Below are 57,671 nucleotides of genomic sequence, written 5' to 3'. Positions count from 1 at the left end.
ATGCCTGCCCAGCTGAGTGGAGTTATTCCATCAATAAATATTGTAGGGGCCCAGAAAATACAATAAATCCAGTAAATGCTAACAACGGATAGAGTTAATAGAGCTTGTTGATTATGAAGTTTAGTCTTTAGAAGGCGAAACCTGATCATAAAAATTACCTTAGAATTATCATATCATTCTGAAATCACATGAAATTTCAAATTGGAATGTCTCTTAAGCGATTCTATAGAGTTAAGTTAAAATATAGTACAAAAATTACACAAAAATACTTTTTTTTAGAATTAATCAAAAAAATTAAATTTTTTATTAATAAGTCTTTGTAGAAACAATTTTTTTTTTCTGAGACACTAAATTAAAGGATTTCTTTTTATTATTTCGGAGGTTTAATGAAAATAATAGTTATAGGAGCTTCTGGAACAATAGGTCAAGCTATCGTTGCTGAGTTACAACCACGTCACGAGATTATTACAGCAGGTTTTAGTTCAGGAGATATCAATGTCGATATTAGTGATAAAACTTCAATTGAGATAATGTTTAAAAAAATCCAACATGTGGATGCCGTTGTACTTGCTACTGGAAGTGTACATTTTGGCGAGTTTATGCAGATGCACGAGGACGAGTTTAATGTAGGCTTGAAAAATAAGCTAATGGGCCAAGTAAATACGGTCTTAATCGGCCGTCATTATTTAAATGAAGGTGGTTCATTTACACTAACAAGTGGGATTTTAAGTAATGATCCTATTCGTTATGGAGCCTCTGCCTCGATGGTCAATGGAGCGTTAGATTCTTTCGTAATTGCTGCAGCTATCGAGATGCCTAGAAAGCAACGCATTAATTGCGTAAGTCCAACTGTGGTTACAGAGGCGATGGAGAAATATGCCCCTTATTTTCGCGGTTATGAACCTGTTAGTGCTGCACGCGTTGCTCTGGCTTACAGTAAGAGTGTAGAGGGCTTGCAAACAGGGAAGATATATCAGGTGCAATGAGGACATAGTCAAGAACCCATAAAGCTCGAGCTATTAGGGGTTCTTGATAACATTCTTATACAGTCTCAGTTATTTGCTATTAATGAGGATGCTTTTTGTGACGTTCAGGAAAAATGTCTTTGAACTGTAAATGCTTGCTTGCTTCCATTGCAGCATGTCTACGCTTTGAAAATCCTCCCAGTTTGTAAACTAGAATAGGGCCAACAAAACTAATCAAACCCATAATAAAGGCTATTTTGTAAGTAGGGTCGTTATTTAATACCAGGAAAACCAGGCAGACTAGCATAAGAGCTATAGCGGCTAGTCCAGTATAGGGGGAGCCTGGTGTTGTATAGCTTAGATCATCTGTTGTATAACCTGCTTTATATAAGCGTTTACGGAAATTTATTTGTGCCCAACACAGTGAAATCCATGCAATTGCTCCTGTAAAACCTGACACCAGTAATAAAGCAATGTATAACATGGATTGTCCAAAGAAATAGCCTGCAGCTAGTAATATCCAAATTGCAATGAGCGTGACGATACCGGCATTTTGTGGAACGGCGTTACGATTAAGTTTACTGAGTTTATGTGGGGCCATCCCGTTTCGCGCCAAGGCATTGAGAGAACGAACGATTCCGTACACACCTGAGTTTGAGCATGATAATGTCGCGGTCAGCGTGACAAAACTAGTCGCGGCTCCTGCCCATTTTAAGCCGTAAAAATTAAGTGCGTCCGCAAATACGGAGTTTGCCAGCCCTGCCTTCTGCCAAGGGAAAATTAAAACTAAACAAAAAACAGGGATGATATAAATAAACAAAATTCTGAATGTTACTGTCCGTATGGCCCGAGGAATCATGCGAGCTGGATTAATGGATTCTCCGGCAGCAAGACCAATAATTTCGGAACCTTGGTAATTTACTAGCAATAGAACCATCGCGGTCAATAAGACCATAGGTCCATTGGGAAAGAGACCACCTTGGTCAAAAATAAATCGTCCGCCAACGATGCCCGTAGGTTGAGGTCCATGAATAATACCAAAAAATATCAGAATCGACAGACCAACAAAGCCCATCAGAGCAGCAATTTTGATAATCGCTAGCCAGAATTCAATTTCACCAAAGGTGCCGACTTTAGCGATATTGATATAAGTAATAATCAAACCAAAGCCGACGGCCCATATATATCCGTTGATCCCTGTAAAATGCTGCATGATGATTCCACCCGCAATACATTCAGCGGGTATATAGGCAACCCAACTAATCCAATAGGACCAGCCAACACCACATGCGATAGTTGGGGAAATGAAATCAGCAGTGTAGGTAATAAAAGAACCTGAGATAGGTATAGCAACTGCTAGTTCGCCCATACAAAGCATCGTAAGATAAATGATTAAGCCGCCTAACATGTAGGCAATAAACACAGAAGGACCTACCTGATTAACAACTTCTCCAGTTCCTAAAAAATAGCCGGAACCAATGATTCCGCCTAGAGCAATCAACTGAACGTGACGATCTTTCAACCCACGTCGGTAGCCGCCATCGTTAATTGGAGCGGTATTGTCTTGTTTGTGCTTAGTCACTAACTGTATAGTCTCTCAAAAGTAAAACATTAATGGGCTGAAAATTGTATAATATTTTTATATTTTGTCTATAAATTTCTATAAGAAATTTCAATAGAGAGAGATTTTTATAAGAAAAAAGCGGAGAACGCAAGAGTTATTTTTGACATAATTATGAATTGATAACTTACAAAAAAATAAATACTTATTTTAAGCGTATTTTTTGTGATTTTTTAAAACATTACCTATCGGAATAAATGATGAAAATTGTTGAAAGCGAACGCATAATTATTCGCGAATGGCGAGAAGCTGATCATCCTTTTTTTGCTACCATGAACTCTAACAGGCAGGTTATGGAATATCTCCCTGCTTTGCTGACTCAAGAGGAAAGCTCTGCAATGATTGTGCGAATTGCGGCTCATATCCAGCAGCATGGATTTGGATTATGGGCTGCAGAATTTAAAGAAACGAAAGAATTTATGGGTTTTATTGGTCTGAATATTCCTTCATTTTCGGCGCATTTTACTCCCTGTATTGAGATCGGGTGGCGTTTATCGTTGCCTTTTTGGGGAAAAGGCTTAGCAACAGAAGGTGCAAAGGCTGTTTTAGCGTATGCTTTTGAGTATTTGGGTTTAAAAGAAATCGTTTCATTTACTACAGTTTCAAATGTGCGATCACAACGAGTCATGCAAAAAATAGGAATGACCCATGATAAAAGTGATGACTTTTGTCATCCAAGGTTGCCCTTAGACCATTCTTTATCCAAGCACGTGTTGTATCGTATAACGCACAGTATTTGATAAGGGTTAAGTAAATATTATTTTTTAAATTTGGGTTGCAGCCTCGTTAATAATGGCTTCTACAATGGGGTTTTTAAAGCTAACATGTTGTGGTAAACCAATTGCGATAATCGACGGAGCTAACTCCATTAAAGCACGCAGGGCCTGATGTTTATCTTCAGACGAGGTATTGTTATCTTCGAGCAATTCTATATTGGCAAGAAATGCTGCTACTGTCGCTTTTCTAACTTGGACACCTTTGAATTCTTTGTAATCAGTCCCATCTGCCAAAATATCTTGGGGAGAAATGGTTTTTCGCGTCATCATGCAAATCCCTGACAGGTTAGGCTTGTCTTCTTTTATATAGTAAATTGAGAGGATAAACAATGGCTTTTTGACGATGTTTAGGAAAATGAATGTCTGCTTATGAAAAAAACATTTTGATTATCTATGGTGATGCAGGGAAACATTGGTTGGCTCAATTGTCGACTTTAATTCAAGAGATTTCATTAAGCTGGGAGCTTAAGCAGTTAAAACCTGTTGAAAATTTGTCGCATAACTATGTTTTATTTGGGTTTCAACATGAAAGACCGATTATCCTTAAATTGAGTCCAGAGAGTATTGTATTAAATAAAGAGATCAGTGCTCTTGAGGCTTTTTCTGGTTACGGAGTGGTTCGTGTTTTAGCGCACGGCAATCATGCACTGCTGCTTGAAAGAGCTGTCTCTGGTCAATCGTTAAAAATGTTTTGGCCTTATCAGGAAGAACAGGCCACTACTATTGTGTGTGAATGTATTAAACGCCTGCATCAGGCGCCTACTCCGGCAAATAGTCATTTTCCTCATCTTAATGAGTGGTTTGCTTTACTTGATGAAGAATGGCCAATTCCATCTTTGTATCTTCAAGAGGCAAGAAAGCAAAAAGAAATACTCTTTCAAACGACGAAGTCTATAAAACTGTTGCACGGTGATTTACATCACGAAAATATATTACAAAATGGCGATACTTGGATTGTTATTGATCCTAAAGGTGTTCTCGGTGATGAGGTTTATGACCTTGCTGCTTATTTACGAAACCCAATGCCTCAATTACTTAGCACAGAAGATTCATTAGCTGGCCTATTAAATCAGCGAATAAAAAGAACTGCGGAACTACTTAATTTTTCAGAGCATCGAATTCGTCAATGGTGTTTTACACAAACAGTTCTCTCTTGGGTGTGGAATTTGGAGGATGGTCTCGATACTGGTTATTTTGCTCACTTATCTGAAGTTTTCTTATCCTTACTGAATAAAAATTAATATTTTGTTATTGACTGTTAGGTTGCCGGCAGCTATTTTCTTCTTGCAAAAATTACCTGAAGCTTTGTGTCATAAAGAAGTATGGAAATTAACATGGATGGGATGACTAGATGAAGATCTTGAAGATTAAAGAATACCTTGAGAGTTATGATCTTAACAAAGGGTATGGGCGTGTATTTAAAGATGAGCCTCATATTGCTGAGTTACGTAGATTCTATGAAGATGAAGTAGAGGGAGTAAGTGGCGAATTAACTCCTAGAGAGCAATTGAAATTAGTAAAAATTTGTCTTGGAAAAAATACCTGGAATGAGTCAGCAAGTAGCAATGCTTTAGATGGTCTTCTTAAAGAGCTTGGTGGTATAAATGCATTGAAAAAATTGCAGGAAAATAAACAACTATCAGCTGACAATGTTGTACTTGTAGGGCAATTCAAAGGAGCTGCTGCGGAAAATTTAGCATTGCTGATTGGAACTTTAAAAGGTTACACTCTCGATGTACCTCTTGCCAACTTTGTTCAAAATGTTCATTTGCCCAATCTTCATGAAAAATTAAAAGATATAGCGTCTCTTAAAGCAGAAAAGATTTTATCCAAACAAACGCTCTTATTAGTCGCAAATAGTGCATCGCCTTGTGCAATGGCTAGCAGCATCCTCTTGCTACGGCAACATGATGTCAGTGTTGAGGAGTTAGGTTGCTTGGTATCTTCATGCTTAATGAGTTCAACGTATTCTATTTTATCGCTGCTAGCTTCTATCAATCCAGAGTTAATAAAAGCCAATCTTCCAGCAATTTGTAAGCTTGGTCAGGAAACACTAGATTTTCGAGTGCTTCTTGGCGAATTGTCGTCTACAAAAGAACTAATAACTCAAAGCAATATTGAAGCATGTCTAAATCCTAAGGTCTTGCAAGCAACCGATTGGATACGTGATATGCTGAGCACGTTTACTGAGGCGAAATGGAGTCTTATAGACAATCTACCTCGTTTATTAGAGAGTGTAGTCAAGCAGGAGCATTTAAAAATAGGCCTTGCTGTCGAAGCATTAAAAAAAATTAAATTAAAGCCAGAACATGCTCAACTAATTTTAGATACGCTTTATAAGTCTCCCCAACACCACAATTCTTTGACTGATGCTGTAATTACACTTTCACAAATGGATGCTTTAACTGACGAGAATCTGGCAATAGTGATCCGTACTCCCCAATATGCGGATAAAGTAGCTGAAGGGATAAGGATTTTAAAGAAAATCTCTATGGATGATAGTGAAAATAAGACATGCCTTAGTAAAGTACCTGAGTATGCAGTTTCAGTTGCATCCTTGTTTAAACAGTTGGTCAAGGTGAAGCAATTTTCCCGCAAGACTCAAGAGCTTGCTCTTAAACAACCGGAGAATGCAGAGGTTGCCGCAAAAATTATAAGATTTTTACGTCTGGAGAATATGTTTTTAGCAAAAAATCTCCCTAGTTTTGAAGGGGGGAAAATTAATCTTTGTGAAGAATTGTTAACAAGGAATTTGATGATCTTGGAGTTTTCTGATTTGTTATCAGATATGGAGAGTGCGGAAATACTCACTGCTCCAAATCTTGGGAAATTAATTCAGAATTCCAAATTTATTCGAAGTATTGCCAGTGCATGTTGCTGTCTTAATAACAACAGTAGACTAAGTCAGGAAAATTTTGATGCACTTTTTGATGATCCAAGGCGGGCTATAGAAATTGCTTTAGCTTTACAAGGAAGTGCAAAACCTGCGCCTGATAATACTGTTCAAGATACTTTGGACAAAGGAATAGAAGACTATTTAAGGATTAGAAGGGCAGCAATTCTAATGGCTCAAGGACAAAGAAAGGACTCTTTATTTAAACCTGTAAACATCAATGAGAAACAGCTTGAGAGATATAATGAACTCTTTAAAAATCGTCCTATTATCAATTCTCTAGAATTGCAAAAGGATGAACATAAAGAGCTGTTATTAAAAATTGCTAAGATGTGTGGAAATGGGCATTTGGAACCTGAGGCAGAACAGGCAATTGCTTCAGATGCATTTATAGAGTTTAAGGCCAGGTAAAAAATTAGGGTTGTCCACAGTTTCGGTGGATAACCCTGTGGACATCAAAGTATAAAAAGTATTATTGATGATGTAGCCATGATTTAACAGAAATTACTGTCTGTTCGGCCACACTCATTAATTGGTGATAGAGTCGTTCTAGATCTTTTTCATACCCGGTTTTTCGATAACGCTCAAGGTATTGACAGGCCTGTTTAAGGCGTGAGGTACCACAATAGACTGCACCGCTTTTCAATTTATGAGCGAGACTTTCAATTTGAGCCCAATCTTTATTTGAGTATGCAGACTTTAATTTCTCTAATTCTTTAGGCAATTCGCTATCAACCATGGAGACTAAAATATCTTTTAGTATGACTTCATTACCAAGATTATTAATACCCATTTCGGCATCAAGCAAAGGGAATTGCTCAAGCATAAATAAATCCTCTTCTGTCTCAGGTAAATCATGGTTGTTATTAAATAGAGAAGTGGATTCTTTAGGAGTACGAGGATATTTATTTAATATATTTTGCAATAAACCTGTTTGTAAGGGTTTTGCATATAAATCATTCATGCCTGCTTTTATAGACTCATTTTTTGCTTCTCTTGAGGCGTGTGCGGTCAGACCAATAATGGGCATGGCGATAAAATTGTTTTCTTTTTCCCATTGGCGAATTGCCTTTGTTAATTCATTGCCAGACATGCCAGGTAACCCAATATCAGTGAGAATCAGATTGAATTTTTTTTCTTTGGCAAGTTGCAAAGCGGTTTCACCATCGACTGCTTTGGTTACTTTACAACCTTGTTGAAGACATAAATTTTCGGTAATACGTAAAGCAATATCATTATCCTCTACAATTAAAAGATTGTAATCTGTCTCGAGATTGCTGTCGGAATCAGAGTTAGAGGAAGTAGACGACGCTGATTTTTGTTCGTGCTGTATCGATAAAACAAAATCTTTATCTGATTTTTCTTTCAGGTCATGAGCTTCAATCAGGGGTATTGTGAAAGTAAACTCTGTACCCACATTCTCATCTGAGCTGACACTAATTGAACCACCAAGTAAATCAATAAATTTTTCCACAATATGCAAACCAAGTCCATGTCCAATATAATCTCCCTTATAAGAAGGAGACACGCGGTAAAATCGTTCAAATATTTTGGGCAATAATGCCTTTGGGATACCTTTTCCCGTATCCGCAATACAAAACTCCAGCATCTTGGGGTTATCAGAAGCTATTCTAACGCGAATAGTTATGGAGCCATTTTCTGTAAATTTAATTGCATTGCCAACCAGATTTAAAATAATTCGGCTTAACTTAAAGCGATCGGATTTAATATTAATGGGAACTTCTTTGTCAATAATTAAATGACACTCAAGATTTTTATGAAATAAAGTGGGTTTTTCCAGGAAAATAATATCCTCAATGGATTGACGGATATTAAAGGTATCTTTATGCAGATCTTCTTCTTTGCCTTCTTCGGCAGAAACGAGATCGAGTACACCGTTCAACAGTTTTAATAATTGTTGTCCGCTTTCATAAATCCAACCTGCAAATTGCTTTTCTTCTTCGGAGGTTACTTTATCCTCTAAAAGTTGCGCCATCCCTATAATTCCTGTTAAAGGAGTACGGATATCATGGCTCATATTTGCAATGAAATTAGCTTTAGCGATCTCAGCTTTTTTAACGCTGGTGACATCGACAGTAATACCTAGAAGCCCAATAATTTCACCAAGGTGATTTTTAAGAGGCATTTTATTGACAAGGGTGTGATATACACGACCGTTTTTATCAATCAACTCTTCTTCCAAGTTTAAAATAGGCTTACCTGTTGCAAGAATCTTTTTATCGGTCGCACGATAGCTATCAACAAGTGTAGTGTCCCAGCCAAAATCATAATCTGTTTTTCCTATTGCGTGTTTAGCAGAGGGTAATCCCATTATGTCGGCAGTAATGTCATTACAGAAAATGTAGCGAAATTCTTTGTCTTTCCAATAAACATAACAGGGCATTTGTCGAATAACGTTTTCAAGACAACCACGAATTTCATCCATATACTCCTGGGCCGATAGTCGTTTAGAAAAAACCTGTCCTGTAACTTCATTAACAGAGCGAGTAAGAACGTCATACATTTCTTCTTGCTCAGTCACATCTTTATCAAAAAGAAAAATAGACGGCTTTTTATCCACCTTACCTCGTAACAACTCCCATTTTTTTTTGTGTTTCTTAATTTTCATAGGATCTTGATTGAGGATCAAATTGTCTTTATCAGAAAAAAGAGGGGGGTGACCGTGTTTTTCAAGAAGGTCATTAAAGGAAGAGGATATTTTGATTTCTTGCTCTGTGAAACCAAAAAGTTTTTTTGAATAACTGTTTAAATAGATAATTTGAAAATCTTTATTTAATACGATAAATGAATGCTTGAGTGCGTCATATGCTTTACCTAAAACTACAATTTCTTTCTTCGACAACTTCATTGATGGTCCTTTCTGTATAGCGGCTTTATAGACCACAATATTCCTGAATATAATTTACAATATACTTGCTATTTTCGGCATCTAGTATTGTTTCATGATTGGCGTCTAGCATATGGCAAGTAATTTTCCCTTTGTTAAAGTTTGACCAGCCATTTGAAGGATCATTAATTGACTGATAATCCTCAGCAAGATCGCTTGCTTTAAATAATAGCATATCTTGGTTTAGCTTTGTCGGGGTGTGAGAAAGAAGTAATTGCATCCTTTTCCATGCGAGTTCAATCATATTTTCAGGTAAGTCAGGGTGTGAAATACGTAGTAATTTTTTAAAGTGTGTTTCATTACTTTGTTTAGGTGAAAAAGATGCCCAGCTATCGATAAGACCTAATAAATTGATCTGGTTTTTTTGTTTTTTTAGCAATGCTGCGACCTCGTAAAGAAGACTTCCCCCGAAAGAATATCCCAGTAAATAATAAGGACCATGGGGTTGAATCGATTTAATAGCATCCAAGTAAGCTTTTGCCATAGACGAAATGTCTTCGTAAAGTAAATGGTCATTGCCAACACTTGGATCTTGGAGTCCATAAATAGAAAGCGGGGTATTAAAGCATTTTGTTAAGGAATCAAAGCAATAAACCAATCCACTGATTGGATGGCAGACAAAAAGATTAGGCGTGTTAACTGTATAATTAAATGGTACAATGATATCCATCATCTTTAAGTTGCCAGTACTTGAGGAAATAACGTCACTTAATTCAGCAATTGTCGGTGTTTGGTAAAGCTGATTAATCACCAAAGAACGATGAAAATGACGATTTATTTTTTCAATAAGCTTTAAAGCTTTTAAAGAATGCCCACCAAGATCAAAAAAATTATCCTCTGTACCAATATTCTCGATACCTAAACTTTCCTGCCATAATTGGGCAAGCTGAGATTCTATTGAATTACGCGGAGCTTGGTAGTTATTTGCAATATTCAGATCGGTTCTGGATGCTCTGATATCAGGAGACCCAGACACGTTATCTTTCTCCATGACTAATTTGCTATAGCTTTTTATGTCAAAGTTTGACACAGCGAGATTTGTAAAATTAGTCCGTAGTGCTTGTAAAAATACTTGTTTTCCTTGTTCAGGAGATATGTCATTCCCTCTGTCAAGCCAATTGAGATCAGAAGGATGCTTCGTTTCTATAGCCATACCTACATCGCGCCAGGTATTCCAGTTTAAACTGATAACAAACTTGGATTGAAAGGCATTGCTTAAAGCAAAGGCATCAAGACAAGCATTGGCTGCACAATAGTCAATCTGCCCTTGCTCTCCTGTCAACGCGGCAATTGAAGACATTAATACCACAAAATCTAAAGATATATCCTTGAATGCTTTTAATAAATTAAAGGTGCCATGAATTTTAGGGCGGAAGACAGTATCTGCTATTTCACGTGTTTTTAACTGAACAAGACCACCACCAGCTACACCAGCGCAGTGGATAAGGCCATTTATAGCGCCAAACTTTGTTTTGCATTGTTGGATAGTTTCCCGTAAAGCCTCAGAATCGGCGATATCAACGTTGTAAAAATAAAGATCAGCTCCTTTTTGTTTTAGGTGGTTTAAGAGTTTAATCTTTGGGTAAAGCTTGTGAGTGGGTTCAGCAAGAACTTTGTTCCAGGTAGTTTCTGGAAGCATTGGAGTTCTGGAGAGAAAAATGAGTGTTGGATTATTAACCTCTTCAGTAATTAGTTCACTAACAGCAAGTCCAATACCCCCTAAACCGCCGGTGATTAAATAAATGCCTTTATCTCGAAATCGATTGTGAATTTTAGTTGTTTCAGCCAAGGTGTATGACAAATCCCATTGATAGCCATTTCTGTAAGCAGTAAGGATATTTTGAGTTAACCAGTCATCGTTTACAGAGGCGTTTAACAGGTGAGATAAACAAGTGTTCTTAGACGAAGAAAACTCTACTGGATTACTATCGATAACTTTGCAAACAATATTCGGGTGCTCTTGGGAAATGACGCGACAAGCACCAATTAAACTAGCATTCACTGGAGAAATTAATTCGGTTCCCAAAATACGTTGAGTACCCTGAGTCAGCACACCACAACGCAATGGAGTATCTTCACCCATTATTTCTCTGTAGGCTTGTGCAATAAACAGTAAACTATAAAAGCTTGCATTGAGCTGGGTATCAATTTCCTCGTTGGATAGTTTGCCAAAAAACAATGGATTGCAAGAGGTAGTATGAAAAAGAATAGGATGCTTAAGTTCAGTTTTTAAATGTTCAAATAATTTTAAGTAATCACTTTTTGTTTTAAGACTAATTCTAAAATGATTGGAATCCAACAATTGATAGCTTTTCCCTGGTTCAACAATAAATAATTTGGCGTTATAATCCCTTAACAATGAAATCAATTGATTTCCAATCTCAGTATTATCTTGAAATACAATCCATGTATGCTCACGTATTTTACGAGCATCAATGTCGGATGGTTCTAGATTGGCTAGCTGATGTGACCATACTGGTTTATAAAGTGAGGGTTGGTTGCTTGCATTTTCTCTAAATTTATCAGGCTTTATCCAATAGCTCTGTCTTTGGAAAGAATAGGTGGGTAAAGCCACCCGTTGGAGAGATTTATTATTATGCAGTGCAAGCCAATTGATAGTAACGCCTTCTTGCCATAATTTGCCAACGGCAGCGAGTAGCGCTTCGACATCCTCAGTTTGTTGATGATGATTGGGCAGAGTTTGGATACTAAAGGCGTCAGCATCTGGGACTGTCATTTTAAGAAAGCTGCTTAAGCTTCGTCCTGGTCCTACTTCAATAAAATGAGAATGTTTGCTCTGAATTAAATTTTCAAAACCGTTATTTAGTAAAACAGTGTCGCGAAGATGACGATACCAATAATCAGGATCCATGGCTTCCTCTGTAGTAAGCCAATCTCCCGTTACATTTGAAACTATAGGCATAGTTGGTGGCGACAAAGTAATGTTTGCAAATATTTCTTTGAACGACGTCTCAATGGTCTCCATGAGACTGCTATGAAAGGCATGACTGACTTTCAAACGTTGGAAGGAAATCTCGTCTTGAGATAAGAAATTCTCAAGTGTTTGGATCGTATCCATCTTACCTGACGCTACACAATGATGTTTCGCATTGTGTACAGCTAATTCAATACCAGTTATTTGCTTTTGAATCGTTTTAAATTCGCTAACACTGCATTCAATAGCAAGCATAGCGCCTTTCGGAGCACTGGACATCAAAAGACCACGTTCGCATACCAGAGCGACTGCATCTTCGTAAGAAAAAACACCCGCTAAAGCAGCTGCAACGTATTCCCCTAAACTGTGCCCTATAAGTGCTTGAGGTTTTATGCCAAAATCCATCAGCAAGTGAGCCAAGGCATATTCAATAATAAACAAAGCAGGCTGAGCATATTGTGTTTGATGTAAGCGCTCATCCTTAGGATTATTGATAATTGTTTCTAAATCACAGTGAAGGTGTAATTTAGCAATTTGAAACCCTTTTTTAACGAGGCTTGCAAATAATGAAAACTCTTTCATTAACTGAGTAGCCATTTTATGGTATTGCATCCCCTGGCCTGGAAACATAAATACAAGATTATGAGGGCTATGTTCTGGAGACTGCTGGGCCTTGGATTGAGAAAAACTTTGTCTAATGACTTTTAACGTATCGCCTGTTGCGATTCGTCGCCATTGGAAATCCTCGCGTCCAGTTTGAAGTGTATAAGCAATTTTAGGGAGACAAGACTTAAGATTGTCATCACTATAGAGCGATAATTGCTTTAAAAGTTGTTCCGTGTTTTCTTCCAAAGCCGTCAAGTTTTTTGCGGACAGGACTAAAAGTTGTTGGGAGGTAGAAACTGATAACTTTTCTTTCGCAGTATATTCTCCCAAAATCATGTGGGCATTTGTGCCTCCCACACCGAATGCACTAACACCGGCGTAACGTTTGGACGATACAGGTTTTTTCCATTCTATAAGTTGGGTGTTAATAAAAAATGGGCTATCGTCTAAGGCCATATTAGGATTAGCTTTTTTAAAGTTGACCATCGGTGGTATCTTTTGATGATAAAGACTTAAGCAAACTTTAATTAACCCTGCCATCCCGGCTGCAACGTCTGTATGACCGATATTGCCTTTAACTGAACCTAGTGCACAAAAGTGAGTGTGCTCAGTTTGTTCCTTATAAACAGAATTTAATACATCAAATTCAATGGCGTCCCCTAAGGTGGTTGCTGTTCCATGAGCCTCAACAAAACTGACATCGGCGGCAGTAATTTTTGCTGTGGCCAAAGCTTCGCGAATACATGCTGTTTGGCCGCTGGTACTAGGTGCTGTAAATCCAAGCTTATCTGCACCATCATTATTGATTCCTCTGCCTTTAATCACCGCATAAATAGTATTTTTATCGGCAATAGCATCTTTTAATCGCTTGAGAATCACTATGCCTACACCATTGGAAAATACAGTTCCATTTGCCTTTTCATCAAAAGGTCGACATTTGCCATCAGGTGATTCAATACTTCCCTGGGTATAGGTATAGCCATCTTCTTCTGGTACGACAATGGATACGGCCCCTGCTATAGAAATGTCTGATTCACCAGCTATCAGGTCGTGGCATGCTTCATCCACAGTAACAAGACCCGTGGAGCATGCTGTATTTACGTTGAGACTTTTTCCTCTTAGATTGAGTCGATAAGAGACTTGCGTGCTAAGCATGCTCGATGAACTAGCAATGCGACAATGAAAACGATCATGTTCTTTACAAAACCAATTATTTTTCAACAAATTTTCGTGCAAATAAGTACTATCTGCCATTCCTGCAAATACACTGATTGTCTTTGAGTGTAGTTTTGTTGGAGCGATACCGGCATGTTCTAATGCGGTCCAGGCACACTCTAAAAAAATTCTTTGCTGTGGGTCGGTGATACTGGCGTCAACTGGGTTAAAACCAAAAAAATTGGCATCAAATTTGTCAACCTCACCGATGACTCCGCGGACAGGCACAAAGTTTTTATCCCCTATTTTATTGGGATCATTTAATTGGTCAGAGGCGAATTGAGTCAAACAATCTTTGCCATCCAGAATATTTTGCCAATACTCATCAAGAGAGTTTGCCTTTGGAAAGCGGCAGGCCATGCCAATAATTGCAATGTCTTGTGACGTTGCTGCATGTATTTCTTTAACAACAGGAGTTTCGATATCACCATCTAAAAAACGGCTTAATTTATGAATCGTGGGGTAAGAAATGATGTGGGAAATTTGTAATTCAGATTGAAGCGCTTCATTAATTCTGGAGCAAGCTTCAGCAATAAGCAGTGAATTCGCACCAAGTTCAAATAAATTCTTATTGACGTCAATTCGGTTACGGTTTAGAAGACCTTGCCAGATGGTTGTAATTTTTTCTTCAATAAAGCTGGCGGGGGAGTTATCAATGTGGAACGATAAATCAATATGACTGATCTGATCCAGTTTTGATTTATCCACTTTTCCTACGGATGTCAGTGGCAGATCGTCGACTAAAACATATTTCGCAGGCAGCATGTAAATTGGTAGTTTGTGACTTAAATACTCACGAATTTCATCAGCATGAATAGTCTTTTTTGTCGCTGATAAAACGATGTAAGCCGTTAGCATTTTGTGAGAACCGCCCCCAATTTCAACACGTACAGCGGCAAGGCTAATTAAGGGATGTTGCATGAGTTGATTTTCGATTTCATTAAGATGAATTCGAAAACCACCAATCTTGACTTGATCATCATAACGTCCCAAAAATTGAATGTCCCCAGAAGGTAACATTTTTACTCTATCTCCCGTTTTATAAAGCCGATTAAAGGGGTGGTTTGGCTCACAAAACGGATTCGGAATAAATTTTTCACTATTGAGAGGAGAGTTATGATAGTGAATTGCTAAATTAACGCCTCCAATATGAAGCTCACCTTCAGAGACCTGGACCTTGTTTTCATCAAGAATGTAGACCTCTACATTTTTTATAGGCTTACCAATACTGGCTAAGCGCTCATCATCTTCTGACCACTCTGGATTTATAATTTGGCGACAAGTAAAGGTGGTTGCTTCGGTGGGTCCATAGCCATTAATTAATTTGATGGGTAGTTTTTTCTTTTTGCGATAATCACTTAAATCTTTTAAAAGAAGGGCATTGACCTGTTCGCCGCCAAAGATAATGACTTCAACGCTGTCTAAGGTATCCATTGCTGATTTAATCAATTGATGGAAAAAACCGGTGGGTAAGAACAGATATTTAATGGCACTATGATTTAAAAAACTTTTTAGGCGAGTGTGATCTGTGCGGACAATAGAGGGCACAATCACAAGAGTTGCTCCGTTTAGAAGAGCGCTCCAGATTTCAAAAGTACTACCATCAAACGCTAAATTACTAAATTGGGCTACTCGCTCGTATTCTTCGACTTTTGCAAAATTATCAATCTTCACAAGATTGACAACAGCTTGATGAGAAACAAGTACTCCCTTAGGACGTCCAGTGGAGCCCGAAGTATACATCATGTAAAGAGGAGATTTGGAAGCAAAATGCTTTTTATTACTAAACCGAGGATGGCTGACAGATTCCAGGTAAATATGTTTGATAAGACGGACAGCAAAACTCTTTTCATTGACCCGATTGATATATTGTTCATTGGTAACGATTAAACTTGGTTTGGCATCCTGTAACAGTTCTTCCAGGCGAAGTTGAGGTGCCATTGAATCTAAGGGGAGATAAACTGCCTTTGCTTTTATAATTCCTAAAATACAAACGATATAATCAATGCCTGGATCTAATAAAATACCGACAAATTCGCCTGGGTTTACATTATTTTTTTGAAGCCAATAGGAAAACTGATTCGCTTTCTCGTTCAAAGCCTGGTAGGTAAGTATTGTACCGTCTTCGTCCAGAGCGATATGATTAGGTGTTTTCTTTGCTTGGTCTTCAAATAGTTCGACCACAGTATAATCATATGCTGCACTATTTATCATTATGATGTTCCATCGAGCGAGTTTATTTTTAAAAAATTATCCTTGCTATAAAAGGAAAAAATATCAACAAGTATACATCATAATTGGCTTCTTAAGTTAAAAAATAAGCAATCTTTACGGTTAAGAAATATTTGATTTATAGATCATCAAATATTCAGGATACTAACTTCAAATTTTAACTCGGAGGCAGTAACTTTATGTTCTCGAAATTGTCATTGATTCACTGAAAATCCCACACATATTTCCTTTGGAAAAGTACCTCAAAGCCCATTTTTAGATAGAGAGATAAACCAGCTTCTGCTGCTTCTAAAAAGCAAAAATCAGCACCTAAATTTTTTGCTGTTTCTAAAGCAAAATGTAATAAATATGTTCCATATCCTTGCTTTTGATAGGCAGGTAAAGTGCCAAAATCATCAATTCTAGCCAGATTATTGTGAAAGGATAATGTTAATGAGGCGATAAGTTTATTATCAACATATAAACTTAGATGATGAAGTTGAGCTTTTTTTTCCAGTGCATATTCATGAGTGCTTTGATAAAGAGAAGTTAACTCTGCTGTTGAATGAAATGCTTCAATCAATGGTTGAGACCATTCTTTTAACTGAGAATCAGTTGTTTTAACGAGTAACCCCTCATTGGGGATAAAAGTTCGAACAGTGTTTAAATCCAGCCACATTGCGATAGCATTTTCGCAGCTTGTAAAGCTTGTATTTGCTATATAATCATCTAAAGATTGTTCTAAATGAGGAGTAGAAAAGACTGCTGCCCAAGGTAACTGTTTAGTACTAAAAAAATGATTACACTCATTTAGAAAATGGTTCAAATTCTCAATAGGCGAACGAACAAATACAATATTCAAACTTGCGACAGGAACGCCTGTAATGTAAATCCTGGCTTGATTATGAAAATGAAAAAACTCCTTACTTACAGAACTAAAAAAATAATCTTCACAAGCATAGAAGTCGTTGATCAATTGAGAAGTCATAAGCCAACTAGACAGGTAATATGGGTTTGGCGGAGAGAGAGGGATTCGAACCCTCGATACGTTGCCGTATACACACTTTCCAGGCGTGCGCCTTCAACCGCTCGGCCATCTCTCCACAAGCGCGAAGGATATACTGATATATAGTGGAAATCAACCTCGACGCATCGACTCAAAGTAAAAAAGAGGAAAATTTGTTAGCCCATAACCCTGTTATCAGGTAATGAAAATAGTCCAAATTTCAATCAATAAAATGAAAATTTTTGATATACTTTAGATATATTTTATACATTCTTATGGATTGTCATGATAATGAAGTCGTTGTTTTCTGTGAGTGGTCTACTGCTTTCAACGTCTAGTTTTGCTTTTCCTTGTTTTTTAACCTTAGTAAAAGATACCTGTTGGACAAATTATGATGTGCAGGTTGTAGTAATAGATGCAAATACAAATGATAAAGTAGTCACTGTTAAAGCCCCAAAAGGAAAAGCATGGGGAAGAGAGTCATTTAATTGCAGTCCAGCGCAGCGCTTTTTTTACCAAGCCACCTATCAGCCGGTATTCTGGCAAAGTGAGGTCGGCAAAGTCTATTCATCAACACGTTATTGGACGTTACCTGCCGCTGTTGGCCCTGGTGATACTGCCTGGAATATACCCATTTGTTTTCCTTCTAACTTCGCTTCTGTCCCTTTTCCCCCTGATGCACAGGGAAATTGCAAATGCGATTGGTCGGAAGTACCTCCTTTGCCACCTCAATAGGTGAATAACTTTTCAATAATAAGCTTTTCTTGAGACTTATGAACTTGTATTATCGTCTCCTTCACAGATTGAGAAGGCGATAAAAATGGCCACTTTAAGGCAACAGATTGCTCAAATGTTAATTATGGGATTTTCAGGTACTACTGGTGAAAAAAGTCCTATAAAACAATGGTTAAGCGATAATAGCCTTGGAGGAGTTTTATTGTTCGATTATGATCTGATTACTCAACAACAGGGCAAAAACCTTACTGATCGTCCACAAATTCAATCATTAATACAGCAACTTCATCGTGCTAATAATTCCTTAGGTGAAAAAACACCACCGCTTTTTATTGCGATTGACTATGAAGGTGGCGCTGTAGATCGTTTGAAGTACATTGACGGGTGCATGACAACAGTATCTCCAGCCGATTTGGCAAATTTTTCACAAAAGGAATTGCATTCTGAGATGCACCGCATGGCTGAAACCATCCAATCACTCGGTTTTAATTTGAATTTTGCACCCGTTGTTGATCTTGATTTAAATCAAGAAAAGGGGATCATTGGAAAGCTAAAGCGTAGTTTCTCAGCCAATCCCGAACAGGTTGCTAAAGTGGCCACGCAATTTGTAGAAATATTTGCCCAGCATAAAATCACATGCTGTTACAAGCATTTTCCTGGTCATGGCAGTGCGACTGGGGATACTCATGAAGGGTTTGTTGATGTCACAAGCACTTTTCAACTGAGAGAACTTGAGCCCTATAAAATTATCTTTAATGGTAGTAATAGACCTGCTATGGTGATGACCGCCCACGTTATTAATCGTCAATTAGACGCAGATGGGTTACCAGCAACATTGTCCAAATCAATATTAACTGGTTTATTACGACAAGAACTCAGTTTTGATGGAGTAATAATCAGCGACGATTTGCAAATGCATGCAATCGCAAAGCATTACTCCATGGAAGAAGCACTTTGCTTAACAATTAATGCTGGTGCGGATATGGTCATTTTTGCCAATCAATTGGCTGAAATTACTCCGTATGAGGTGATTGAACAGATAGAAAAGCTAGTCCAAGCGAATAAGATTTCAGAAGAGCGTATTGCAGAGGCTTATCATAGAATAATGCGGCTAAAGCAAGATCAGCTCTTAAAATAAGATAGGGCTTGATCTGTTTTTTAAATATGTTAAAATATGAATCTCAATGTGCAAAAAACGACCTAAAATGGTGACTATGAACGAAATATTACCAATTCATGCAGCTCTTTATTACTCAAACTCTCCTCTACAATCCTGCTGCTGCTGTTGTTGTTGCTAATTTTTCTTTTTCGTTCGCTTAAGTCCAATTAACTATTTTTAAGGTTTTCTCATGTGCGCCCAACACTCTTCTCAAAAAAAACGATGGCTAAGTACACCCTTTTTATACGCTGTCATGATTTTTCTTGGTATCGTCAGTGGTTATTCTGATATTACAATTTTAAAGACATTTGGTTTATTTATTGCTGATGTTTTCATTAAAATCTTTAAATGCATTAGTCTCCCAATTATTGCTTTATCAATCATTGTTACCTTATCGAATTACCGTGCAGATGGGGTAATGCGAAAAATCTGGGGACGTGCAATGTCCTACACGTTAGGCACCACCTTAGTCGCTGCGGCAATTAGCTGTGTTCTTTATCTGTTAATTCATCCTGGCATGGTAGGGGTTATCAAGCAACATGCTGTTGTTCCGGAAACTACTAATCAACTTGGTTATTTTCAACATATTGCGAACCTAATTCCGTCGTCAGTTCTATCTCCCTTCCTTGAACATCAGGTTATGGGGGTATTGTTGATGGGGATTGTGATTGGAATTGCCATACGTTTTATTCCTGAGGCCGAAGCAAGACAAACTATTACTCAGTTTTTCCGTGGTGCCCATGGTTTATTTATGGTTATAACCGGTTGGGTGATTGCAATAATTCCTTTGGGTTTATATGGATTTATCACAACAACAGTAGTTCAATTACGAGAAGGGATGGCCATTAAAGGGATTGGTGAGTATTTGCTGATTATAGTTCTTGCCAATTTGATCCAGGGTTTTATTATTTTACCCTTGTGGCTAAAGTCGCAAGGAATTAAACCATTTGCTGCGTTTAAAGGAATGCTTCCAGCATTATCAGTGGCGTTCTTCTCCAAGTCTTCTGTTGGCACATTACCCGTGACAATGGAAACAGCAGAGAAAAATTTAAACGTTAAACCCGAGATTAGCCGTTTTGTGTTACCTCTTTGCACCAGCTTGAACATGAATGGTTGTGCAGCTTTTATCTTTGCTACAGTGATTTATCTGATGCAAAATCACGGTATCGAGATTTCTTTACCCATGATGGCATTATGGGTAATAATTTCCACCATCGCTGCAATTGGTAACGCAGGTGTTCCTATGGGATGCTTTTTCTTAAGTGCCAGTTTATTGGCAAGTATGAACGTTCCCATTACCTTATTAGGAATTATATTACCTTTCTATAGCCTTATAGATATGCTCGAAACAGCCTTAAATGTTTGGTCAGATTCTTGCGTTGCGAAAGTTGTTAATGAAAAAACTGAGCAGGATAGTGCGCTCGCGCAAGATTTAAATTTAGCCACGAATTAAGGTTAGGGTATTGTCGGGCGAGGGGCCCGACTTACGTTCACTTATGCTGTGGTAAGCAATCCATGTGAATTTACGATTTAATTAAAATATCTTCACAGATCAATTCATAAATAGCAGCTAATGCTTCTAAATCTTCCAGGGAAACACATTCATTGACTTGATGAATCGTCGCATTGACAGGGCCTAGCTCAATGACTTCTACGCCATAAGGAGCGATGAAACGCCCATCAGAGGTACCGCCGCTAGTTGATAACTCAGGTGTTCTATTCGTAATGTGTTGAATGGCGCTAACACAACTGTCTAATAACTGTCCTCGAGCTGTTAAAAAGGGTTCGCCATTTAATTGCCAATGAATAGTAGGACGTAATCCATGATGATGGAAGCATTCTTCAACGGCCTTCTTTAAACCTTCAGCAGTTTGCTCGGTAGAAAAGCGAAAATTGAAGTGTAGAGTTAACTCACCTGGGATGATGTTACTTGCCTGACCACCAGCATGAATGTGAGTTATTTGGAAGGAGGTGGGAGGAAAATGAGAATTTCCTTCGTCCCAAATTGTGTTAGTCAGTTCTTTAAGCACAGGACTTATAGTATGAATTGGGTTTTCAGCCAGGTGAGGGTAGGCAACATGTCCTTGTTTGCCGTGTAAATTTAACTTGCCGGTTAAGGAGCCTCGTCGTCCGATTTTGATTACATCTCCAAGAACCTGACTACTGGAAGGTTCGCCCACGATACAAAATTGCGGCTTGATACCTTGTTTGGCAAGCTCAGCCATTACATAGGGGGTGCCAAGTGCAAAATCGTCTCCTTCTTCAGCACTGGTAATTAAAAATCCAAGGCTGCCCGAACATTGAGGATATTGTTTTATAAAGCGTTCAGCCATAATCATCATTGCTGCAAGACTACCCTTCATGTCCGCTGTGCCGCGTCCATAAAGCATTCCATTGATGTCTTGTAGAATAAAAGGATCGGTATTCCATTTATTCATATCACCGATAGGAACGACATCAGTATGGCCCGCAAAAACCAGCAAAGGGTCAGTATTGCCAAAGCGGGCAAAAAAATTAGCGACTGGAGGGTTATTGAAGCGTTGACATTGAAAGCCAAGATTCTCCAGAAAATGAATCATATAGTCTTGGCAATCTGCATCAAGAGGGGTAATTGATGGAAAGCTAACAAGCTCGGTAAGGAGCGACTTAATGGTATACATGTTATTTAATATCTCTTAATAACTCATTGATGCTTACCTTGGCTCGCGTTTTCTCATCAACCTGCTTGACAATTACAGCGCAATAAAGACTATAGCGACCATCTTCACTGGGTAAATTACCAGGAACCACAACTGAGCCTTGAGGAATGCGGCCATAGCTGACAGTACCAGTTAAGCGATTATAAATTTTGGTACTTTGGCCTAAGAAGACCCCCATTGATAATACAGAGTCACGTTCAACGATAACTCCCTCGACCACTTCAGAACGAGCACCAATAAAGCAATTATCTTCAATAATCGTGGGATTCGCTTGTAGAGGCTCAAGCACACCACCAATGCCCGCGCCTCCTGAAAGATGTACATTTTTACCAATTTGTGCACAAGACCCGACGGTTGCCCAGGTGTCAACCATTACTCCTTCATCAATATAAGCACCAATATTCACATAGGAGGGCATTAAAACAGTATTTTTACCAACAAACGCGCCTCGTCTAACCATGGCGTGAGGAACAACCCGAGTACCACTTTGTTCAAATTGGTGGGGTTGATATTCAGAGAATTTAAGAGGTACTTTATCGTAAAATTTGCAAAATCCACCCTCAATGACTTGATTTGAATTAAGTTTGAACGAAAGAAGTACGGCTTTTTTAATCCATTGATGAACTATCCACTGGTCATTAATTTTTTCAGCAACTCGATAATGACCTTGATCTAATCCTTCAATAACCTCATTTACTGCCGCGATAATTTCTCTTGAAGCGGTATTTGGGGATAATTCCTGACGCTGTTCGAAACCAAGTTCGATAGTAGTTTGTAGTGAGTTCATCGTTTCATCATTTGCTAATAAACTGGCAAACTAGTATATCGAATCAATAGCATTATACAAATGATATAACGTGTATAAGACTTGAGTTTCCACAGAGCCACATAGCGAGTATACTCCTAGGAATTTTCGATAGGGTGAATCAACTATGCGTTTATTAATTACGGGAGCTGCGGGCTTCATTGGTTTTCATTTGGCAAAGCTTCGTCTTGAACGCGGCGATTCTGTAATTGGCATAGATAATTTGAATGATTATTACGATGTACGCTTAAAGTTAGCTCGCCTTGAGCTGCTGCAGAATTACCCTAATTTTCAATTTTATCAAACAGATATTGCTGATGCGCCTGCGATTAATGAAATATTTATTAAACATAACCCACAGCGGGTTGTGAATTTAGCAGCACAAGCTGGGGTCCGATACTCTCTAACGAATCCACATGCGTATGTGCAATCCAATGTGGTAGGATTTACTAACATTATCGAGGCTTGCCGTCATCACCAAGTCGAGCATTTAGTCTATGCATCTACAAGTTCAGTTTATGGCGCTAATGGTGCACAGCCCTATAAAGAAACTGATGCGGTTAATCATCCCTTAACGATTTATGCGGCTACTAAAAAAGCCAATGAACTGATTGCACATTCTTATTCGCACTTGTATCAATTGCCATCGACAGGATTACGTTTTTTTACGGTTTATGGACCATGGGGAAGGCCTGATATGGCTTTCTTTTCGTTTACTCGTGATATTTTGGCAGGTACTCCAATTAAAGTTTATAACCATGGACAGATGCAGCGTGACTTTACCTATATCGACGACATAGTGACTGGTGTTTCTTTAGCAATTGATAATCCTGCTTCTCCCGATAATTCATGGACTGCTGACGCACCGAATGCTGCAAGCAGTTATGCACCTTACAAAATATATAATATCGGTTGTGGCAATCCCGTGAATTTAATGGATTATATCAATGCTATTGAAGAAGCAACTGGTAAACAGGCAATCAAAGAGTTTTTGCCAATGCAACCAGGGGATGTTTTATCAACACATGCAGATACAAAACGGCTTCAAAATGACTTGGGTTATCTTCCAAAAACAGATTTCCGGGAGGGCGTGGGGCGTTTTGTAGAATGGTATTTGAGTTTTTATCACTAACCTATTCATTAAGAGGAAAACTAATGAGTCAAAAAAACACATTTTGCTGGATAGATATTCCTGTCGTTAACTTGGATATAGCCGTTACTTTTTACACTGAGCTGTTAGATATGCCCGTGCAAAAAATTTCTGAGCATGGATTTGAGTTTGGGTTATTGCCTCATACTGAAGATAATGTTTCCGGTTGTTTATGCGTTATGGAAGATAGAAAACCCTCTCAAAGTGGTCCTCTTGTGTATTTGAATGTTGATGGGCGTTTGGATGCAGCGATTGATGCTGCTTCTGCACATGGAGGGAAGGTGCTTAAAAACAAAGAACAAATTGGGCCTTATGGATTTAGAGCGATTATTCTCGATACAGAGGGTAATGCAATCGCACTATATTCACAAAACGATTAGTTATTTATCTGCGTCGCAAGTTCTCTTGCGACGCAGTGTCTTCCAGGACAAAGCAAGCATTATTTAGCCTTTAAATGGGCAATCAGGTTGTCCTTTTCATGCCAACTATTATTAAGCCAAGTTCTAAATTCTTCTTGTATTTGATTATTTTCAAGGAGTGTTGAGTTAATAAATTGTTGTGGTATTGGTAGTTGTCTAATGTGAACTTTAATAGCATTTATTCGACGACATAAAAAATCCCAGAGAGAATGTTTATTATTGGAATAAATGATAGTGACATCGAGTAAGCTCGTGAATTGTTGTCCCATTGCACTGATAACAAAACCAATTCCACCTGCCTTCGGTTTTAATAAAAATTGATAGGGGGATTTTTGTTGTTTGCTTTTTTGCGAGCTAAAGCGCGTTCCTTCAACGAAACTCATCACCGTTGCAGGGGTATGTTTGAATAATTCAATGGCTTTGCGAGTTGCCTGTAGATCCTTCCCTTTTTTATGGGGTTTCTTTTCAAGATATTCTTTTGAATAACGTTTCATAAAAGGACAGCCCATAGCCCACCAGGCAAATCCTAATAAAGGTACCCATTTTAATTGATCTTTGATGAAAAATTTCAATACTGGAATCTTGCGGTTAAAAAGTCGCTGCAGGACCACAATATCTAACCAACTTTGATGATTGGCGATAATCAAATACGAATTTTTTCGATGGAGATTTTCAAGGCCTTCTACTTCCCAGGTTATTTTTTGGGTACGGCTAATATAAGTATTATTCACTCCACTCCACAAAGTGGCTATTGCGTCAACCCACCGCGTACAAAAAAGTTTCCATCGGCGATTGGGAAAGAGCTTTAATATTCCAATCAGAAGAATTGGAATAAAACCCAAAAGTGTAGTGAGAACCAGCAAAAGTATGGCGGCAATACCATAAATCTGGCCTCCAGAGTTTTTTGTATTCTTCACTATTTTCTCCAGTCAATAAACGTTCGCATAACTCTTTCTAAGCTCTGGCAATTTACCTCATAAAAGAGGCTAATTACCAGAGTGACATGCATGCAATAGGTGATTAATCGTTTAATGCATAGGTCAAGTCCGCAATCAAATCATCAATATGTTCAATGCCGACAGAGAGTCTAATAAACCCATCCTCAATTCCTAAATTCTTTCGCGTCTCTGGTGGAACAGAGGCATGAGTCATGATTGCCGGGTGCTCAATTAAGCTTTCCACACCACCTAAACTCTCAGCCAGGGTAAACAACTCACAACGGGATAAAAAACGCGTTGCGGTTTCTAAGTCTCCTTTTATCACCATGGAGATCATACCACCAAAACCGTGCATTTGTTCTTGCGCTAAATGGTGCTGGGAATGGCTTGCTAATCCCGGATAAATTACTTTTGCAATTTTAGAGTTTTTTTCAAGCCATTGCGCTAAGGCGCTTGCATTTTCACAATGACGTTGCATTCTCAAAGAGAGTGTCTTTAAGCTGCGCAAAACAAGAAAACTATCGAATGGTCCTGGTATTCCTCCACAGGAATTCTGCAGGAAAGCCATTTTTTCATGGAGTGCAGGATTATCACCAACAACGACGACGCCACCTACAACATCGGAATGCCCATTTAAATATTTGGTTGCAGAATGCAAGACAAGATCAAAGCCAAGTTCGAGAGGACGCTGAATCCACGGGGTAGCAAAGGTATTATCAGCGACTGTAATGAGGTTATGGCGTTTGGCAATTGCAGCAATTTCACGCAAGTTAGCTAACTTTAGCATTGGATTCGATGGGGTTTCTACCCAAATCATCTTTGTATTAGGACGAATAGCTGCTTCAATATTTTTGGCATCGCCCATATCGACAAAGGAAAACGACAAATTAGAGGTGCGTGTTTTTACTTTGTCGAATAAACGGAAAGTACCACCATATAAATCATCTGTTGCAATAACATGGTCGCCAGTATTTAATAGATCAACCACCGTGTTAATCGCAGCCATGCCAGAAGCAAAAGCAAAACCATGTTGTCCAGATTCGAGGCTTGCAATGCAATCTTCATAAGCCTTGCGTGTTGGATTATGAGTTCTGGAATATTCATAGCCTTGATGCACGCCTGGAGCTGATTGGCGATAAGTTGATGTAGCATAAATGGGCATCATTACAGCACCAGTACTGGGGTCAGGTTGCTGACCAGCATGGATGGCACGTGTGTCAAAATGAGTTTTGTCCATGTAATTCCCTCTTTAAGTTGCATGTCCGGCAAAAAAGACAAGAGCAGTATATAATAATCTAATGAAATGCGTTGAATAATGAAATTCGTTAAAGTTTTCTGAGAAAAAGACGCTATATAGCGTGAGTCATTCTAGTGAGGGATTAATGCGTAGGCAAGAAATTAATTACGAAAAAGTTGCCTCTGCCGCTGAAACAGTAAGACAGCAGGGGAAGGAACCCTCTCTAACCAATATATGCGAAGAATTGGGGATTATTTCTTTTACCCCGGAATTGTCCTCGCTTCTTGAAAAATGGTATCACAATCAACCTGAATTTCAGCGCTCAATTAAAGCCCCTCTTTCTAAAAATATTAAAATTGAAAGTGAGATTCTGGAAAAAAATGTCGAACTTGAAAAATCCCTATCTTTACTGCGCGCCACTCTGGAGTCTACGGCAGATGGCATTATGATGGTGAATGGGAAAGGACAGGTTGTAGACTGGAATCAAAAGTTTGTCGAAATGTGGCGAATTCCTTCCTATATGCTTGAATCTGGTACTGAAAGTATTGGGTTTGAGTATATTTTGGAACAATTAAGCAATCCGGCGGCAGTAATTGCTGATGTTCAATATCTTTATGAAAATCCAGAATGGCAGGGTGAACTTCCATTACTTCATTTCAAAGACGGTCGCATTTTTGAGCGTTATACGCAACCACAGCGCGTTGGTTCTGAAATTGTAGGACGAGTATACAGTTTCCGCGATGTTACCCAGAAAATGATGGCGGATGATGAATTGCGTATTCGTGAACGAGCTATCGAAGCAAGTACACACGGCGTCGCAATTATAGATATTACTAAAACAACCCAGCCCATAATCTATGTCAACAAAGCTTTTGAGCGCATCACAGGGTATAGTGAGAAGCAGATTATTGGACAAAATATTGCGCAAATTGTTGGAAATAAAATTGATCAGGTGAATCAAAAGCGGGTGGAATTAGCAATTCGAGAGCAACGGGAAGAAACGGTTGAATTGGAAAGTTATCGACGCAATGGTGAGATGTATTGGTCTGAATTAAGTGTTGCTCCAGTCAGTGATTCTTTTGGAAAAATCAGGCATTTCATCTGTATCATTAATGATATAACCCAACGTCGCGAAATGGAGAAACAGTTAGTAAGGCAAGCTACACATGACTCACTGACAGAGTTACCTAATCGTGTTTTATTGATGGATAGGGTAGAGCAAGCAGTTTTGCAGGCCAAAAAGAAGAAATCTCTACTGGCATTTCTTTTCTTAGATCTTGATCGATTTAAAATGACGAATGACACCTTAGGACACAGCGTTGGTGATAAATTATTGCAGGCTGTAGCGAATCGTCTATTAATTGCCACGAATGATTATGATACCGTAGCGCGATTAGGCGGCGACGAATTTGTCATTCTTTTACCTGAGCTTGCAACGGAGGCCCAGGCACAGCAAATGGCCCAGGAAATTCTACATCTTATTGAAAAGCCATTTCAAATTGACCAGCACAGCCTAAAAGTAACAGGCAGTATTGGTATTAGTTACTATCCCAAAGATGGACTCGACTATGAGTCTTTGATGAAGAGTGCTGATTTATCGATGTACCATGCCAAAGACAGTGGTCGTAACAGTTATCGTATTTATGAACCAGAAATGAATAAGCGCGTTATAAACCATATGCAATTGGATAATGCTTTGCATGATGCGATGAAAAGGAATGAACTTTATTTAGTTTATCAGCCGCTTATCGATTTAAAAAGACATCGAGTCGTGGGGTTTGAGGCTTTATTACGTTGGAACAGTCATTTGTTAGGCCAAGTCTCTCCTGCTGATTTTATCGGTATGGCCGAGGAAAACGGTTTAATTATTGATATCGGTAAATGGGTCTTGGAACAGGCTTGTACGCAAACACTGGCGTGGCACCAAAGTGGTTTTAAAGATTTAACTATTGCTGTAAATATTTCTGGAAGACAATTTCGCCAAAGTGAATTACCAGAAGTTATTCGAGAGGTTTTAGCGAAAACAGGCTTACCTGCTAAGTATTTAGAGCTCGAATTGACTGAAAGTTTGTTGGTGGATGATATTGAACATGCTGTAGAAACTATGTATCAATTGAAAGACATGGGGATGAAATTAGTTATTGATGACTTTGGTACTGGATATTCAAGTCTGTCCTATTTAAAACAATTCCCCGTCGATAAATTAAAAATAGACCGCTCTTTTATTTGTGAATTAGTTAATAAAGAAAATGATGCGGCGATTGCCAGGGCGATTATCAACCTTGGGCATAGCTTGAATTTAGAAGTGTTGGCTGAGGGGGTAGAAACAGAATTGCAAAAAGAATTCATTGTAGAGCATGGCTGCGATTATGCTCAAGGATATTTCTTTAAACCCCCAGCCACACCAGATGCATTAAAAGAGTTCTTGAAAAAATACCCTCAATATAACTAACAGATCCCGCCTGGATGCCTCGGACAAGGCGAGGCACGTAGTAGTTTTTGTATCGACCACTTGGATGCCTCGGACAAGCCGAGGCACGCAGTAGTTTTTGTATCGAACACTTGGATGCCTCGGACAAGCCGAGGCACGCAGTAGTTTTTGTATCCACCGCCTGGATGCCTCGGACAAGTCGAGTCACGTAGTAGTTTTTGTATCGACCACCTGAATGCCTTGGACAACCCCAGACATGTAGTAGTTCCTGCATAGATCCTGAATACCTCGGGCAAGCCGATGTACATAATGAGTTCTGTATACTTTCTCACGTACGGAGCCTTGAGTCAGTTGCGGCGTAGTCTTTTCTGTATACATTTCCGACCATCCGTAGCTCCGTAGACAATCTCTACTCACTACGTGCCTCGGCTTGTCCGAGGCATCCAGGTTATCGCCCCACAAATCCTCATAGCAACTAGTAGGTATGATTTTTGCTGGTATTTAATAGCAGTTCTAAATTCTTAGTGAAAAGAAGTGTTTATTTATTATTTTGGGAGTAAGAGCATGCACTAATTCACGCCTAGGTCGATGTTTAGATGCTAGTTTATCACTTTGCCTAAAGAGTGATGGAAAGTTTAGGGATAGCGAATCTTAGGATAGATGAGGCTAAGAATAACTGGTTTCATTGACCTGAGATGGCAATGGAGATAATGATGAAAAGCGTAACCGTTATTGGCTCTGGTTTGGCTGGAACTTTGGTATCGCTCTATATGGCCAGGCGAGGTTATGAAGTTAATGTATTTGAATCAAGGCCCGATATTCGAGTAGAAAAGCCTGATCGTGGGCGTTCTATTAACCTTGCTTTGTCATGTCGTGGGATAACCGGATTAGCCGGTGTTAACCTTATGTCTGAAGTCGAAAAGATAATGGTACCCATGCGAGCGAGAGCCATCCATGAAGCGAATGGTGAAATAAAACGTCAGGCATTTGGCCGCCATAAAGATGAGTATATCAACGCTATTCATCGCAGCGAATTAAATGCACTCTTACTAAATGAAGCAGAAAAGAATGCACGAATTCATTTATATTTTGATATGAAATTAGTCAATTTGGATACCGATAAGAAGTTGGTAAGTTTTCAGGATAAAAATCAAGAACATAGCACTCAATCTTATGAAATATTGATTGGTGCAGATGGGGCAGGTTCAATTGTGCGAGAGCAATTGGTAAGAAAGGGGCTTATAGAAGCTTCAAGAAGCTTCCTACCCCATGGCTATAAAGAATTGTCTATTTCACGCAGTTATTCTTCTGATTTTGCACCGGAACATTTGCATCTGTGGCCAAGAGATTCTTTCATGCTTCTTGGCAATCCTAATAGGGATAACTCCATTACAGGAACTTTATTTTTACCACTTCAAGGGAAAAATAGTTTTGCAGAGCTTGACAATGAAATCTCGATACGATCATTTTTTGAAGAGCAGTTTCCAGATGCTTATCAGGCCATGCCTGATCTAATGGGTGAGTTTTTTAATCATCCAACAGGGAATCTAAGCACGGTAAAATGTGCCCCCTGGTATATCGAAGAGAACTGTTTATTAATAGGGGATGCTGCCCATGGAATTGTTCCTTTTTTTGGACAAGGAATGAATAGCGCATTTGAGGATTGTCGAGTTTTAAATGAGCTTTTAAACCGCTATGAAGATAATTGGCTGCAGGTAATGCCGGCTTTTTTTGCATCACGCAAGGTGAATACTGATGCGGTAGCGGAAATGTCTATGGACAATTACCATGAAATACAAACGGATATAAGGGATGAGAAATTTAATTTAAAAAAACAATTGGAACAAGAGCTTATGCACCGTTTTCCAGAACGGTATATTTCAAAGCACGTATTGGTGATGTTTAGCAATACTCCTTATGCCATAGCAAAAGCATATGGAGAGTTACAAAAGGAGCTATTAATTAAAATCAGTGAAAAAGTGAGGACAATAAACGAGATAAATTGGGAAGAAGTTAATAAATTGATGGATCAATACGACAAAAATTTGGCGAATTTAAACTCAAAAATAAAAAATTCTTTGATATAAAGGCTTAAATTGGCCAAAAAATTGTCATTACTGCCGGTTTCGGAGACATTTTTTTGTCGCTTTCCGAGGTTAGCCCCTGTCTGAGATAAAAAAAACAGGGTTTTTGTGTTGTTTTTTGAACAAAAAGAAAAAAATTTTGGCACGATGGGTGCAATACCTAATTCGAGTAAAAATTTTTTATGCCTCGGAGGCAAATACTATGAAAACTATACAATCCTATATTGATTCCAAACAACAAGAATTTATGAATCATCCCTTTTTTGAAATCTTGTCTCAATTAGATAGCATAGAGGAAATAAGTTATTTTGTTCCAGAATTAACTTTCTGGGCCATGACCTTCCAAGATATTTTACGTTTAAATGAAGAAAGAGTTACAGAACCTTACTTGAAAAAAGTAGCCCGTCACCATCGTTTGGAAGATGCTGGTCATGAGAAATGGTTCTTGCATGATAAAAAGTATCTAGGCAAATTTGCTCATAATGAATCTTGCAACAAAGATGATGTTGCCTGGCTATATGGCAAAGAGTCGCAATTAACTCGCGATGCAGCTTATGCCATTATGTCTGAAATTTATAAAGCAGATGATGAAATAATAAACATTGCTCTATTACTAACTCTTGAATCTTCAGGCCATGTGTTCTTCGAAAAAGTAGTAAAACAAGTGAAAAAAACCGGCGAAGATAAAAACCTTAAATACTTCTCGAGCTCACATCTTGAAGTCGAAATGGCACATGCAATTTTCGAAGCTGAAATGGAACGTAAATTGACCGAGTGGCCCATACCAGTGAATGTTCGTCGTGAAGCATTAAAAATGATTGACAGATGTTACGATGCCTTCAATAAAATGTTCGATGGATTAATTCTTGCATGCAACAAACGACTACAATTGGCTAAAGAAAGGAATAAAAATGCAGCAAATGCATTGGAATACGCCTCAGATAAAGCAGTGTGAGAATGAGATAGGAGAGCGAATACTCAGCAATGAGCATTCGCTCTCTCTTTTTGCTCAAGACTTTGGCAAAATTGTACACTCTTCGCCAACGGCAGTCTGCGCCCCCTCATCGGTTGATACGCTAAAACTTCTATTAAATTATGCCCATCAAAATTATCTTCCTGTAACAATTCGAGGAAATGGTTTAAGTCAAAATGGCCAATCTTTAGCGGTAGATGGTGGTTTGACTATTCATTTAGAGAACTTAAACAGAGTGGGTGAGCACGAGAGTGAATTTATTTGGGTGGATGCGAATACAAGTTGGGCAAGTTTATTAGCTGCTTCCTTAAAGCAAGCACAATGTCCTTATGTGATTCCTTACAATTGTAATTTATCGGTTGGGGGTGTTTTATCCGCAGGAGGAATAGGCGCCTCTTCTTTTAAATATGGGAGTGTAACCTCGCATGTGAAAGCCCTTGAAGTCATAACGGCAGAGGGAAAAACTGAAATTGTGGATTCTCGTTCTGAGCTTTTCAATGCTTGTCTTTCCGGGCAAGGCCGTTTTGGAATTATTAGCAAAGCTTGTATCAATTTACGTCGATGCAAAGACAACACCAGGACCTTTTTTTTGGTTTATCTTGATAGAGAGCAATGGCTAGAAGATATAGAGATAGCCGCCAAGGAAGGGGATTATATCGAAACGTTTTGCTCCCCCTCTATTCAAGGAGCGAAATTAACAGATTCGGGGAGGCGATTACCCTTTGCCCACTGGCTTTATGCATTACATATCACTAAGGAATACGCTGATATAGCTCCAGTTTTAGCGGATATTAGCCCAAATTTGAAACCGTGGAAAACGCTACATACTCAGGATGAATCCATTGACTCTTATTTACATCGTCATGATTCTCGCTTTGAGGCCATGAGAATTACGGGACAATGGGAATTATTGCATCCTTGGTATGAGTGTTTTATTTCAGGGGAGTTATTAAGAGCAACCTTGGAAGAAGTATTACCCCAATTGCCTCTTTATTATGCTACTGTATTGCAAATTGTTCCGATTGCAAACCAACCACGCACGGGCTTTTTAATGTTTCCAGAGAGTAATCAAATTTATGCACTCATGATTCTGACACCTGGAGTGAATGACAAATTACTGCCTGGTTGTTTACAAACCATAAAAAATTTAGATGCTCTATTTTTGGAACAAGGAGGAAAACGTTATCTCTCAGGGTATTTAGGTGAAAATCTGGAGCAAAAATACTGGAAAAATCACTTTGGTTCGTCTTATGAAGTTTGGTCAAATCTTAAGAAAAAGTATGATCCACATTATATCTTGAGGTCCTCTCTATACAATTTTTGAGAGCTTAAATCTCTTCCTTTATCGTAACTGATGTAGGAAGAGATTTAATTGGTGTTTATTTCCTGGGTTTAAATCGCATCAATGTAAACAGGGAATTTGTTTTATAACTGTCTTGATAGATAAAACCTGCGGGTTCTATAGATTTTTGCCATTCTGACAGGCTGCGCTGTCTGCCGCCTAATAAAACCATCATCACAATATCCATAGTTTTATTAGGGTGAGGTCCTTCATTATCCGGTAACACCTGTTCGGCAATAAAAAGAGTTGCATCTTCAGGCATTTGACGATAACAATTGCTTAAAATCTGATGCATAAAGTCATCATTAAAATCATGTAAAACCCCCTTAAACATATAGGCATCGACCTTGGGAATTGATTTTAAAAAGTCTCCTGCAACCAATTCAACCTGCGCTGAGAAATCGCTATTGCTTAATTGATTAATGACTTGAGGGGTATCAAATAACGTAAGTTTAAGATGAGGATATTTTTGCGATAAGGCTTTAACCAAGCCACCTCGACCACCACCCATATCAATTAAATGTGAACACTGTGAAAAATTAAAGGCATCGGCAATAGAGTTATCATCGTAGGTTGATAATTTTGCCATGCCGCGGTCAAAATTTTTCTGTTTTTCTGGGTGTTTGCTCAAGAAACTAAAAAAGTCTTCACCATGTTGATGAGAAAACGCCGAATTCCCTGTTTTCAAACTGGTGTCTAAACAGGAAAAAGCTTGCCACCAACTGTCATCAACCATGCACAATACATCACGAATAGAATGAGGATCATCGTCTCGTAGTGGTAGAGATAGTTTGGTAAGCGAACAAGTATCGTCCTGACAATTCACTATCTGATAGGCACTTAAAAACTTCAATAATCGTTCTAATAAGTCGGGCACAGTGTCAGTCAATTTCGCTAAGGTTTCAATTTTCATGGGTTCTAACGACATATAATTGGCTATACCAAGTTTTGCCATAGTGTGGATGGCACGTGAAACAACATACCATCGAGACATGATTGCCAATTGGATATAAGCAGGTTCGTGATGTGTTTGCATGATTCTTCCTTTAATCGTTAAGACCCAATTTACAAGCTTGCAATATCCCTTAATTTTCTGTGATGATAGAATGTTAACTATCAGTTACAGGCAAAAATCGTGCTAAGTTGTAGCAACCTATGAAAGATACTAAATTGTCGTTTGCTTATAATGAGCCAAAATTGTTGATCGCTGTAGTGGTGTTTTTTTTAACCTGCTTTTTATTTTTGTGGGAGATCATCAACTACTTTCAATCTAATAAGCAGATAGCTGTGGCTACGACCTATATTAAACAACCTGTACAGGAAGCATTGCATAGTAATTCACCTTTATTTATGGTGCCATTATTTGGTAATTATGTACCAACAAATTTGACAGACGCAGACATCAAACAATCTATGCTTGATGTCGAAGTAGTGGGTATCATGTTTGATAAGAAAGAGGAACACTCCCAAGTAATTCTCAAGGCCGGAGGAGGACAGGAAAAAATTTATTCTATTGGTGATTCCTTGCCTGGTGGAGCTATTATTAAACGGATTTCGCCTAATGGTGTAGTCGTATTGCATAATGGTGCGCTTGAGAGTTTAAGTTTGCCAAAAAATGAATTAATCTTCGAAGCTCCAGCAAAACCGCTGATTGAGGAATAAATATGCGTTTCCTACTGCGAATAACTCTGATAACAATTTTAGCTCTTGCTGAGCTTGCTTGTACAACCCGCTCGAATTTAATAGAAGGTATCAGAAGTTTTCGTGTACAAGATTATCGGCAGGCATTTGTGCGATTAAAACCTGAGGCTATAAAAGGGAAGCCTGATGCTCAATATGCGGTTGGTTATATGTATTATTACGGACAGGGTGTTGTTGAGAACCGTAAAAAAGCATGGTATTGGATTAATAAAGCCGCACAGGCAGGACAACCTGAGGCCGTTGCCGCACTCGCCATTTTGCAACAACAACCACAAAATATTTTACCTTAACAATGTTCATAATGTTGAACTGCTATTGATTAACCACTGCGTTAATGATTAAAGACAGCATATAGCAACAATAAATCAAAACCAGAATCCCTCCGTGCCAACGTACCAGTCTTTTTTTATTGCGATAATTAATCCATAACAGAACAAATGTTGTGATAAACATCACAGGGATATCTCGCCAAAGCAAGGTAGTGCTTATTGCAGCAGGGTGGATGATGCTAGGGAAGATCATTACGGCAAGCAAATTAAATATATTGGCGCCTAGAATATTACCCACGGCAATATCATCAGCTCCTTTAGTGATGGCAACGATTGAGGTTGCTAACTCAGGCAAACTTGTTCCTATTGAAATAAAGGTTAATCCCATGACTAAGTCACTTATACCAAGGATATGTCCAAGTTCGAGACTGGTATTGATTAAATATTTGGAGCTAATAGGAAGTACAATTAAACCCAATAATAAGCTAACTATATGTGATTTAATAGAATGCTTTCCCAAGGCTGCTTGTTGGAAAGCCATGGTCAACTGTTTTTGTGGACGTTGTTGACGGGTTATTAAAATAAAATAACCAAGAATAGCAAGACACATTAATAACAATAAACAACCATCAAGAACACCCAGGTAACCATCAAGCATCAAGGAATAAGAAAAAAGCATTACCAAGAAGAGCAAGGGGTATTCTCTACGCATTAATGTAGATTGGACTCGAATGGGCTTTATTAATGTGGTTAATCCTAAAACTAACCCTATATTAGCGATGTTTGTTCCAATTGCATTGCCAATAGTAATATCAGTATAACCTTCTATAGACGCTGTAATAGCGATCATAATTTCAGGAGCAGACGTGCCTAGAGCAACCAGGGTAAAACCAATAACCAATGGAGACAGGCGATAGTAAGCTGCAATTCCAGATGCACCTGTGACCAGCTGATTTGCGGCCCACAGCAAAGCAATAAAGCTAATTATTACAAGTAAAATGACCATGTGTGTTCTCAAGAATATTAAGAGTTGATAATACTGGATTTATCAGCGAACACAACAAGCATTTTTGTTCAAAAACTTTTCATATTGTTGCTGATGTGATAAGATACACAATTCTCTGACATTATAAATATAACGATTGAAGAGTTGAAGTCAGACGAAGAAGCTATAACTGAAGCGGAGTATCGACTCTCTTCTATCACAATATAGTTTCTGGCAGAACAATCTTATTGCCGGGTACTTTCAAGACAAATATTATGTTGAGCAAACAACGTCATCTTTTTAAAAATGCCTCCTTCAGGCATTTTATGCTAAGTTGTATGTTAGCCATGTTTGGTAATGGTTTGACGTACATCGTCATGGTGTGGGCGCTGATACGATTTGACGCATCAGTAGTTTCTACTGCTATTCTTATGGCCTGTTTTTGGCTTCCCAACGTATTATTGGGACCTTTTTTAGGTGTACTCGCCGATCGTTATAACCGAAAAAAGGTACTTTTGTTTACCGTCGGTGCACGTGCGCTTTGTTTATTTGGTTTTGCACTGATTGCTTATCACAATCGTATCACGCCTTTTGCCATTTATTTTCTGGCTACTGTCATTGGTACGCTACTCGCTGCCTACATTCCGGCAGCTATGGCTTTTATTCGTGAAATTATTGTCGAAGAAGAGGACTTGCTTTATGCAAATGCAATGCTGGATACAGCCTATGAAGTAGGGGCTGCACTTGGGATGGGAAGTGCTGGGCTTATTTTGGCAGGGACCTCTTTCGCAACTTGTTTTGTTATTAATGGTGCATGCTATTTATTTGCAACAATTTTTATTCTTGGTATCACCTATGATAGACAAGCAAAAACGAAAGAAATTATTGAGTCATTCTTTAGGCAGTTTGTCGAAGGTGGACGCTATATCATGCAACGCACACCTATTTTGCTTGTTTATTTAGTTCAGGGATTGTTTTTTATATCCTATATGACAGCACCTGTATTATTGGCACCTTTTGCAAAGTCAGTGTTACATAGTAATGTTGCACAATTTGGTTGGTTGGAGGCTGCATTATCAGCGGGAATTATTTTGGGTGGTTTCCTCAGTCCTTGGTTATCGACTCTTTTTTCATTATCAAAAGTTATTTTGGGACAAGTGCTACTGGGTATTCTTTCATTTTATCTCTTTAGTCATACCCAAAATACCGAGTTGGCGATTTTGTACCATTTCTTTATTGGTTTTTCTTTTTCGTCATGGGCTTTATTAACTACTTTAGCTCAAGAAATGACTGATCTAGATTATCAAGGCAGGGTACAATCCCTATTTAACAGTATGTCTGGTGCGGTTATTATTCTCTTTTATTACGTTTTAGTTTGTTGGAAAGATATTCCAGTAACCAAGTTGTACTCTGCAGAAACTATTTTACTTTGTTTAGCGGGTGTTATTTTAATTTTCATGACAATTACTCAGCGTCAGGTTGAGTCGTCTCAGCAAGCGTTGCTTGAAAATGCTGAATAATAGTTGCAATGGGCTTTGCAAGCCCAAGATGTTTTAGTTCGCTTAAGCGATACCATTTACCTGAATTTTCCGAAATGACATTGTCTTTTGTGGCTATGGTAAGAATACTAATGGCTCGAATATGTAAGTGAAAATGGCTAAAGGAATGCTTAAGCCTCAATAATTCTCTAGTTTTAAAGCTGGTAAAATGATAAACCTTTTGAATATATGCTTCTGGGCAGCTATCTACATGAATACTTGGCAGGCACCAGAGCCCACCCCAAAGACCTGCAGGTGGTCTTTTTTCGAGAAAAATTTTATTTTCGGCGTTGTGCAGTAATAAAAATTGCTCTTCCTTGTGGGGTAATACTTTTTTAGGTTTTTTCTCGGGATATTGGCTAACCTCATCATTCTGCTTAGCCAAACAAGAATCATTTAAAGGGCAACGATGACAATTAGGATTTCTGCTGGTGCAACAGGTGGCTCCTAAATCCATAATCGCCTGGGTATAATCGGCACAACGTTCTTGAGACATGCAATGATTAGCCAGTCGCCAAAGTGTTTTCTTAACAGAGGTTTTTTCTGGCCAGCCTGCTATCTTAAAGTAGCGACATAAAACACGCTTTACGTTACCGTCTAAAATTGCCGCAGGTAAGTTAAATGCCTGGGAGACGATAGCTGCTGCAGTAGATTCCCCAATGCCTGGTAAAGACGTTAGTTCCTCTAAGTTAGTGGGAAAATGCCCTTGATAGTGTTCACAAACAAGTTTTGCTGTTTTATGCAAATTACGGGCGCGACTGTAATACCCTAAGCCAGACCATAACGCTAAAACCTCATCTTCTGGTGAGCTAGCTAAATCCCAAAGAGTCGGGAAATGCTCCATAAAGTGATTAAAATAGGGAATAACTGTTTTAACCTGGGTTTGCTGTAGCATAATTTCAGAAACCCAGACTCTGTAAGGATTACGCGGATTTTGCCACGGTAAATCCTTACGGCCAAACTGATCAAACCAGGCTAACAACGGCTGGCTAAATTGTTCGTGTAGCTGTCTAATCATTCTTATTGGTTAAGAGTGTTTTAATTTGTTTGTGAATGACTTTCACAGGTTTTGCTAATGTTTCTTTTAACCAAAATCGAGTCAAAATGGGATTAATAATTTTTAAATCAGGCAGCACAGAAGGTGTTGTTAAGGTACCTTTAACGAGAAGAGGGAAACTTCCGCCTAGCAATTGCTGAATTTTATCAACTTCTGGATCGGTAAGGCTTACCTTCGCCTGCAAACGACTATCTATGTTGTTGTCCTTTAAATCTAACTGACCATCTCCCTTAAGTTGGAGTCGGTCAGTTTGCAGGACTAGAGAGTCACTTAATAATTTAGCATTCTGCAGCGTATACTGAATTGTAAGCAATTTAAAATTGGTGTGGCCTTTGAAAAAGGCAGGATCATCAAATTGGCTTAATTGCAAAACATCATTTGCCTTATCTTTTTTGCCACTGAGTAAATTATTAATTTTATCACTGGTGCCATCAATAACTTTATTTAAATTTACGGATTCAACCACACCATCTTTAATGGTTAAATTACCCTGGCCAAAAGTATTATCTTGCCAATTTCCATCCATATTAGCTTGGGTATGAATAGAGAAATCAACACTCCCCTTGAATAGTTTCTTTTTAACAAGGTCATAAATAAGTTTATTGCCATTCAGATTAGTGGCTGTTTGGTTTAAGGTGAGCTTTTTACTGGTGATTTCATAACTCAGATCACCTACTGACTCACCGTTATACAGATTCAATGTCAGTGGATTTAACAGCAAAATACCTGTTTTAGTTTTTACAGTTGCTCTTATTTTGCTTATTTTTAATTGATTGACTGTAAGGTCTTGAATCGTAAGTTGGCCTGCTAGTGGTGTATTTTGAAGTGTAGCGAATGGCTTATCAAAAAGATGCATTGATAAGGCAGTACTCCCGTTAAAATTAACCTGAGCTTTCATCAGAGGTTTGCCCTCAACAGCAACATCGACCTGTGTTTTAAACTGTAGGGGGAAGGAAAGTTTCTTTAGATTAAATCGTTCAGCCCCTATTTGAAGATTTGAAAGTTTAATAACCTGCTGATTGTTTTGATAGTTCACTTCCCCACGACTTAGAAGAATGCGTTCAATAGCAAATTGTTCTGCAACATGCTGTGATTTTTTAGCAGATAGTTGCCCCTTTTTGACAAGGGGGGGAGTGGTGTTAGGATTAATAGTGAGTAGAAAACCATTCACATCTAGCTCACTAAAAACCAATTGCCCACGTAGTAAAGGAGTAATTTTTAAATTAAACAGTAAATTTTCTAATGTTACCGAGTAAGCACTTTGCTCACTTTTATTGCCAATTCTTACGCCTGTAATTTTTATTCCTGGTCTTGGAAACAGCTGCCACGAGATATCACCATCAACCTGACTTTGTTGATTCGTTAAATGGGTTAGCTGAGCACTTACATAATCTTTAACGACTTCTGGACGAATAGATTTAGCAAGAGCCCATAAAAAAACCGTAGCGACTATCAATAGAACAACTAGGCAGACAACTAATTTTTTTAGAAATTTCATGTTAGGAAATAAAAGAAAAAGGCAAGCATATAGTATAGCCGAGAATATGTATGTCAAGTATTGTGTGGCGTTTTTAAGGTTAACTCATTGATTTATTTAAATATTTTAAAATAACTTCCATTTATGTTATTGTTTAATTTGAAACTTTTTTTTTAAAGATAAAAATCAAAATTTTGCTTGTTATTATTTTCGTTTTGAACTAATCTGATAGTCTTCCCTGAAGAAAAGTGGGGAGAAAAAGACGTTGATTTTGCTTTTTAGTTGTACTCAGGATGAGTCGATAAAATCAAGGAGAGCGTCATGCGACCAAGTAAATGGGAAGTTATAATTCTCAAGCCTACTCCAGTATTCTTATCATTCCTTGCTTCACAATTACCCGAGATTGAGTTACCAGAATTACGTTTGTTACAGACTGATAACACAGCTTATGTCATTGAAAAGAAAAGAAATGATGAAGAAACCTTAAATGAAATTGAGCGTCATTTCACGACCATGTTTAGACATGAAATATGTCGTTGGTTAGGAGAAAATGCGCGAAATGAAATCGAAGGTAGTTTTCTGGATTTCTTATGTTGTTTTAAATTCGAGCTCCATTCACACATTGTTCTTATGGAGCAATCAATAGAAGAGGGGAAACAGTTACTTCGCGTTCGACCCCGCTCTGTATTATTGAAATGGATGAAAGCTGCTGTTGAAGATCAAAGTGATTTAATCAGTGTATTGGAAAAAGTCAATTTATCGCATTTGGCTGAAAATGCTACAGTGGTAGTGAAAAACTTTAGCAAACTAAGTCAGATAAAACCATTTCTTCAACATTATTATGAGCCTATTTTTGAAGCTGAAATGATGCGTATGTGTAATAACGTCGAGGAATGGCCAGTAATTGACTCGTATCAGGCATTCAGCCGTTATTTCGCTATAGATATACATACTCAATTGATTCATTTGCACTAAGGAGGATTTGCTATGGAACCAGTTACTATAGCGATCATTTGTGCAACAGCATTTGGCGTTGTTGCCGTCTTATCTGCATTTATCCGACAGTTATTATTAAGTCGCGATAAAAATTTGAATGATCAGGCACAGCAAATAGCACTCGCCCAGGAAATAAAAGAATTAGAAAACCTGCGTACTCAAATGGCAAGTAATAAGCGATTTGATTCTCACTACCAGGTTTTAGGTTCAAACAAAGAGGCCATTCAGTATCTTGATCAGAAAATCGAGGATATTCTCAAAAAGAAAACCGATTTAATTGAACGTTATGCTCAAATTGCAGTTAAAGAGTCGACTGCTATTGTTGGCGGGGAGCAATCTGCTGAGCGGAAAGCAACCTGCGATAAACTCAAACGAGAAATTGATAATGAGCTAGAGTTTTACAATAGTGAGCTTGAGCAACTGCAAAAAAGACGTGATTCTCTTTGGGATACTCACTCTGAACTAAAGGATTATCTTTTAGATCAGGAAAAACAGCGTAATCAAAATCTTGATGATATTTATCAACGGCATACTGGTTTACTTGAAAAGATCTATTTGCGTCATAATAAAAACAGTGAAACGGTTGCTGTGAAGTCAATCGATGCTGGAACGGAAACATTTAAAGCATTGATTATGGCTCCTATTAACTTGCTAATGCAGTATTTTAAACCCTCAAGCAATGTTAATGATGAGCAGGCTAAAGACGAAATTAATTCAAGAGGAGATGTATCGGAAGCCGAGGATGACATCAATGGTAAAGATGAAGATACCGTTGAAAATTCACCAAAGGATGAAGAAAACACAAACGATAGTGATACAAAAACTGAATTTGCTGTTTAAATAGTCCCAAACCCCAGACTTAGTCCGAGAAAATATCTCGCAGATTATAGAAAGAGAAATTTTTAACCTTGATGTCAGCAAAGCGAGCATCAAGGTTATATAAATCCAGATAATGCCTTCCCAGATGAAAGTAACCTTGAACATCAAAAGACGATTGTTTTTTAATCTTTTTTTCTAAAATCTTGAAAAAATTTCAATTGATTCATATGTTAGATAACTGTGTGTTTTATCGGTGTAAATGTTTTTTTATTTGTCTACTTACACTAAAATAAGGCATAATTGGCGAAAATTAAATTAAGGACAATCCTGTGGTTTACATTAAACGAGACAATGAGGGCAAAATTTGCGCTCTTTATGAAACAGGGTCAGCTGAAATGGAAGCACTCGATATGCATCACCCTGAGGTACTTCAGTTCCTGGCACGCTGTGATAGCGAAAAACAGTGGGAATTGTTGCAATCAGACTTAAAACTCATTCGAGTATTAGAAGACTTAATAGATGTATTGATAAGTAAAAACTTAATTAGGATTACAGATTTTCCTCAACCCGTAATTGATAAATTGTTATCGCGTCAGAGTATACGCAAGCGTTTGTCTGGAGCAATAGGTATGGAGTTTGATAATGAAACATAAATGGCTAACTGTATTATTTTCTTGTGCTATTGCAATGGTTTTTCCTTCCTACGGTACTACCTTAGATGAGTTGTTACCCAATGAAAGAAATACTGTTGAAATCTTTCAAAAATTTTCGCCCAAGGTAGTGTATGTACACCGTATGGCAACCGTTGTTAACCATTCCTCTTATGAGCGCATGCAAGTTGTCGCGGGAGCCGGTTCAGGGATTATTTGGGATGCGGCAGGTCATATTGTTACCAATTTCCACGTGATTAATGGTGCGGATAATTTAACGGTTAGTATTGGAAAGTTAACTGTACCTGCTAAGGTGGTTGGGGCTGAGCCTCGAAAAGATATTGCAGTACTGGCAATTAAATCACCCAAGGCATTAGAGCTTTTAAAATCATTTACTCCTTTTGAATTAGCGCCTACTAATGAATTACTGGTCGGGCAGAAAACCATTGCTATTGGTAATCCCTTTGGCTTGGATCATAGTTTAACAGTGGGAGTAATTTCTGCCTTAGGTCGCCAAGTGCCAGGGGCTGGCGGCGTAACTATTCGTGACATGATTCAAACAGATACTTCGATAAATCCAGGAAATTCTGGTGGTCCTTTATTAGATAGCAAAGGACGACTTCTTGGTTTGAATACAGCAATTTATTCAAATTCTGGTTCTTCAGCTGGAGTTGGTTTTGCAGTTCCTGCAGATGACATTGCGCGTATTGTTCCTCAGTTAATTAAAAATGGCCGTGTAATGTTGTCTGGAATTGGTATTCAAGTTGTCGAGCCGCATATCGCAAAAAAATTAGGCGTTGATAAAGGATTGTTAGTTGCAGATGTACTCCCGCATACACCGGCTGCTCAAGCCAAATTGCGCGGTACTTTGCGTGACAGCTGGGGACGTATACACATTGGTGACGTAATTATTGCGATAAATGGCCATCCTGTAAAAAATTATGATGTTTTTTACAACATTCTTGTAGATATCAAAGTAGGCGAACCGATCACACTAACAGTAGTCAGACAAGGTAAAACACTTAACTTCAAGATGAAGACAATTGATATTGCTGCCTATTAATTGATGTGATTTCGAGTCATTGCGAGCGTGGTGGAGCAATCTAAACAATTAGATTGCTCCTGTCGCTCGCAAAGACATGGATTGAAGTTATTAATGGCAGCCATATTCCTGATGATATGCCATTAAGCGCTCAACCTGTTCAGGTTCTTCTGATGAGCGCAAATATTCGACTAGATCAAAAAAAGTAATTATAGAGAAAACACGGATACCTTGAGCTTCAATTTCTGCAAGGGTAGATTGACTACCCAATCCTCTCTCGCAGCGATCAAGAGCAATAATTACTCCAGTTAATTCTCCGCCATTTTTTCGAATGAGTGTTTGCGCTTCACGAAATGCGGTACCTGCGGTAATGACATCATCAACAATGATAGTTTTCCCATGTAAAGGAGCCCCAATAAGCTGCCCACCTTCACCGTGATCCTTCTCTTCTTTTCGATTAAAGGTCACCGTCGTGTCTACTCCTAATTCTGCCAAAGCGATAGCGGTAGCAGTAGCTAAGGGTAAGCCTTTATACGCAGGCCCGAAAAGATGCTGAAAATTAATTTGATGATGAATTAAGGTCTTGGCATAAAACTGACCAAGCTGACGTAAGGCATCACCTTGATAAAATAATCCGGCATTAAAGAAATAAGGACTTTGTCTACCTGATTTTAAGGTGAAATCACCAAATTTTAATACCTGGCAGTCAAGTGCCAAACGAATAAAGGATTCTTTAAATTGATTCATAGGACATCCTGGTTTAAACGTGAGAAATGAATTTGAAAGTATTCTACAAAATTTTAAACAAATAGACTCTTAATCTATAGGTTTAAATGTTTTTGAAAAAAATCGTTAACAATCAATAAAAAACTGCTATTCTAAGTAAATGCTAACTTTTCTTAGCATAAAAGTATTCACTTTAGATCAAAATCCGAATGGTTTGCTGTATTAATTGCACTCTTGCCTGCAATTTGAACTAGAGTGAATGCTGATTGTTTTAATCTACTTGCAGTAGATGGAGCTTTAGACGAAAGGGGATAGTGAATGTCGCAAAGAGAAACTGGCCATGTTAAGTGGTTCAATGAAAAAAAGGGATTTGGATTTATCGTCAACGAACAAGGTGAAGACATATTTGTCCATTACAAAGATATTCAAGGCGTAGGTTTTAGAACATTAAACGAAAATGATTCTGTAACCTTTGTGCTTGATAAAGGTCCTAAGGGATTTAAGGCGCAAGAAGTTATTGTAGTTACTGAGGAAGCTGAACAAGCATAGATACGCTAATGCATATCACGTATTTTGCAAAGACAAAGAATTTATTCATATAGGCAAAGAACTAAGAATAATAGTTTGTCTTTGCGAATGCTAGCTATGAAAATTATTGAGTAATAAATTTCTGATATTGTAGTGTTATTGGAGTGGTTCTCGGGAGCGGTTATTCTTGACCTTTGCCCAGTATAATCGTTATTATCCTCATCACAAACATACCTTGTTTAAAATCAGTGCACCAAGGGTACTTATAAGTTAAACATCAAGGTTGCTTTATTATTTAATGTACGAGAATCTTATTAATACTTATCAATATCACTTCTGGAGAGATTGGAATGGAGTCTAATCAAAAAGTTGCGGTGATTACTGGAGCGGCAAGTGGAATTGGACTAGCTATAGCTCAAGCTTGCATACAACGCGGTATTCATGTTGTTATGGCTGACAACGCGGTGACTACTCTATGTGACAAAGTAGAACAACTCAGCAATTTGGGGAAAGCAGAGGTCTTAGGGGTTGTGTGTGATGTAACAAAGCCTGAAAGTCTCAGACATCTTGCTAAACAAACGCATGAGCATTTTAAACGTGTAGATTGGTTATTCAATAATGCAGGGATTAGTGGTCATTTAGCGCCTGTTTGGGAGCTAACACATGAGCATATCCGCAAAGTAATTGACGTAAATCTCCATGGGGTAATTCATGGTGTTCAAGCGTTCCTACCGTTCATGTTCAAGCAATCTCATCGTGCACATATAATAAACATGGCTAGTCTTTATGGTTTGTGCAGTGGCTCGCAAATGTCAGCTTATGCAATGTCTAAACATGCGATAGTGGCTTTATCAGAATCATTACACTTTGATCTTAAGCGTTTAGAAAAGCCTGTGGATGTATCAGTAGTTTGCCCGTCTTTTGCCAATACACAATTACTTAAAAATTCAACACCATTGCACACAGATACCTTACATCATATGGTTGCCGATCTCGTGGCTCGAAGCAGACCTGCCGAAGATGTTGCCTCTCATATTCTGCATGAAATAGAAAAGAAAACATTTTATATTTTACCCGATAAAGAAGTAAAAGATTATTGTGAGCAACGTGCTAAGGCAATCATTAGCCAGACAGACCCCTACCCACATAGTCTTGAAAAAATTATAGCTTCATTAAGCAAAAGAGCTTTGGCAAGTTCCCAAGTTGATTAACTGAAATAATTTAAAACAAAAGGGCCACAAGGATGAGAAGAAATATTGTTGGTTTATTATTGCTTTGTATTGCAACGGTTGGGTGGACTGCTGAATATAAAATATTTTGGCGCTGTAGCGATAAGCATTTAGAGGCGCTGGATTTTCATTCGAGTAATGACAAAAAAGTTAATTTATTTCTTAACTACTTTAACCAAAACTCCCAAGAGCTTCATTCATCGCCCATCAGTCTTAAAAGCTTTGCGGAGTTACCTCCAAACCTCAATCAAGATAGTTTTTTAATGTTGAGTGACGGTAATTATATATTTATGAATTGTGTAGGCCGGGTAACTTTATTGCCTCATGATATTCAAGGTAAAGTAGTCTTTGATGCATCAAAAAATGCTTACAGTTGTCCTTTTGTTCCTAAAGATTGTAGTGGGGCATAATTACTATCGTTAAGGGAGTGACGTAGCTTGGCCAAATTTGCTGTAGTATTAAATAAAAATGCTAAGAATGCGGCCCAAATAGATGCCTATCTTGACGCTTTTGATAAAGAAAAAATCGACTATCAATGTTATCAAGTGGAATCTAAAGATTTAGAAAATCAAATTAAGCAGTGTTTGACTGAGTTCCCAATTATATTAGTAGGCGGGGGGGATGGTACTATCCGCACTGCAGCTCAATGGTGTGCAAATACCAATATCATTCTTGGTGTGTTACCACTTGGAACAATGAATCATTTCGCCAAAGAGCTGGGTCTGCCCTTAACAATAAAAGAGATAATTACCAGTATTAAAAATAAAGATACAATGCGAATTGATTTGGCTGAAGTGAATGGCAAGATATTCGTTAATAACTCATCTATTGGTTTCTACCCAAAACTTGCAAAAAAACGAGATTATTACTCAAAATATTACCCTAAGTTTTTAAGTTACATCCCAAGCTTTTTACAAACCCTTCGTTATCATGAAACTTTTTCAATCACCACAAAAAGCAATGAATTGAATTTCTCAGTCCACACTTCTTTTTTCATGATCTCTAATAACTTATATTCTTATCAGTTCCCTGCAACAATCGGGCGTGATAGTTTTAATCAAAAAAACTTAGGCATTTATTTTTTAAAACGAGGCAAGTTAAGCTTAATGAAAGTCATTAATCACATATTTAGAAGAGCAAATCATTTTGAAATAAAAAGTTCAAAAACGCCTATTAAAATAGAAATTGAAAATCGAGATCACATTAATATCTCTCTGGATGGAGACACAATATCTATGGAAACGCCTCTTATTTATCGTTGTCTCCCTGACTCGCTTCAAATATTAAAATGAAAATTGCCCATATCTCTGATTTACATTTTGGTATGCATCAGACAGAAGTTATGGATGCTTTTTTGCAAGATATCACTGCACAACAACCTGAATTAACAATCGTTTCTGGAGATTTAACTCAGCGAGCAAAAAATTATCAATTTGAACTTGCGCTCTCTTTTCTAAATCAAATAGCAGGAACTGTCCTTGTTGTACCTGGCAATCATGATGTGCCTTTGTACAAAATATTTGCACGGTTAATAAATCCTTATAAAGGTTATAATCACTGTATTGGTGAGTTATTTAAAATGAAGTTTGTTAACGATGAGATAGCGATTCTTGGCGTTAATAGTGTTAATCCTTTTAGAATAAAAAAAGGAAAATTAGCTGTAAAAACATTAGAAATGATTAGTAATTTTTTTACAGTTGAACATAAAAAAGTTAACATTTTATTTTTTCATCATAATTTTGATCATATAGCTGGACTTCATAAGCCACTTGAAAATGAAGAGCAATTTTTAGAGCATTTACAGAGAAGTAATGTAGATATTGTTTGTACGGGTCATCTTCACTACGCGAATGTGGGTATGATAAAAAAATCCAATGGCAGAATTTGTTTAGTCCTACATGCAGGAACTCTCTTATGTAGCAGGAATAAAGACAACTACAACAGTTATTTTATATTGGATGTCAATGATAAAGAATGCACAGTAAATTGGCGAGTATTTAACAAAAACAAGTTTGAGCTTCACAAAAATTATTCTGTGAAGCTCTCTGATACAGAGATTAAATTGGATTAGACCCTATACGTGGTTAAATACCCAAATTCCGGTTATAAATTTAACCATTCCTTTGCGGGTAAAAAGTCTGTGTAAAGTTTCTCTTCAGGACTCCCTTTTTCAGGATGCCAATCGTAATGCCAGTGTACTTCAGGCGGGAGCGACATTAAAATGGACTCTGTTCTGCCACCAGATTGTAAACCAAATAAAGTCCCGCGATCATAAACCAGATTAAACTCAACATAACGCCCACGTCTGTAAAGTTGAAACGCCTTTTCACGTGTACTAAAAGGAGTATTTTTTCGTTTTTTTACAATGGGTTCGTAGGCTTTAATAAAGTGGTCGCCAATACTTTTCATTAAAGAAAAACTATTTTCAAAACCACCTTCATTAAAATCATCGAAGAACAGGCCACCAATGCCTCTCGCTTCTTGTCGGTGTTTGAGATAGAAATATTGGTCACACCAGGTTTTAAATCTGGGATAGATATCTGCTCCAAAAGGTTGGCATGCGTCAAAAGCCATTTGATGCCACTGTATGCAGTCTTCGTGGAATCCATAGTAAGGGGTCAAATCAAACCCGCCGCCAAACCACCATATTGGGGCACTTCCTTCTTTTTCTGCGATAAAAAAACGAACATTCGCATGCGTCGTGGGAATATAAGGATTATCAGGATGAATAACTAATGAAACCCCTAATGCGTGGAATTTACACCCTGCCAATTCTTCTCGATGCGCTGTCGCTGAAGCAGGGAGTTTGTCGCCTGAAACATGGGAAAAATTAACCCCGGCTTTGGCAAACACTTTACCGTCAGCAAGCACTCGCGTGATGCCGCCGCCACCCTGAGGCCTTATCCAACTATCTTCTAAAAATTGATTTTGGCCATCTAGTTCCTCGAGAGTTCTACAAATCGAATTTTGTAAATTTAACAGGTAGGATTGGACTTGATCGATTGCATCTGAAGGTAATTCATTGATTGTTTTCATCATGTACTCCTAATTCGCAAGACAATCGATAATGCTGTCTACGCGATGGCTAATTTTACTGCCTGGACGAAACTAAATACAATCCGTATAACGCTAAAACACAGTTATTGTCGAAATATTCAATTGTTGGCATACCATTTGCTTGATAGCTACTGACAGTACAAAGGGAGTTTGATAAATGGCCTTCGATTTAGATAGTTACTTTGGAATTCATGCCAAGGCGCTGGTGCTTCGTGATCAGCGTGCTTCACAACTTGCAATGAATATGGCAAACGTGAATACCCCTAATTATAAAGCTCAAGATATCGATTTTAAGAATGCTTTGTCACAAGCGATGACGACGACTACATCTCAGCAAATGGCAATAGACAAACCTAATCATATTGTTGCGCAAAGCGACTTTGAGGGACAACTTAAGTATCGAACACCGAGTCATATGACATTAGATGGAAACACGGTGGACAAAAACTTGGAATCTACTGAGTTTGCTCGTAATGCGATGTCTTATCAAGCCAGTTTAACATTTCTGGATGGCAAGATTAAATCCATGATCACGGCACTAAAAGGGGAATAAGGTATGTCATTGAATAATGTATTTGATATTACGGGTTCAGCGCTTGTTGCCGAGACCTCTCGTTTGACTACCAGTGCCAGTAATATGAGTAACGCCAACGTAGTTACCGGTAACCCCGATGATACTTATAAACCTCAGTACCCTGTTTTTAAAACAGTACAAGATGAAGCGCAATTATGGATGGACAAGCAGGTAAAAGCAGGGGTTGAAGTGAGCGACATTTACGAAAGTGAAGCTGAGCCAATTAAACAATACGACCCTGATAACCCACTTGCAGATGCTGATGGATTTGTCTATGCACCTAATGTTAACTATGTGGCTGAAATAGCAAATATTATTTCCGCATCGAAGGCTTACCAGATGAATTTAGAAGTATTAAATACATCAAAACAACTTATACAACGAACCTTACAACTTGGACAGTAAGAGGTAACTTATAATGACAATGAATTCAGTTAATGGAGCAAACTCCCTCATGGGCTCAGCGGCAACAGCACCTAAGAAAAGTTTGGGACAAAACGATTTTTTAAGACTAATGATTGCCCAGGTCAAAAGCCAGGATCCATTGGAGCCACAAACCAATGGTGATTTTCTTTCTCAATTAGCGCAATTTAGCACGAATGATGGGATTACCAAAATGCAAGAATCAATTGAAAGTTTGGCTTCTTCCTTGCAATCTAATCAAGCACTGCAAGCATCATCGTTGGTGGGGCGCAAGGTCCTTGTCAATAGTAATACTATGAACCTTGGGCAGGAGGGAGAGACTAAGGCGGCAGTGGATGTTCCTGCTAGCGTAGATAACCTGGCCGCATCAATTTATTCCGAATCAGGCGAATTAATTCGAACAATTCCTTTGGGACAACGTAATGCCGGACTCTTTGAATTCAGTTGGGATGGGTTTAACCAAAAAGGGGAAAGAGTACCTGCAGGCAAATATACTATCAAAGTTAATGGTCTTTATTCAGGCAAAGAAGTGGCCTTAAAAACAATGACTGCTGCAAATGTTGATAGCGTAAGTCTTGGACAAAATGGTGAAGGTGTAAGACTTAATGTTGCGGGTATTGGTTCGGTATCGTTGAATGATGTCAAACAAATTACCGGATAGTTCTCAAAAGGTTAAAAAATTTCTTAGAATTAGAATAATGTCAGAATTCAACTCTGCCATTAACTCAGGCAAGCCTTTCAAAGCCTGAAAAAATTATTGCAGGAGGCAATCATGGTATTTGGAACAGCACTTAGTGGAATTCAAGCAGCCAGTAAAGATTTGGATGTCATTGGCAATAATATCGCTAACGCCCCTACTATCGGATTCAAGAGCTCACGTGCAGAGTTCGCAGACGTTTACGCTACGGGTACCTATGGTGGTGGTGGCAATGCCGTGGGAAGTGGCGTCCGTTTAGCGCGAGTACAGCAAAATTTTGGCCAAGGTAATTTCACGTTTACTAATAATAGTCTCGATCTCGCTGTAAGTGGGTCCGGATTTTTTGTTTTAAATGATCAAGGCTCAAGGCTTTACACCAGAGCAGGTTCTTTTGGATTAGACAATGAAGGCTTCATTGTTAATAGTTTCAATCAAAATTTAACAGGATTGCTTGCGGATGCCAGTGGAAATATCACCAGTGTTTCTGGCAATCTACAAGTTAACACGGCTAATATTAGTCCTAATGCTACTAGCACTGTTACAAGTGGAGTGAATTTGTATGCCAACGCTACTGCGCCCACAGTTGATTGGACTGGGGGAGCTACACCTGCTCAAGATACTTACAATAATGCTACATCAACCACCATTTACGATAGTTTGGGTAATTCCCATGTTCTGTCGATGTATTTTATTCATGCAGATTCTACGGCAGTGTTAGGTGACCCTAACGCGTCAACCCCTCCTGGCACTCAGAATCAATGGTACATTGCGTTTCAGCTTGACAATCAGAATCTTCCTGCAAACGGAGGTCCACACAATACCGATAATTTATTTCGCGTGAATTTTAATAGTGATGGTTCGTTTAATACTGCTCTGGATACCGCCAATAACCCCTTAGCGAATAATTTGATTCCGTTATCGATGACACTGGCTAATGGTGCGGATCCATTGAATTTTAATGTTGATTTTTCAAACAGCACCCAATTTGGGAGTCCTTTTGCTGTACAGTCTAACGTACAAAATGGTTATACCACAGGTCGTTTGGACGGTTTAGATATTGATGAAGAGGGTATTTTATTTGGCCGTTATACCAACGGTCAGTCAAGAGTTATGGGCCAAATACAATTAGCCAATTTCGCTAACCCCGATGGATTACAATCCATGGGTAATACCAATTGGGCAGAGACCTCTGCTTCGGGTCAGGCATTGGTTAGTAACCCAGGTACGGCAAGTCTCGGTTTAATCCAATCTGGCGCTTTGGAAGAGTCTAACGTTGACTTAACGGGCGAGCTCGTCAACCTAATTGGAGCGCAACGAGACTTCCAGGCAAATGCTCAAACTATTCGAACAGCAGATGCTGTAACCCAAACAATTATTAATATTCGCTAGCAAGAATAGGTCATCCACATAAATGGTGGATGACACATTCATTCTTGTGTTATTAATAATAGGAATTAGGGCAAATGGAGAGGTAAGCAATGGAACCTGTACTCTACAATGCAATGCATGGCTCCCAGACTGATTTTAAAAAACAGGCTGTTAGTGCAAACAATTTAGCAAATATTAATACCCCAGGATTTAAAGCCGATATTGCTCAGTTTGAATCCATGTATGTCACAGGTTCTGTTCAATCATCAGAGGCTTTTGTAGTGGAAGGTGAAAATGCTACGGTGTTTACTGATGGCGAATTGATTACTACCGGAAGAGATTTAGATGTTGCGGTCCAAGGCGATGGGTGGTTTGCTATTCAGGACGCCAATGGAAAAGAGGCTTACACACGAGCTGGGGATTTTCGCATCACGGAAAACGGGATGCTCGTAACGGCCTCAAATCTGCCTGTTTTAGGCGATGGAGGTCCCATCTCTATACCTCCGGCTCAGCGTATTGAAATAGGGACTGATGGTACCATTTCAATTGTTCCTTTAGACGGTGATCCAGACGCATTAGCCGTGATTGAGCGATTAAAACTGGTCAAACTGGATCCTAAAAATCTGGTTAAAGGTCCTGATGGGTTAATGAAATCCAAGCAAGGTGGAGTTGCTCCTTCTGATGCTTCCGTTAGGGTAGTTAAGGGAGCATTAGAGGGCAGTAACGTCAATGCTGTGGAGGAAATGGTCGACTTAATTTCAACAGGCAGGGAATTTGATGCCCAAATGAAAATTATGAAAATTGCTGACGAAGATTCAGAAAAATTGGCACGACTATTGCAGATATGATTTTGAAAAGCCTAATAAAAATAATAACAAGGAACGGCTATGGAACCAGCATTATGGGTTAGTAAAACCGGTCTTGATGCACAAGATAAGAACATTGCAAACATTGCCAACAACTTGGCTAACGTCAACACGACTGGTTTTAAAAAGGGAAGGGCGGTATTCGAAGATTTAATTTATCAAAATTTACGTCAAGCTGGCGCTCAATCCACCCAAAGTACAGAAATACCCACCGGGATTAATATGGGTACTGGTGTCCATATGGTGGCTACTCAGAAGATTTTTAATCAGGGAAGTATCCAAAATACTCAAAACACGTTGGATGTGGCTATTCAGGGCAGGGGATTTTTCAGAGTTCTATTGCCGGATGGCACTGAAGCTTATACTCGAGATGGTACTTTCCAAAGTGACTCACAAGGACAAATTGTTACCGCCAATGGTTACGTATTACAACCGCCTATTACTGTTCCTGAGCAAACACTCAGTATCACTATTGGTACTGATGGTACAGTCACTGCTTTGGTGGCAGGTAATAATGTTCCTACACAGATTGGTACATTGGAGTTAACCGATTTCATTAACCCTACGGGATTGCAACCCATTGGTCAAAATCTCTTTTTAGAAACTGTAGCAAGTGGTCCTGCGCAAACTGATATTCCTGGAAACTCAGGATTAGGTACTTTATTGCAAGGCTCGCTTGAAGCCTCAAACGTTAACGTAGTTGAAGAATTAGTCAATATGATTCAAGCCCAACGCAGTTATGAAATTACAGCGAAAGGAATTCAGACAGTAGATAATATGCTGCAATACTTGACGCAAACTGTGTAATTAGGGATTGGGTGATGACTATTAGACGATTTTTGTTAGGGTTGGGAATTGTTTGCCAATTGGCAGGATGCGAAGCGTTATTTCCTCCATATCCAGGCACCCAGCCTGACTATGCTCCAACTTACCCAACAGGACCGGATCCAACCCAAACACGGCATGTTAATGGTGCAATTTATAATGCGGAAACCGCTCTACCACTGTTTGAAACTCCTAGAGCAAGGCATCCTGGTGACATAGTGACGGTACTGTTAATCGAAAAAACAGATGCGCAAAAACGTGCTATTACACGTCAACGTAAAAATGATAAAACTCAAGTATTTAACGCTACCTTCCTGGGACGACCCATCGATTTTGGTAGTGGTTATAGCATGGATTTTGATTTGGATGCAAAACGTAAATTTGAGGGTGAAGGTCAATCTGTACAAAACAATAAATTAGCGGGAAGTATTTCTGTGACAGTCGCGAAAGTTCTTGCGAATGGGAACATGGTAGTACAGGGTGAAAAATGGATTCATATTAATCAAGGCAGTGAGTTTGTAAGATTATCAGGAATTATTAGACCACAAGATATTCGACCTGATAATTCAATTACTTCTGAAAAAATTGCCAATGCAAGAATTGCTTATGGTGGTACGGGTCAGATTAATAACACCAATGCTCAAGGTTGGTTTGCACGATTTATTTGGGGACCGCTCTTCCCCGTCTGATGTTATAAGAGGGTGGTTTGAATTTAAGAGCAAATTAATGACTTGCAGTTTGCTAGAGAGTTTACGACATGAACCTCTTGTAAACTGCGAGACTGCATATTAAGACAACAGGACGAATCAATGCGTAAAGCTATTATCGCTTTTCTGGTAGTTTTTATTCCTTATATTGTGGGGACTGTTGTCTATGCTGAACGTATTAAAGACATTGCAACCTTGGCTGGAGTGCGAATCAACCAGCTTATTGGCTATGGTTTGGTTGTGGGGTTGGATGGAACAGGGGATCGTACAGGCACACGATTTACTGAACAAAGTTTTGGTAATATGCTCATTCAGTTAGGAATTAATATTCCTCCCGGAATGAAATTGAACTCAAAAAACATCGCTGCTGTAATGGTGACTGCTAATCTAAGCACCTTTATGAAAAAAGGGCAAACTCTGGATGTGAATGTATCATCAATCGGAGATTCTAAGAGTCTGCGAGGCGGTACATTATTAATGACCCCCCTTAAAGGAGCGGATGGTCGCGTTTATGCAATGGCTCAAGGTAATATTACCGTTGTTGCTTTAGCAGTCAGTGGGGAAGATGGTTCAAGCGTGACGGTCAACGTTCCTAGTGGTGGACGAATTGCTAATGGGGCTACAGTTGAAGTTGATATACCTAATCCCTTCTATTTTTCAAAAACGTTAACTTACAATCTACATTTTCCTGATTTTACTACTGCAAAGCGCATGAGTGATGCGATTAATCAGCTGATGGGACCAGGTACCGCACATCCTATCGATGCTGCTTCGGTAGAGGTAACTGCTCCAAAAACCGCTGCCCATCGAGTGGAATATGTGTCAGTACTGGAAAATATTGAATTCACTCCAGGTGAAGCTGAAGCAAGAATTATTATTAATCCGCGAACAGGTACTGTAGTTATTGGTCAACAAGTATTAGTAAAACCAGCTGCAGTATCACATGGTAATTTGGTCGTGACAATTAGTGAGAATCCTATTGTAAGTCAGCCCAATCCTTTTGCTGGAGGCAGAACAGTTGTAGTACCTGACTCACAGATCAATGTGAGCGAAAAAAATAATCGTACTTTCCTGTTTGCTCCAGGAGCTTCATTGAAAGATATTGTGAGAGCAATTAATGCTGTTGGTGCTACGCCAGGAGATTTGGTTGCGATTCTTGAAGCTTTAAAGCAGGTTGGCGCACTAAATGCAACGATAATCATTATTTAACCGGGATGGTTGATTATGGCAACGGATGGAATTGCTGTAGGTGATTTTAAAAATTTGCACAATTTAAAACTGCAAGCCCAGAAAGATGGACAAAAGGCTTTGCCTGAGGTTTCCAAGCAGTTTGAGGCCATTTTTTTACAATCCATGCTTAAAAGTATGCGCATGGGTGGACAATATTTTCTTGATGACTCAAGTCCTTTTAAAAGTAATACGGCTTCTACATTTCAGGATATGCTCGATGGACAATATGCCACTAATATTTCTCAAGGTAAGGGCGTAGGTTTAGCGTCAGTTTTAGCCAAGCAACTCGCACAAACAGCGCACCTTAATCCTGTTGATAATACCCATCCTGTAAAGCCTATGGATCAATCACGATTGTCAGCGCGTATTCCCTCACAAGAAATGCATTCTGCTCGAGAAACTAACCCTAAGACAGCAGCAACTATCGATGAATTTGTAAAATCCATTTGGCCTTATGCTCGTCAGGCAGCGAATTTATTAGGACTTGATCCAAAACTATTAATGGCACAAGCGGCGCTTGAAACGGGTTGGGGACAATATGTAACCAAAGGAGCCGATGGCAGCACTAGCAATAATTTGTTTAATATTAAAGCAACTTCTCGTGCCGAAGATTCGGTTAAAATTAAAACAACTGAATATATTGCCGATACACCTATTAAGGTGAATGCATCTTTTAGGAGATATCCTTCAATAGAGCATAGCTTTAATGATTATGTCGCATTAATTCAGGGAAGTGGTCGTTATGAGGCTGCTTTAGCGAATGCGAATGATCCTGAACGTTATGTAGGGGAGTTGCATCGAGCCGGTTATGCGACTGATCCTGATTACGCGTCTAAGATAATGTCAATTTATCATGGTGATGAATTGCAGCAGGCATTAGCGCGAAATGGTTTTTCAATGGAGTAATGGATAATAATTATTTGCAATTTAAAAGGAATATTGGGCAAGGAGTCAACATATGTCAGGCATTTTAAATATTGCGGCATCAAGTCTTAATGCATTTCAACGTGCGCTTGAGGTAGTTGGGAACAATATTGCGAATGTGAATACCCAAGGCTATTCAAGACAAACCGCTCAATTTAACCCAACACCATCTCACCGCTATGCAGGTTCTTTTATTGGAACCGGAGTTACAGTTACTGGCATTAAACGCAATACAGACCAATTTGCGACTCGCCAGGTGAGAGAAACGCTAACGACTAAAACAGAATATGATACCTTTTATCAACAGGCACTCCAGATAGACAAGCTTTTATCCCAAGAGGGAACCAGTGTTTCAGCGAGTCTACAGCAGTTTTTTAATTCCTTAGCCCAATTAAACGAAGCCCCTGATAGTATTGCTTCCCGCGGAGTAGCCATAAAGCAAAGCGAACTACTTGTTGATCAATTTAATTCTTTGCAGTATCAATTGGATGAATATCAGCAAAACAATACTATGCAAATCAAGGAAGCCGTTAATCATATTAATCAAATCACCGCAAGTATTGCTGAAGTCAACCAACAACTAGGTGGAATGCGTAATGCACCTGAATTACTCGATAAACGCGATGAATTACTACGTGAGCTGTCTCAATATGTTGATGTGACTGTGATTGATGAAGGAGATGTGGGTATTAGTGTAGCAATTGGTAGCGGTGATATGTTGGTTATGGGATCTGAATATCGCGAGCTAGCTATTCAACCCAATACTGCAGGTCAGTATGGTACAAAAATTACGATTAACAATGGTGCCGGACAAACCGAAATTACTCAGAATTTGCATTCGGGGATGTTAGGGGGATTTTTAAGTTTTGAAGAAG

The 57,671-nt window shown here is 38.6% G+C and carries 51 protein-coding genes and 1 tRNA gene (2 of these 52 running past the window's edge); 35 read left to right on the top strand and 17 right to left on the bottom strand.

Annotated elements, in window-relative coordinates:
- Window positions 1–149 carry the 5' portion of an acyl-CoA desaturase gene (locus LHA_RS09675; RefSeq protein ID WP_045106361.1) on the bottom strand. It extends 703 nt beyond the left edge of the window, so only the first 149 of its 852 coding nucleotides appear in the window; the start codon lies at window positions 147–149; its stop codon lies off the left edge, out of view.
- A 237-nt stretch (window positions 150–386) separates the two neighbouring features.
- Here LHA_RS09675 and LHA_RS09670 point away from each other — a divergent pair, with 237 nt between their 5' ends.
- Window positions 387–986: a short chain dehydrogenase gene (locus LHA_RS09670; RefSeq protein WP_045106360.1), complete on the top strand. Its 600-nt coding sequence runs from the start codon at window positions 387–389 to the stop codon at window positions 984–986.
- A 79-nt stretch (window positions 987–1,065) separates the two neighbouring features.
- Here LHA_RS09670 and LHA_RS09665 read toward each other — a convergent pair whose 3' ends face one another.
- The gene (locus tag LHA_RS09665) at window positions 1,066–2,547 is read right to left on the bottom strand and encodes an amino acid permease (protein ID WP_045106359.1); all 1,482 of its coding nucleotides are present in this window, start codon (window positions 2,545–2,547) and stop codon (window positions 1,066–1,068) included.
- 239 nt (window positions 2,548–2,786) lie between these two features.
- Between LHA_RS09665 and LHA_RS09660 the strand changes: the two genes are divergently transcribed.
- Window positions 2,787–3,326 (top strand): GNAT family N-acetyltransferase, encoded by a 540-nt coding sequence (locus LHA_RS09660; protein ID WP_082060327.1) that lies wholly within the window; start codon window positions 2,787–2,789, stop codon window positions 3,324–3,326.
- A gap of 24 nt (window positions 3,327–3,350) precedes the next feature.
- Here LHA_RS09660 and LHA_RS09655 read toward each other — a convergent pair whose 3' ends face one another.
- On the bottom strand, window positions 3,351–3,632 hold the full coding sequence (locus LHA_RS09655) for a hypothetical protein (RefSeq protein ID WP_045106357.1): 282 nt from the start codon (window positions 3,630–3,632) through the stop codon (window positions 3,351–3,353).
- Window positions 3,633–3,721: 89 nt separating this feature from the next.
- Here LHA_RS09655 and LHA_RS09650 point away from each other — a divergent pair, with 89 nt between their 5' ends.
- Together LHA_RS09650 and LHA_RS09645 are read left to right on the top strand one after the other, a co-directional pair.
- On the top strand, window positions 3,722–4,603 hold the full coding sequence (locus tag LHA_RS09650) for an aminoglycoside phosphotransferase family protein (protein WP_045106356.1): 882 nt from the start codon (window positions 3,722–3,724) through the stop codon (window positions 4,601–4,603).
- Between the two features lie 110 nt (window positions 4,604–4,713).
- Complete coding sequence (locus LHA_RS09645) at window positions 4,714–6,666, top strand: hypothetical protein (protein WP_045106355.1); 1,953 nt, start codon at window positions 4,714–4,716, stop codon at window positions 6,664–6,666.
- Window positions 6,667–6,727: 61 nt separating this feature from the next.
- On the opposite strand, the gene LHA_RS09640 is transcribed toward LHA_RS09645, so the two are convergent.
- The 4 genes from LHA_RS09640 to LHA_RS09625 all read right to left on the bottom strand — a co-directional run bounded on the left by LHA_RS09640 (window position 6,728) and on the right by LHA_RS09625 (window position 17,233).
- Complete coding sequence (locus tag LHA_RS09640) at window positions 6,728–9,124, bottom strand: ATP-binding protein (RefSeq protein WP_052673667.1); 2,397 nt, start codon at window positions 9,122–9,124, stop codon at window positions 6,728–6,730.
- 25 nt (window positions 9,125–9,149) lie between these two features.
- Window positions 9,150–16,133 (bottom strand): type I polyketide synthase, encoded by a 6,984-nt coding sequence (locus LHA_RS09635; RefSeq protein WP_045106354.1) that lies wholly within the window; start codon window positions 16,131–16,133, stop codon window positions 9,150–9,152.
- A gap of 220 nt (window positions 16,134–16,353) precedes the next feature.
- On the bottom strand, window positions 16,354–17,118 hold the full coding sequence (locus tag LHA_RS16615; RefSeq protein ID WP_045106353.1) for a GNAT family N-acetyltransferase: 765 nt from the start codon (window positions 17,116–17,118) through the stop codon (window positions 16,354–16,356).
- Window positions 17,119–17,145: 27 nt separating this feature from the next.
- A tRNA-Ser gene (locus tag LHA_RS09625) sits at window positions 17,146–17,233 on the bottom strand.
- 194 nt (window positions 17,234–17,427) lie between these two features.
- Between LHA_RS09625 and LHA_RS09620 the strand changes: the two genes are divergently transcribed.
- From LHA_RS09620 to LHA_RS09610, 3 genes are all read left to right on the top strand, one after another.
- Entirely contained in the window at window positions 17,428–17,871 is a 444-nt protein-coding gene (locus LHA_RS09620) for a hypothetical protein (protein WP_231861894.1), read from the top strand.
- 85 nt (window positions 17,872–17,956) lie between these two features.
- A complete protein-coding gene (locus tag LHA_RS09615) occupies window positions 17,957–19,009 on the top strand; it encodes a glycoside hydrolase family 3 protein (RefSeq protein ID WP_045106351.1) in 1,053 nt (350 codons plus the stop codon).
- A gap of 211 nt (window positions 19,010–19,220) precedes the next feature.
- The gene (locus LHA_RS09610) at window positions 19,221–20,483 is read left to right on the top strand and encodes a dicarboxylate/amino acid:cation symporter (RefSeq protein ID WP_045106350.1); all 1,263 of its coding nucleotides are present in this window, start codon (window positions 19,221–19,223) and stop codon (window positions 20,481–20,483) included.
- A 70-nt stretch (window positions 20,484–20,553) separates the two neighbouring features.
- Here the strand turns inward: LHA_RS09610 and dapE are convergent, their stop codons facing one another.
- Both dapE and dapD read right to left on the bottom strand, forming a co-directional pair.
- Complete coding sequence (gene dapE, locus LHA_RS09605; protein ID WP_045106349.1) at window positions 20,554–21,690, bottom strand: succinyl-diaminopimelate desuccinylase; 1,137 nt, start codon at window positions 21,688–21,690, stop codon at window positions 20,554–20,556.
- Between the two features lies 1 nt (window position 21,691).
- Window positions 21,692–22,516 carry a 2,3,4,5-tetrahydropyridine-2,6-dicarboxylate N-succinyltransferase gene (dapD, locus tag LHA_RS09600; protein WP_045106348.1) on the bottom strand — a complete coding sequence of 275 codons (825 nt, stop codon included), beginning with the start codon at window positions 22,514–22,516 and terminating at the stop codon, window positions 21,692–21,694.
- Between the two features lie 145 nt (window positions 22,517–22,661).
- On the opposite strand from dapD, the gene LHA_RS09595 reads away from it, so the two are divergent.
- Together LHA_RS09595 and LHA_RS09590 are read left to right on the top strand one after the other, a co-directional pair.
- Window positions 22,662–23,666, top strand: a complete 1,005-nt coding sequence (locus LHA_RS09595) for an NAD-dependent epimerase (protein ID WP_045106347.1) — start codon at window positions 22,662–22,664, stop codon at window positions 23,664–23,666.
- Between the two features lie 23 nt (window positions 23,667–23,689).
- Window positions 23,690–24,064, top strand: a complete 375-nt coding sequence (locus LHA_RS09590) for a VOC family protein (protein WP_045107514.1) — start codon at window positions 23,690–23,692, stop codon at window positions 24,062–24,064.
- A gap of 59 nt (window positions 24,065–24,123) precedes the next feature.
- Here LHA_RS09590 and LHA_RS09585 read toward each other — a convergent pair whose 3' ends face one another.
- Window positions 24,124–25,020, bottom strand: coding sequence for an acyltransferase (locus tag LHA_RS09585; protein WP_045106346.1), 897 nt, complete (start codon window positions 25,018–25,020; stop codon window positions 24,124–24,126).
- 103 nt (window positions 25,021–25,123) lie between these two features.
- Window positions 25,124–26,278 (bottom strand): cystathionine gamma-synthase, encoded by a 1,155-nt coding sequence (locus LHA_RS09580; RefSeq protein ID WP_045106345.1) that lies wholly within the window; start codon window positions 26,276–26,278, stop codon window positions 25,124–25,126.
- A gap of 145 nt (window positions 26,279–26,423) precedes the next feature.
- Here LHA_RS09580 and LHA_RS09575 point away from each other — a divergent pair, with 145 nt between their 5' ends.
- The 4 genes from LHA_RS09575 (at window position 26,424) to LHA_RS09555 (ending at window position 33,090) form a co-directional block, all read left to right on the top strand.
- A complete protein-coding gene (locus tag LHA_RS09575; RefSeq protein ID WP_045106344.1) occupies window positions 26,424–28,730 on the top strand; it encodes a bifunctional diguanylate cyclase/phosphodiesterase in 2,307 nt (768 codons plus the stop codon).
- 692 nt (window positions 28,731–29,422) lie between these two features.
- The gene (locus tag LHA_RS09570) at window positions 29,423–30,796 is read left to right on the top strand and encodes an FAD-dependent oxidoreductase (RefSeq protein WP_045106343.1); all 1,374 of its coding nucleotides are present in this window, start codon (window positions 29,423–29,425) and stop codon (window positions 30,794–30,796) included.
- A gap of 199 nt (window positions 30,797–30,995) precedes the next feature.
- Window positions 30,996–31,748, top strand: a complete 753-nt coding sequence (locus tag LHA_RS09560; protein ID WP_045106341.1) for a hypothetical protein — start codon at window positions 30,996–30,998, stop codon at window positions 31,746–31,748.
- A complete protein-coding gene (locus tag LHA_RS09555; RefSeq protein WP_045106340.1) occupies window positions 31,705–33,090 on the top strand; it encodes an FAD-binding protein in 1,386 nt (461 codons plus the stop codon). Before LHA_RS09560 ends, LHA_RS09555 begins: the two co-directional genes overlap by 44 nt.
- A 55-nt stretch (window positions 33,091–33,145) precedes the next feature.
- Here LHA_RS09555 and LHA_RS09550 read toward each other — a convergent pair whose 3' ends face one another.
- Window positions 33,146–34,144 (bottom strand): methyltransferase, encoded by a 999-nt coding sequence (locus LHA_RS09550; protein WP_045106339.1) that lies wholly within the window; start codon window positions 34,142–34,144, stop codon window positions 33,146–33,148.
- A gap of 119 nt (window positions 34,145–34,263) precedes the next feature.
- Here LHA_RS09550 and LHA_RS09545 point away from each other — a divergent pair, with 119 nt between their 5' ends.
- Together LHA_RS09545 and LHA_RS09540 are read left to right on the top strand one after the other, a co-directional pair.
- Window positions 34,264–34,770, top strand: coding sequence for a type II secretion system protein N (locus tag LHA_RS09545; RefSeq protein WP_045106338.1), 507 nt, complete (start codon window positions 34,264–34,266; stop codon window positions 34,768–34,770).
- A 2-nt stretch (window positions 34,771–34,772) separates the two neighbouring features.
- Window positions 34,773–35,099 carry a tetratricopeptide repeat protein gene (locus LHA_RS09540; RefSeq protein WP_045106337.1) on the top strand — a complete coding sequence of 109 codons (327 nt, stop codon included), beginning with the start codon at window positions 34,773–34,775 and terminating at the stop codon, window positions 35,097–35,099.
- Between the two features lie 22 nt (window positions 35,100–35,121).
- Here LHA_RS09540 and LHA_RS09535 read toward each other — a convergent pair whose 3' ends face one another.
- Complete coding sequence (locus tag LHA_RS09535) at window positions 35,122–36,084, bottom strand: calcium/sodium antiporter (RefSeq protein WP_045106336.1); 963 nt, start codon at window positions 36,082–36,084, stop codon at window positions 35,122–35,124.
- 254 nt (window positions 36,085–36,338) lie between these two features.
- Here LHA_RS09535 and LHA_RS09530 point away from each other — a divergent pair, with 254 nt between their 5' ends.
- Window positions 36,339–37,583, top strand: a complete 1,245-nt coding sequence (locus LHA_RS09530) for an MFS transporter (RefSeq protein ID WP_045106335.1) — start codon at window positions 36,339–36,341, stop codon at window positions 37,581–37,583.
- Here the strand turns inward: LHA_RS09530 and mutY are convergent.
- Together mutY and LHA_RS09520 are read right to left on the bottom strand one after the other, a co-directional pair.
- Window positions 37,528–38,619 carry an A/G-specific adenine glycosylase gene (gene mutY, locus LHA_RS09525; RefSeq protein WP_045106334.1) on the bottom strand — a complete coding sequence of 364 codons (1,092 nt, stop codon included), beginning with the start codon at window positions 38,617–38,619 and terminating at the stop codon, window positions 37,528–37,530. The genes LHA_RS09530 and mutY overlap by 56 nt on opposite strands.
- Window positions 38,612–40,156: an AsmA family protein gene (locus LHA_RS09520; RefSeq protein WP_045106333.1), complete on the bottom strand. Its 1,545-nt coding sequence runs from the start codon at window positions 40,154–40,156 to the stop codon at window positions 38,612–38,614. Before LHA_RS09520 ends, mutY begins: the two co-directional genes overlap by 8 nt.
- 300 nt (window positions 40,157–40,456) lie before the next feature.
- Between LHA_RS09520 and LHA_RS09515 the strand changes: the two genes are divergently transcribed.
- The 4 genes from LHA_RS09515 (at window position 40,457) to LHA_RS09500 (ending at window position 43,663) form a co-directional block, all read left to right on the top strand.
- Window positions 40,457–41,110, top strand: coding sequence for a hypothetical protein (locus LHA_RS09515; RefSeq protein ID WP_045106332.1), 654 nt, complete (start codon window positions 40,457–40,459; stop codon window positions 41,108–41,110).
- 12 nt (window positions 41,111–41,122) lie between these two features.
- A complete protein-coding gene (locus LHA_RS09510) occupies window positions 41,123–41,971 on the top strand; it encodes a gluzincin family metallopeptidase (protein ID WP_045106331.1) in 849 nt (282 codons plus the stop codon).
- A gap of 308 nt (window positions 41,972–42,279) precedes the next feature.
- Window positions 42,280–42,603, top strand: a complete 324-nt coding sequence (locus LHA_RS09505) for a hypothetical protein (RefSeq protein ID WP_045106330.1) — start codon at window positions 42,280–42,282, stop codon at window positions 42,601–42,603.
- Window positions 42,593–43,663 (top strand): S1C family serine protease, encoded by a 1,071-nt coding sequence (locus LHA_RS09500; RefSeq protein ID WP_102046647.1) that lies wholly within the window; start codon window positions 42,593–42,595, stop codon window positions 43,661–43,663. The genes LHA_RS09505 and LHA_RS09500 overlap by 11 nt, the downstream gene beginning before the upstream one ends.
- Window positions 43,664–43,753: 90 nt before the next feature.
- On the opposite strand, the gene pyrE is transcribed toward LHA_RS09500, so the two are convergent.
- On the bottom strand, window positions 43,754–44,389 hold the full coding sequence (gene pyrE, locus LHA_RS09495; RefSeq protein ID WP_045106329.1) for an orotate phosphoribosyltransferase: 636 nt from the start codon (window positions 44,387–44,389) through the stop codon (window positions 43,754–43,756).
- Window positions 44,390–44,686: 297 nt separating this feature from the next.
- Here pyrE and LHA_RS09490 point away from each other — a divergent pair, with 297 nt between their 5' ends.
- The 5 genes from LHA_RS09490 (at window position 44,687) to LHA_RS09470 (ending at window position 48,196) form a co-directional block, all read left to right on the top strand.
- The gene (locus LHA_RS09490) at window positions 44,687–44,917 is read left to right on the top strand and encodes a cold-shock protein (protein ID WP_045106328.1); all 231 of its coding nucleotides are present in this window, start codon (window positions 44,687–44,689) and stop codon (window positions 44,915–44,917) included.
- A gap of 329 nt (window positions 44,918–45,246) precedes the next feature.
- Entirely contained in the window at window positions 45,247–46,107 is an 861-nt protein-coding gene (locus LHA_RS09485; RefSeq protein WP_045106327.1) for an SDR family NAD(P)-dependent oxidoreductase, read from the top strand.
- Between the two features lie 32 nt (window positions 46,108–46,139).
- Window positions 46,140–46,535 carry a hypothetical protein gene (locus LHA_RS09480; RefSeq protein WP_045106326.1) on the top strand — a complete coding sequence of 132 codons (396 nt, stop codon included), beginning with the start codon at window positions 46,140–46,142 and terminating at the stop codon, window positions 46,533–46,535.
- A 27-nt stretch (window positions 46,536–46,562) separates the two neighbouring features.
- Window positions 46,563–47,417, top strand: coding sequence for a diacylglycerol/lipid kinase family protein (locus LHA_RS09475; protein WP_045106325.1), 855 nt, complete (start codon window positions 46,563–46,565; stop codon window positions 47,415–47,417).
- Window positions 47,414–48,196, top strand: a complete 783-nt coding sequence (locus LHA_RS09470) for a metallophosphoesterase family protein (RefSeq protein WP_045106324.1) — start codon at window positions 47,414–47,416, stop codon at window positions 48,194–48,196. Before LHA_RS09475 ends, LHA_RS09470 begins: the two co-directional genes overlap by 4 nt.
- 32 nt (window positions 48,197–48,228) lie before the next feature.
- Here LHA_RS09470 and hemF read toward each other — a convergent pair whose 3' ends face one another.
- The gene (gene hemF / locus LHA_RS09465) at window positions 48,229–49,161 is read right to left on the bottom strand and encodes an oxygen-dependent coproporphyrinogen oxidase (RefSeq protein ID WP_370447947.1); all 933 of its coding nucleotides are present in this window, start codon (window positions 49,159–49,161) and stop codon (window positions 48,229–48,231) included.
- 178 nt (window positions 49,162–49,339) lie between these two features.
- On the opposite strand from hemF, the gene flgB reads away from it, so the two are divergent.
- The 10 genes from flgB to flgK form a co-directional block, all read left to right on the top strand.
- Window positions 49,340–49,735, top strand: coding sequence for a flagellar basal body rod protein FlgB (gene flgB / locus LHA_RS09460; RefSeq protein WP_045106322.1), 396 nt, complete (start codon window positions 49,340–49,342; stop codon window positions 49,733–49,735).
- A 3-nt stretch (window positions 49,736–49,738) separates the two neighbouring features.
- Complete coding sequence (gene flgC / locus LHA_RS09455; protein WP_045106321.1) at window positions 49,739–50,161, top strand: flagellar basal body rod protein FlgC; 423 nt, start codon at window positions 49,739–49,741, stop codon at window positions 50,159–50,161.
- 13 nt (window positions 50,162–50,174) lie between these two features.
- Window positions 50,175–50,840, top strand: coding sequence for a flagellar hook assembly protein FlgD (gene flgD, locus LHA_RS09450; RefSeq protein ID WP_045106320.1), 666 nt, complete (start codon window positions 50,175–50,177; stop codon window positions 50,838–50,840).
- 111 nt (window positions 50,841–50,951) lie between these two features.
- Window positions 50,952–52,265, top strand: coding sequence for a flagellar hook protein FlgE (gene flgE, locus LHA_RS09445; protein ID WP_045106319.1), 1,314 nt, complete (start codon window positions 50,952–50,954; stop codon window positions 52,263–52,265).
- An 89-nt stretch (window positions 52,266–52,354) separates the two neighbouring features.
- Entirely contained in the window at window positions 52,355–53,092 is a 738-nt protein-coding gene (gene flgF / locus LHA_RS09440) for a flagellar basal-body rod protein FlgF (protein ID WP_045106318.1), read from the top strand.
- A gap of 39 nt (window positions 53,093–53,131) precedes the next feature.
- A complete protein-coding gene (flgG, locus tag LHA_RS09435; RefSeq protein ID WP_045106317.1) occupies window positions 53,132–53,917 on the top strand; it encodes a flagellar basal-body rod protein FlgG in 786 nt (261 codons plus the stop codon).
- Window positions 53,918–53,931: 14 nt separating this feature from the next.
- The gene (locus tag LHA_RS09430; protein ID WP_045106316.1) at window positions 53,932–54,624 is read left to right on the top strand and encodes a flagellar basal body L-ring protein FlgH; all 693 of its coding nucleotides are present in this window, start codon (window positions 53,932–53,934) and stop codon (window positions 54,622–54,624) included.
- Between the two features lie 120 nt (window positions 54,625–54,744).
- A complete protein-coding gene (locus LHA_RS09425) occupies window positions 54,745–55,851 on the top strand; it encodes a flagellar basal body P-ring protein FlgI (protein WP_045106315.1) in 1,107 nt (368 codons plus the stop codon).
- A gap of 15 nt (window positions 55,852–55,866) precedes the next feature.
- Window positions 55,867–56,778 (top strand): flagellar assembly peptidoglycan hydrolase FlgJ, encoded by a 912-nt coding sequence (flgJ, locus tag LHA_RS09420; protein WP_045106314.1) that lies wholly within the window; start codon window positions 55,867–55,869, stop codon window positions 56,776–56,778.
- A 52-nt stretch (window positions 56,779–56,830) separates the two neighbouring features.
- Window positions 56,831–57,671: the 5' portion of a flagellar hook-associated protein FlgK gene (gene flgK, locus LHA_RS09415; protein ID WP_045106313.1), read on the top strand. 1,109 nt of this gene lie beyond the right edge of the window; 841 of the gene's 1,950 nt are visible here — the first part of the coding sequence; its start codon is at window positions 56,831–56,833; its stop codon lies beyond the right edge, outside the window.

The organism is Legionella hackeliae, assembly GCF_000953655.1.
Taxonomy (GTDB): Bacteria; Pseudomonadota; Gammaproteobacteria; order Legionellales; family Legionellaceae; genus Tatlockia; species Tatlockia hackeliae.
Note: the sequence above shows the minus strand (reverse complement) of the source record. Positions and strands in the feature narration are given on the sequence as shown.

Excerpts from the sequence above, each read along its gene's own strand:
- LHA_RS09670 (WP_045106360.1), top strand. The coding sequence starts at position 387 with ATGAAAATAATAGTTATAGGAGCTTCTGGAACAATAGGTCAAGCTATC.
- LHA_RS09660 (WP_082060327.1), top strand. The coding sequence starts at position 2,787 with ATGAAAATTGTTGAAAGCGAACGCATAATTATTCGCGAATGGCGAGAA.
- LHA_RS09655 (WP_045106357.1), bottom strand. The coding sequence starts at position 3,632 with ATGATGACGCGAAAAACCATTTCTCCCCAAGATATTTTGGCAGATGGG.
- LHA_RS09650 (WP_045106356.1), top strand. The coding sequence starts at position 3,722 with ATGTCTGCTTATGAAAAAAACATTTTGATTATCTATGGTGATGCAGGG.
- LHA_RS09645 (WP_045106355.1), top strand. The coding sequence starts at position 4,714 with ATGAAGATCTTGAAGATTAAAGAATACCTTGAGAGTTATGATCTTAAC.
- LHA_RS09640 (WP_052673667.1), bottom strand. The coding sequence starts at position 9,124 with ATGAAGTTGTCGAAGAAAGAAATTGTAGTTTTAGGTAAAGCATATGAC.
- LHA_RS09635 (WP_045106354.1), bottom strand. The coding sequence starts at position 16,133 with ATGATAAATAGTGCAGCATATGATTATACTGTGGTCGAACTATTTGAA.
- LHA_RS16615 (WP_045106353.1), bottom strand. The coding sequence starts at position 17,118 with ATGACTTCTCAATTGATCAACGACTTCTATGCTTGTGAAGATTATTTT.
- LHA_RS09620 (WP_231861894.1), top strand. The coding sequence starts at position 17,428 with ATGAAGTCGTTGTTTTCTGTGAGTGGTCTACTGCTTTCAACGTCTAGT.
- LHA_RS09615 (WP_045106351.1), top strand. The coding sequence starts at position 17,957 with ATGGCCACTTTAAGGCAACAGATTGCTCAAATGTTAATTATGGGATTT.
- LHA_RS09610 (WP_045106350.1), top strand. The coding sequence starts at position 19,221 with ATGTGCGCCCAACACTCTTCTCAAAAAAAACGATGGCTAAGTACACCC.
- dapE (WP_045106349.1), bottom strand. The coding sequence starts at position 21,690 with ATGTATACCATTAAGTCGCTCCTTACCGAGCTTGTTAGCTTTCCATCA.
- dapD (WP_045106348.1), bottom strand. The coding sequence starts at position 22,516 with ATGAACTCACTACAAACTACTATCGAACTTGGTTTCGAACAGCGTCAG.
- LHA_RS09595 (WP_045106347.1), top strand. The coding sequence starts at position 22,662 with ATGCGTTTATTAATTACGGGAGCTGCGGGCTTCATTGGTTTTCATTTG.
- LHA_RS09590 (WP_045107514.1), top strand. The coding sequence starts at position 23,690 with ATGAGTCAAAAAAACACATTTTGCTGGATAGATATTCCTGTCGTTAAC.
- LHA_RS09580 (WP_045106345.1), bottom strand. The coding sequence starts at position 26,278 with ATGGACAAAACTCATTTTGACACACGTGCCATCCATGCTGGTCAGCAA.
- LHA_RS09575 (WP_045106344.1), top strand. The coding sequence starts at position 26,424 with ATGCGTAGGCAAGAAATTAATTACGAAAAAGTTGCCTCTGCCGCTGAA.
- LHA_RS09570 (WP_045106343.1), top strand. The coding sequence starts at position 29,423 with ATGAAAAGCGTAACCGTTATTGGCTCTGGTTTGGCTGGAACTTTGGTA.
- LHA_RS09560 (WP_045106341.1), top strand. The coding sequence starts at position 30,996 with ATGAAAACTATACAATCCTATATTGATTCCAAACAACAAGAATTTATG.
- LHA_RS09555 (WP_045106340.1), top strand. The coding sequence starts at position 31,705 with ATGCAGCAAATGCATTGGAATACGCCTCAGATAAAGCAGTGTGAGAAT.
- LHA_RS09550 (WP_045106339.1), bottom strand. The coding sequence starts at position 34,144 with ATGCAAACACATCACGAACCTGCTTATATCCAATTGGCAATCATGTCT.
- LHA_RS09545 (WP_045106338.1), top strand. The coding sequence starts at position 34,264 with ATGAAAGATACTAAATTGTCGTTTGCTTATAATGAGCCAAAATTGTTG.
- LHA_RS09540 (WP_045106337.1), top strand. The coding sequence starts at position 34,773 with ATGCGTTTCCTACTGCGAATAACTCTGATAACAATTTTAGCTCTTGCT.
- LHA_RS09535 (WP_045106336.1), bottom strand. The coding sequence starts at position 36,084 with ATGGTCATTTTACTTGTAATAATTAGCTTTATTGCTTTGCTGTGGGCC.
- LHA_RS09530 (WP_045106335.1), top strand. The coding sequence starts at position 36,339 with ATGTTGAGCAAACAACGTCATCTTTTTAAAAATGCCTCCTTCAGGCAT.
- mutY (WP_045106334.1), bottom strand. The coding sequence starts at position 38,619 with ATGATTAGACAGCTACACGAACAATTTAGCCAGCCGTTGTTAGCCTGG.
- LHA_RS09520 (WP_045106333.1), bottom strand. The coding sequence starts at position 40,156 with ATGAAATTTCTAAAAAAATTAGTTGTCTGCCTAGTTGTTCTATTGATA.
- LHA_RS09515 (WP_045106332.1), top strand. The coding sequence starts at position 40,457 with ATGCGACCAAGTAAATGGGAAGTTATAATTCTCAAGCCTACTCCAGTA.
- LHA_RS09510 (WP_045106331.1), top strand. The coding sequence starts at position 41,123 with ATGGAACCAGTTACTATAGCGATCATTTGTGCAACAGCATTTGGCGTT.
- LHA_RS09500 (WP_102046647.1), top strand. The coding sequence starts at position 42,593 with ATGAAACATAAATGGCTAACTGTATTATTTTCTTGTGCTATTGCAATG.
- pyrE (WP_045106329.1), bottom strand. The coding sequence starts at position 44,389 with ATGAATCAATTTAAAGAATCCTTTATTCGTTTGGCACTTGACTGCCAG.
- LHA_RS09490 (WP_045106328.1), top strand. The coding sequence starts at position 44,687 with ATGTCGCAAAGAGAAACTGGCCATGTTAAGTGGTTCAATGAAAAAAAG.
- LHA_RS09485 (WP_045106327.1), top strand. The coding sequence starts at position 45,247 with ATGGAGTCTAATCAAAAAGTTGCGGTGATTACTGGAGCGGCAAGTGGA.
- LHA_RS09480 (WP_045106326.1), top strand. The coding sequence starts at position 46,140 with ATGAGAAGAAATATTGTTGGTTTATTATTGCTTTGTATTGCAACGGTT.
- LHA_RS09470 (WP_045106324.1), top strand. The coding sequence starts at position 47,414 with ATGAAAATTGCCCATATCTCTGATTTACATTTTGGTATGCATCAGACA.
- hemF (WP_370447947.1), bottom strand. The coding sequence starts at position 49,161 with ATGAAAACAATCAATGAATTACCTTCAGATGCAATCGATCAAGTCCAA.
- flgB (WP_045106322.1), top strand. The coding sequence starts at position 49,340 with ATGGCCTTCGATTTAGATAGTTACTTTGGAATTCATGCCAAGGCGCTG.
- flgC (WP_045106321.1), top strand. The coding sequence starts at position 49,739 with ATGTCATTGAATAATGTATTTGATATTACGGGTTCAGCGCTTGTTGCC.
- flgD (WP_045106320.1), top strand. The coding sequence starts at position 50,175 with ATGACAATGAATTCAGTTAATGGAGCAAACTCCCTCATGGGCTCAGCG.
- flgE (WP_045106319.1), top strand. The coding sequence starts at position 50,952 with ATGGTATTTGGAACAGCACTTAGTGGAATTCAAGCAGCCAGTAAAGAT.
- flgF (WP_045106318.1), top strand. The coding sequence starts at position 52,355 with ATGGAACCTGTACTCTACAATGCAATGCATGGCTCCCAGACTGATTTT.
- flgG (WP_045106317.1), top strand. The coding sequence starts at position 53,132 with ATGGAACCAGCATTATGGGTTAGTAAAACCGGTCTTGATGCACAAGAT.
- LHA_RS09430 (WP_045106316.1), top strand. The coding sequence starts at position 53,932 with ATGACTATTAGACGATTTTTGTTAGGGTTGGGAATTGTTTGCCAATTG.
- LHA_RS09425 (WP_045106315.1), top strand. The coding sequence starts at position 54,745 with ATGCGTAAAGCTATTATCGCTTTTCTGGTAGTTTTTATTCCTTATATT.
- flgJ (WP_045106314.1), top strand. The coding sequence starts at position 55,867 with ATGGCAACGGATGGAATTGCTGTAGGTGATTTTAAAAATTTGCACAAT.